Raw genomic sequence first — 56,533 nt, 5'->3', positions numbered from 1 at the left:
CTTGTGGCGATCCAGCTCCAGGCCGATGCGGTCGATCTGGCTGGCCACGTCTTCGAACTCGGACTTGAATTTTTCCAGCTGGGCCTGAGCCGAGGAGAAAATCTTGGAGAAGAAATTCTGGTTCTTGAGCGAAGCCGGATCGAGGCTTCTGGCCTTTAGGATGACTTCGGTCAGAAGCTTGCCGGTATCGCCAAGGTCGCGATTGCGCACTTCGCCGAGGATCTTATCGGCGTAATTGCTCACCGATTGCTGGGCATTGTCGCCATAGACCGAAATGCCGGCGCGGTCGGTAATGCTGATCTGGTCGCTGATGCGCGCCACTTCCGCCGGATCGGCCGTGATGACCGGCAGCGTGCTGGCCGGCGCAATGGTGGTGGCGATCTCGGTTTCGGCCATCGGATGAACCCCTTGGTGGCGGACGCAGTGCAGCTTGCCGGACATTGGCGGTCGAATATGACAGTTATGTAACAGTCTTTCGCCGCTGCACGTTATCTACATGGGATGTGATCGTGGCGGCAACAAGCAGTCGTCAAAGATAACGCCCGAACAACAGGTTCAAAGTTCTATCGGGCTGCAACCAGACTGTCACAGAAGGGCGCTAAGACTGCAGCCATCCAAAGCAGGATCGGTAGCAGATGACGAGCGGCAACTTCAACGTGGGTATGGTAATACGTAATACCATTGCGCCCCCCGGGATTCGCCGCTGATGGTTCGCGCCCGCTCCAGCGCCGTCAATGCGGTCACCTCGCGCGATGTCGCGCGGGCGGCCAATGTGTCCCAAGCCCTGGTCAGCCGGGCCTTTACCGGCAATGGCCGGATCGCGGCGGCGACGCGCGAACGCATTCTCAAGGTGGCGGCGGAACTGGGTTGGCATCCCAATGCGCTGGCCGCCAGCATGGTCACTGGCGATGCGCCGCTGGTCTCGGTGATCACCACGCGGTTGAGCTTCGATTGGCGCGCTCAGGTGTTGTCGCACCTGCTCAAGGCGTTCGAAAAGTGGCACCTGCAGCCGCTGCTGTTTTATGCCGACAATGACGACGAGGTCGATCGGCTGCTCGGCGAAACCATCAGTTGGCGCACCCGCGGCGTGGTGGTGACGGCCGGCGTGATCACCCCGGCACGCGCCGAGGCCATCCTGTCGCGTGGGCAGTTCCTCGCCGCGCTCAATCGCCCAGGCAATCATCCGGGCGCGTTCTCCATTGCGACCGACAATCCGGCCGGCGGCGGCCAGGCGGCTTCGCTCCTGCTGGCCGAAGGGCGCCAACGCTTTCTGGTGCTGGCTGGCCCCGAGGATAGCTGGGCTAGTTCGCGCCGTGTGGCGGGGTTTGTCGAGGCACTTGCCGCGGCAGGGCATCGCCCGCTGGTGTGGCACAATGACGAAATGACCGTCGATGCCGGCCAGGCTTGCGCCGCGTGCCTGCTGGCGCTGCCCGCGCAGCAGCGGCCCGACGCGGTGTTCTCCACCAACGACGCTATTGCGCTCGGCTTTATCGATGGCCTGCGCGCCGACGGCCCAAAGCTTCCGGCCGAACTGTCTCTGATCGGCTTCGATAATCTGCCTGCCTCCTCCTGGGCGCCCTACCGCATGACCACGTTCGAGCAAAGGCTCGACGTCATGGTGGCGGGGGTACTCGGCCATATCGAGGCGCACCAGACCGAGGCCGCGGCCGAACCCTCCGCCGCCCTGTCGGGCCTGGTTCGCAGCCCCGATGGCGTTTTTTACTGCCCGCCGCGCCTTGTGGTGCGCCAAACCACGATGGTGCAATCTTGAGCCTGAACCGACGCCTGCTGATCGCCGAAACCATCATGGCAAGGGCGGGCGATATCGCCCGTGCTGCCTTCGACAATGCTGCGCTCGAGGTCACCAGCAAGGGCCCGGGCGACGTGGTCAGCGAGACCGATTTCGCCGTCGAGCGCATGGCGCGCGAGGCTATTGCGGCGCAATTTCCTGAAGACGGCTTTATCGGCGAGGAACTGGGCGGGGCGCTGTTGGCGGCTGGCTATACCTGGCTGATCGACCCCATCGACGGTACCGTAAATTTCGCCCGCAAGCTGGGCTATTTCTGCGTCGCTTTGGCGCTGCTCGAAAACGGGCGGCCGATCGCCGCCTGGACGCTGGAGCCGCTGCAAAGGGAGCTGTTCCAGGCCGGTCCCGACCGCGTGGCGCGCCTCAATGGCAGCCCGATCCGCTGCGCTGCGCAGCCGGACTTCCGCGAGGCCGTCATCGGGCTGGGCTTTTCGATCCGCCACGATGCCGGGCTCAATGGCGCGATGGTCGACGGCATCGTGCGGGCCGGCGCCGAATATCGCCGCCTGGGCGCGGGCGCGCTGTGCCTGGCCCATGTCGCTGCCGGACGGCTCGATGCCTATGTCGAGCCGCATATGAATCCCTGGGATGCGGTGGGGGGTCTGTACCTGGCCGCCTGCGCCGGTGCCGTCACCGCTGACTATATCGGGGCGGGCGGACTGCAGCATGGCGCCGTGGTCTATGCCGCCGCGCCCGCCATCTCGGCCCAGCTTTTGGCAGCCATGCCAGACGTGCTTTCCGGCACTCCGCTCCATCGGGAAAATGAGCAACGGAGTGCCGGAGATATTGCGAGTGATCGCAAGCCTTCCCCCAACGCGGAGACGAAACAATGAAAGCCTTGCTTACGGCGTCCATCGCCCTGCTTCTGAGCACCACCGCCTACGCCGTGGAGCCCGTCGGATCGGATACGTTCAATACCGATCCAGGGTTCGACCTCAGCACGCTGACGGCTGAGAATTTCTATGATGTCATCGTTCCCCTGGCCAAAAAAGAGGGCAGCGTCACCCTTTATGACTTTACCGACAGCTTCGGCCCGCTGTTCACCGAACACCTGATCCCGGAATTTGAAACCAAGTACGGCATCACCGTCTCCTATATCCGTGGCGAAGGCGCCGCTGCCAACCAGCAGCTCATCGCCGCCCACAATGCCGGCGCCAAGGCTCCGGCCGACGCCTACTTCGTGTCTTCGGGCGGTATTCCGCTGCTGCTCGGCGCCGGCGTCATGTCCAATGTGCCGCTGAACCAGGTGCTGCCTGCCGGCCCCGGCATCAATGCCGAAATCGCCACCTCCACCAGCGGCATCCAGCATGGCGGCGCCTTCCTGCCGTTCCACCGCAACCAGACTGCCATCGTCTATGATACCCGCGCCATCCCGGCCGACCAGGTCCCGGCCGATCTCGATACCCTGGCCACCTGGGCCAAAGCCAATCCGGGCAAGTTCATCGTCACCTCGCCGGCTGGCGGGGGTTCGGGCGACGGCTTCATGCAGGCCATCGCCTTCGCCAAGGTGACCGGCGCCGATTGCACCGCCGCCTTCACCAAGTGGGACATCACCGCCGAAGAGGCTACGGCCATCGCCGGTGCCGATTGCATGAAGCCGCTGTGGGATTACTACGCCGACATCCTGCCCTCGGTCGAAGTGACCAACGGCAATTCCGATACGCTCAACCTGATCGCCAACGGCGCCGGCTCGATCGGCACCGCCTGGGAAGACATGGTCTATGACTTCACCGGTCGCGGCCTGCTGCCCCCGACGGTTCGCCTGGAACTGCTCAGCGAAGGCATGGTTGGCGGCGGCGACGGCCTATTCTTCCCGGTCAATGGCGAGCATCCCGCTTCGGGCCTGCTGATGCTCGACTTCCTGATGAGCCATGACGTGCAGCTCGAAAAGCTGTCGCTCAACGGTTCGCGTTCGGCCCGCACCGATATCGATCCGGCCGCCAGCTTCACCCCCGAGCAGGTCGCCCGCCTGATCCCGACCGAGCAGTACGCCACCCGCGCCAAGCTGCGCATGCCGGCGATCCTGAACGACGGCCTCAAGGCCCACTTCGTCGCCAATATCCTGGCCAAGAAGTAATCCGAACCTTTGCGGCGGCGCTCCGGCGCCGCCGTTTCTCTTGCCGAAAGTCTTGCCATGGACGCCTCCATTTCCATTCGCCGCCTGACCAAGCAGTTCGACGCCACCACCGTGCTCAAGGGTATCGACCTCGAGATTCCGGCCGGCCGTTTCCTCATCCTGCTCGGCCCCTCGGGCTGCGGCAAGACCACGCTGCTGCGCACCATTTCGGGCATTACCGATCCGAGTTCGGGCGAAATCTGGCTGCACAACAAACGCATCGATGGCGTCGCGCCCGAGAAGCGCAATTTCGGCCTGGTGTTCCAGACCTATGCGCTGTTCCCGCATATGAGCGTCGAAAAGAACGTCGCCTTCGGGCTGGAAATGCGCAAGGTCGGCAAGGCCGAGATCGTCCGCCGGGTCGCCGCCGCGCTGGAGCTGGTCGGGCTCGCGCACCTCGCCACCCGCCTGCCCAAACAGCTTTCCGGCGGCCAGCAGCAGCGCGTGGCTTTGGCCCGCGCCATCGTCATCGAGCCCGATGTGCTGCTGTTCGACGAACCGCTCTCCAATCTCGATGCCAAGCTGCGCGATAGCCTGCGCGAAGACCTTCGCGCTTTGCAGCAGAAGCTTGGGGTGACCTCGATCTATGTGACCCACGACCAGTCCGAGGCCATGGCGCTGGGCGACGAGATCGTGGTGATGAAAGACGGCGCCATTGTCGAGCGCGGCACGCCGATCGAACTCTATCGCCGCCCGAAATACCGCTTCACCGCCGAATTCCTCGGCATGACCAACGTCATCGCCGCGCAGATCGAGGGCGAGACCTGCCGCCTGCCCTGGGGCGCGGTGTGCAGACTCGAAAACCCAGCCGAGACCGATGTCGAGGGCGTCGCCATCCGCCCGGAGGACCTGGCCATCGTGCCGGTCGAGGGCGAACATGATGGGGTCATCGATCAATCCATGTTCATGGGCGCCGCCACGCACTATTGGGTCAAGGCTGCCGGCCAGACACTGCGCGCCATCGCCAGCGGCGGCAGCAATGCCATCCTGCCGGCCGGCCAGAAGGTCAAGCTCGTGGCCCCGATGGCACTGCACCTGCTGAAGTCGCTGGGTACCACGCCATGAACCCAACCAAGGTCAATACCCTTACCTTGCTGCTCTGCCTGCTGCCGGGCGTCGGCTACCTGCTGGTCTTCTTCGGCCTGCCGCTGGTCACCGTCGTGTTCGGCAGCTTCACCAGCCGCGCGCCGGGCGCGTCGCCAATCACGCTCGATACCTGGATCACGCTGTTTTCCAGCCCGGTCTATCTCGATGGACTGTGGTTCTCGCTCTGGCTCGGCATTGCACCGACCGCCGTGAGCCTGCTGGTGAGCCTGCCGCTCTCGGCGCTGATGCAGGCCAACGAGACCAGCCAAAAGCTGTTCGGCACGCTCTATCGCATTCCCCTCGTGGTGCCTGGGGTCGTGGCCGGCTTTCTCGTCCTCGTCATCCTCGATCGTGGCGGCATGGCCTCGCGCCTGTTGATGCCGCTGGGCATTCCGATGCCGCGGCTGGTGCGCGACGACTGGGGCGTCGGCGCCATCATCGCCTCGTCGTGGAAAACCATCCCCTTCATGACCCTGATCATTGCCGGCGCCATGGCGGCGATCAGCAAGGACATCCTCGCCGCCGCCCGCACCCTGGGCGCCAACCGCCTGACCGTGTTGTGGCGCATTCAATTGCCGCTGGCGCAGCCCGGCATCACCGCGGCGGTCCTGCTGAGCTTCATCGGCTCGCTCGGCTCCTATGTGATCCCGAGCCTGCTCGGTCCGGCCTATCCGCTGCCGCTCAGCGTGCACATGTTTGCCGAGGGGTTCCAGAAGGGCAACTGGCCCATGGTTTATGCCATGGGAACGCTGCTCAGCGTGTTGGCGATCGCGGTGCTGCTGGCCTATTACGCCATTGTTGGCTCGTTCAGCCGCGGCAGTGCCGCACTCACGGCGAGGAGCTGACCATGGCATCGCGCAGCAGCAAATCGCAGGGCTTGGTTGGATTTGGTCTTTACGCCTACCTAGCGCTGACCCTGCTTTTTCCCATCATCGTGATCGCTCTCTGGGCCTTTTACGATCCCAAGGTGGGCTGGTTTCCGCCCGATATCATTCCGCGCTCGTTCTCGCTGTCGGCCTGGCGCGAAGTGCTGGCCGACCGCAATATCTGGCCCTCGGCGATGCTCAGCCTTTTCGTCTCCATCGTTGTCACGGTGCTGACCGGCGCGCTGGCCTTCCCCACCGCCTGGGCGCTGGCGCAGTTCCCGTTCCGCCTCAAGCGCGCGGTCGAAATCTTCATCCTCGCCCCCGTCATCGTGCCGGGGATCGTGGTGGCGATCAGCCTGGGCGAAATCTTCTTCCGCTTCGGACTGTTCGGCACCGTGCTGGGGGTGATCCTGGTACAATTGATCGGCACGCTGCCCTTCATGATCCGCATCCTGACGGCGACGCTGGAAGGCATTCCCAATGAGCTGATCTATGCGGCGCGCACGCTGGGCGCCTCGCCTCGGGTCGCGGTGCTTTGCATCGCCCTGCCACTGGCCTGGCCGGGTTTTGCCGCGGGGGGCCTGCTCACCTTCATCGCCTCGTTCGAGGAGTTCGAGAAAAGCTTCATGGTCGGCGCCCCCAAGGTGCAGACGCTGGCGGTGAGGCTCTGGAGCTATCTCGGCGGCGACATTCTGGTGCTGCCGACCGCCGCCGTCGTCACCTTCATTCTTCTCACCCCGATGCTGGTCATCTTCATCCTCGCCGAACGTCTCAGCAAGGATGACGTGATGGCCGCCGGCCTCGGCAAACTCTGACCTGGAGCCTTTTCAAATGAGCAATCCCTTCCTCGCCCGCGACACCGGCTTCCTTCGCATCTGCGGCCATCGCGGCCACAATGTGAGCGCGCCGGAAAACACCTTCGCGGCGTTTCGCGCCGCGAAGGATCTTGGCGCAAGCAGCCTCGAGATCGATACCGTGCTGACCGCCGACAACGAGATCGTGGTCATCCATGACCTGTTGGTTGATCGCACCAGCAACGGCACCGGCGCCGTCAAGGACATGAGCCTGGCCGACATCCAGGGCCTCGATGCCGGCGCCTGGTACGATCCGAAGTTTGCCGGCGCGCGCATACCGACCCTGGCCGAAACCATCGCACTGGCGCATGAGCTGGACATGGTGCTGGAAGTCGAGATCAAGGAAAAGGTGCATCTCGACCGTTATCTGACGGCGCTAAAGGCGGCCGTCGCCGATCCGGATGACCTGGCCCGGGTGATGATGATCTCGTTCGACCATGCCAATCTCAAGGTCGTTAAAGCCGCGATCCCTGGTATCCGCACCGGCGGCATCGTGCATGAAAAATTCCCAGATCCGCTCGCGGTGGCGCGGATTTCCGATCTAGACGAACTGTGCATCGATCTCGACGTCTTCGATCCGGTCGGCGCCGAACAGTTGCATGCGGCCGGCATTGCCATTCGCTGCCACGCCTATAGCCCGCGCACCTGGGACAGAGCGCGCAAGTCGGGTCTGAACTGGGATGAAACGCTGCCGCAGTATCTTCGCGCCGGGCTGATCGACACGCTGTCAGGCGACGATGTGGGTTGGCTAAAGGATTTTGTCAGCGCCTCAGGGTGTGAACGATAGGCGTCTATGACGCCTCCTTAGCCTGATCGCACTTCCGCAGGATTTGCCTGCCCATGTCGTGCCAGAGTGCTTCTTCAAGCCCAACAGAGGCAGCCATGCACAGTCAGCTAAGTTACAACGATCGCCTCAGTCGAGTGGTGGACTACGTATATGCCAATCTGGAGGGCGACCTCTCCTTTGACCGGCTGGCGGAAGTTGCCTGCCTTTCCCCCTATCATTGGAGCCGAATTTACGCGGCTATGCGCGGAGAAACCATTGCGGCAACGGTTCGGAGGTTGAGGCTCCAGCGCGCCTCCGATCGCTTGTCCAGTTCCGATCTGGACGTCGCAGCAATCGCCACATGGGCCGGCTACAGCAGCCTCGATACGTTTGGACGGGCCTTTAAGGATGCATTCGGCATGAGCCCCGCCTCTTACCGAGCCAGTGGCTCGCATGCCGCTTCAAATCCGCCAATCGAGCCAGCGATGCCGGCGCCTTTCCCGTAGCGGTCGAGACCTTGCCGGAGCGACGCTGCGCCGCGATCGATCACTGAGGGGCCTACATGCAAATCGATCATGCTATGGCAGGCTCTTTGCCGAACTTTCCGCACGGCATATTTTGCCCGCTGGGCCCGCCATGATCGCCGTGTTCTTCGACGATCCCGATCTCGTACCGGAGACGGATTTGCGCTCACGTGCCTGCTTGGCGGTCACGGATTCCCTAGCCGTCGAGGCGCCCCTGGTGGAAAATATTATCCACGGCGGGCTCTATGCGCGATTGAGTTATACGGGCCCCTATGCAGACATGCGAGATGCCTATCGGTGGTTTCTCGGCGTGTGGCTGCCCGACTCTGGCTATGAACCTGACAATGCCCCACTCTTTGAAGCCTACCTCAACGACCCGCGAGAGGTGCCCCAGACGGAATTGCGCACCGATATCCACCTGCCAATCAGAGCTTCGCAATGACCGCTCCGCAGGTGCCCCTGTATATTGTTAAAGCGGTATCGCGCTACCCAGAGCCGGTGCGTGTGCGTCTGCTGGAAATTCGCAAGATCATATTTGCCACAGCTGCCGAAGCCGATGGCGTCGGCGCACTGACCGAAACGCTTAAATGGGGCGAACCGGCATATTTGACCGAGGCAAGCCAGAGCGGAACGACAATCAGATTGGGTGCTACCAGATCGAACGCTGCAGAGTGCGCGGTGCTGTTCAATTGCAAGACAACGCTGGTCGAGACGTTCCGAAGCCATTTTGCCGCTACCTTCGCATTCGAGGGCAATCGCGCACTCGTCCTTCCGGTCACTGGCCCGCTGGCGCTAGAGCCCCTGATGCTCTGTCTGCGCGCGGCGCTGACATATCATCTGCTGAAGAATACCGCGTTCCTGCCATGACATCCCATAGCGTTCGATATTTGCCGATGTTTTGTTGAATGCCCTCTGGTCTGGTCACGACGAAACTCTTTGTATCCGGATTTCAAGCGGCTGCTTCATGGCATTTGGTAGACGCTTGAGCAATGAAGTCTCGGCCCACGCGGAACGTGTCCGCAAACACAGCAACTATCGAGGAGCTTGCCTGAAAGCGGACAGGCCTTAACCACCCCACATCAGGCAAATCGCAGGGTCGCTAGCGCGGGGCACCGGCGATGCCGCCTTCGATCACATCGCCGGACTTGTCGAACAGGCGCAGACTGGTACGATCGATGGACAGGGGCAGCACTTGGCCGGCCGAGAGCAGGTGGTGTCCGGGTAGGCGGGCGGTGACCTCGCTGACCGCCTCGCTGCCGGCTTTGCTCGATAATCCCAGGTCGATGAGGGTTTCGGCGCCCAGCGCTTCAACGAACCGGACAACGCCCTCGAGGTGGAGATGGTGGGCGTTGTCCGTGCGAGGCATCAGGCTTTCGGGGCGGATGCCAAGTGTCGCGGGGCCGTCGGTGACATGAGACGCCAGGCGCACGGAAAGGCCCGGCGCAGTGAACAGCACATCGCCATCGGCATGGCGCACCTCGCCCTTGATGCAATTGGTCGGGGGAGCGCCGAGGAAGGAGGCGACGAAGACGCAGTTGGGGTTCATGTAAAGCTGCATCGGCGTGCCGACCTGGCGGATACGTCCGCCCTCCATCACCACGATGCGGTCGGCCATGGTCATGGCTTCGATTTGGTCATGGGTGACGTAAACAGTGGTGGTGCCCAGTTGCTGCTGCAGCTTGCGGATTTCGATGCGGGCGCTGTGACGCAGCTTGGCGTCGAGGTTACTCAGCGGTTCGTCGAACAGAAAGGCCTGTGGCTGGCGCACGATGGAGCGGGCGACTGCCACGCGCTGGCGCTGACCGCCAGAGAGTTCGCGCGGCTTGCGGGCCAGCAGGTGGTCGATTTCCAGCCGCTCGGCGGCGGCGGCGACTTGGCGCTGGATTTCGGCGCGCGGCATTTTCTTGAGCGACAGCGAGAAGCCGATATTCTCCTCGACGCTCATATGCGGGTAGAGCGCATAGGACTGGAACACCATGGCCAGTTCGCGCGACTTCGACGGCACATGGGTGATGTCGACGCCATTGAGCAGGATACGGCCAGAAGTGGGTTTTTCGAGCCCCGCCAGCATGCGCAGCGAGGTGGTCTTCCCACAACCGGATGGACCGACCAGCACAACGAATTCGCCATCGGCGATCTCGAGGTTAAAGTCGCAGACCACTTTGGTATCGCCGAAATCCTTGGCGATGCCGCTGAACTGGATCGAAGCCATGGCGATTACCCCTTGAGGCCGGAAGAAACGAAGGTGTCCATCACCCGGCGCTGGAAAAACAGGAAGACGGCGACGGCGGGAATGCTGGCCACGATGATGCCGGCCATCAGCGCGCCGTAGTCGCTCATGCCCTCTTGCAGGAATTCGCGCAGACCGATCTGGATGGTGCGCGACTTCGGGCTTTCGGTGACCAGCAAGGGCCAGAAGTATTCGTTCCAGCTCTCGATGAAGATGATGATGGTCAGCGCTGCCAGCGCCGGGCCCAGATTGGGGACAATGACGCGCCACAGCGCGGTCCAGTGGCCGGCGCCGTCCATTTCGGCGGCGTCCATCAACTCGGAGGGGAAGCTCATGATGTGCTGGCGCAGCAGGAACACCGCGATGGGGGTGGCCAGATTGGGGATGATCAGGGCCCACCAGGTATCGAACCAGCCCAATTGCGCCATCATGATGTAGATGGGCAGCATGGTCAGCACTTGCGGGATCATCATGGCGCCAATGACCAGGGTGAACAACGTATCGCGGCCGCGGAAATGGAAGCGGGCGAAGGCATAGGCGGCGAGTACGCCGATGATCAATTGGCCAACCACGCGCAACACGGTGGTGCCGGCAGTGTTCCAGATATACCAGCCGAAGGCGGTGTTCTGGAACAGGCGGCCGAAATTATCCAGCGTCGGATGCTGGGGGACCAGGGCGACGGCATAAACCTCGTTCATCGGCTTGAACGCGGTGCTGAGCACGATGACCATCGGCATCAGGATGGAGATGCATATCAACAGCAGCACGATATGGCCGACGACAGTCCAGGGGCGGGAGAGCTGCATGGGGCGGCCTATTGCTTGTACTGGACGCGCTTGTCGAGCACGCGGAGCTGGATGAACACCATGAGCATCAGGAAGGCGAACAGCATCATCGTGCCCGCGGCGCCGCCACCGACATCGAAGGTGACGAAGCTATATTGATAGACCATGTAGAACAGGTTGGTGGTTGAATTGGACGGCCCGCCCTGAGTCATCAGGTCGATCGGGGTGAACACCTGCTGCATGGTGAAAATGACGGTCGAGATCAAAACGAACATCAGCGTCGGGGTCAGCAGCGGCCAGATCAGGCGGAAAAAGATGGTGCCGTCCCCGGCCCCGTCCATACGCATGGCTTCGATATAGTCGCGATTGATGCTGGCCAGACCCGCCAGGTAGAGCAGGACGTTGAAGCCCAGCACCTTCCATGAGGAGATGCCGATGATCACCCAGATGGCGCTGCCGGGGCTGGCGAGCAGGTTCGGCATGTGGATGCCGATCATGGCCGCGTATTGCTTGGCGTAGCCCAAGATCGGGTTGAGGATCCACATGAACGCCACCCCAACGACGACGAAACTGATCAGCGTGGGCAGGAACAGGATGGCGCGGTAGAAATGGCCCTTGCCGCCCAAGGACCAGAGGAACATCGCCACCGGGATGGGCAGCAGCACCTTCAGCGGGATCGAGGCGGCAATATAGATCAGCGTATTGACGAAGGCGGACTGGAACAGCGTCCCGCCAGCGACACGGCCGTAGTTCGACAGGCCGACGAAATCGGCGGTCTGTCCGGGATTGAGGTTCCATTCGACGAGGCTGAGATAGGCCGTCTGGATCAGGGGCCAATAGGTGAACACGCCGAGCAGTATCAGGGTGGGGGCCAGGTAAAGCCAAGGCACCCAGCTGGTGCTGGTCATGCGCGCGTTGAGGTTTTGTAACTTGGTTCCTGTCGCAACTGGCGCCTTAGCGTCAGCCAGTGCCGTGTCCACCATGATGCTGGTCCTAGTTGTTGGCGGCGAGGGCCGCGTTGACCTTGGCCACGGCTTCCGGGACGATCTCGGCGGCGGGACGCTGGCCGGCCCACAGCTCATCGAGCATGGCGCGGATGACGGTCTGGGCTTCTAGCGTTCCCTTGGCGGGCCACACGTTGGTGGGAATGGTGTCGGCCATCTGGTCGATCACCGGCTGCACATAGGGGAAGTCTTTGACATAGGCAGCCATGGCCGGATCGCTCAGCGGGTCCTGGATCAAGGGCATGTAGCCGCTTTCACGCGACCAGCGATTAGCGACTTCCTTTTGGCTGATGAAGCGCAGTAGCTTCATGGCGGCGTCGCGCCGTTCGCCTTCAGGGGCATAGAGCATGAGGGCAGCGCCGGAATTGGAGACGTGGCGTGGATGATCGCCGAACAGCGGGTAATTGGCGACGCCGAGAGCGAACTTGCCGTCGGCGGCGGCAACGGTGCCGCGCAGGGCGGCGGACGAGGTAATGTACATGCCCATCTGGCCGGCATTGAAGGCGGCGGTCCAGTCGGTGTCACCGGCGATCGGCATCATGCCGCTGGTGGCCATGTCCTGCCAGGTCTGTAGCGCCGCGATGCCTTGGGGGCTATCGAATTCGGCCTTGGTGCCGGTGGCGTTGAGGTAGGTGGCACCGGCATTGTTGACCATTACCATCGTGCCATAGTCGCCCATCGCTGCTGCGAGGTGCGCGCCACCGGGAAGGCCGGTCTTTTCGGTGATGGTCTTGCCGTCGGCGACGAACTCTTCCCAAGTCTTGGGCGGGCTGTTGGGATCGAGACCGGCCTGGGTGAAGATGTCCTTGTTGTAGTAAAGCATCGGGGTGCCATAGGCATGCGGGATGGCATAAACGGCATCGCCCACCCGGCCAAGGTCGAGAAAGTTGGGCAGGTAGCCATCAAGCCAAGCGGTATCGCCCTTGGAGGCGGCGACCATGTCGACGGCGCCGGTATTGTTGAGGAAGAACACGATGTTCTTGCCGATCACCGTGGCGATATCGACCGGGCGGCCAGCGGCCAGAGCGGCCTGCACTTCGCCGGTGATCTGCTCGGATTGGGCGAAGATATCGCGCACCTTGATGCCCGGATTGGCAGTCTCGAATTCATTGAGAATGCCACGGAACACCTCGTAACTCTTACCGGTCTGATAGTGATAAAAGGCTAGTTCCGTATCCGCGTGCGCTGTGCCAACCGCCAGGACGGCCGTAGCCAGCCCCAAGGCGATCCGGCCCAATTTGATGCGAAACATGAAAAGTCTCCGATTGCGTTGAGAACGTCTAATCCCATCTTCAACACCCTTGGATGACGGTTGGAGTGAGCTTGCATGACGGTTTGATGAAAGCTGAATGAGCGCTCATTCTGTCATCCGACTGACATGCAGCGGTGCGATTTCTCCAGCTAATCCGCAGGAGGGCATGCTTTGACTTCGTTCCGTATCGTCCAGATCAGCGACACCCATCTGTCACGTGTGCATCCCCAGTTTGTCGGCAATTACGAGGTGGCGTCCGACTTCGCCAATGCCCACAAGCCGGACCTTGTGATCCATTCGGGCGACGTGGCGGTGGAAGCCACGGCGCGTGCGGATGACCTGCTCTTTGCCAAGGAAGCCATGGAAAGCCTCGACGCGCCCTATCGGGTGATCGCCGGCAATCACGATATCGGCGACAATCCCGGCAATGGCGGCTATATGCCGAAAAAGCCGGTGAACGCCGAGCGCATCGCCACCCATGAGGCCCTGTTCGGTTCTAGCCAGTGGCAGCTCGATGCGGCCGGCTGGTCGATCATCGGGGTCAATGCTCAACTGTTTCTCTCGGGCCTTGCCGAAGAAGCAGCGCAGGAACAGTGGCTGGACCAGATGCTGTCGGCCAGCAATGGCAAGCCGGTCGCCATGTTCTGCCACAAGCCGCTATTGCTGGATGCGATCGAGGAGCCGGAGGACATTCCCTACCGCTATGTGCCGATGGTGCCGCGCCGCAAGCTGGCCGCGCTGATGGAAAAGGCCAATGTGCAACTATTCGCCTGCGGCCATGTGCACCAGTCGCGCGACCACGTGGTCGACGGCATCCGCCACGTCTGGGGACCGGCCACCGCCTTCACCCTGCCCGACGACGTGCAACCCAAGGTCGGCATCAAGCGAGTTGGCCTCGTGACCTATGAGTTCGGCCCCGATGGTGTAAAAGTCGAGGCGGTATTCCCCGAAGCCATGACGGCGCATGCCTATGAGACCGTGAAGGCCGCCTATGCCTAGCGCCGCCAGCACATATCTGCTGCCCAGCCTCGGCAATTTCCGCGATTTGGGCGGCCTGCCCGCCGGCGAAGGCCGCACCATTCGGCTTCGGCTGTTCTATCGCTCGCCGCGGCTGACGGGGCTGTCGGCGGAGGATACTGCCTGGCTTGATGTACAGGATATCGGCGCCGTGGTCGATCTGCGCGGTGTCGAGGAGTCCCTGGCGGCGCCGATCGCGGTGTCCCCGGCACTCACCGGCCGGCGCGTCGCGCTGTCCATCGAGCCCAGTGCGTCGCCGCGTATCCGGGCGGCCGAGGCGCAGGGGCCTGCCACATTCGAAATGGTGCGCGAGATCATGATAGATGGCTATCGCGCTTATGTGTCGGCCCATGCCGAAACCTATGCGAAGTTCCTGCGCCTGCTGGCTGCCACCGAAGCACCTGTGGTGTTCCACTGCTCTGCCGGCAAGGACCGGACCGGGGTTGCGGCGGCCTTGCTGCTGGCGGCGCTGGGCGTGCCTAAGGCGGCGATCGAGGCCGACTTCCTGCGCACAAATGACGATTGGCAGCCGCCGGCCGATATCGGCGAGCGCGTGCCAGAAAGCTATCGGCGGGCACTTCTGGGGGTCGAGCTGGCCTATCTCGAGGCCGCCTTCGACGCCCTCGAGCGCCAGCATGGCGGTGCCGTGCAGTTTGCCCGCAATGCCCTGGGGGGCCGGCAGGCGTTGTACGATTTCCGGATGCGGGTCACCGAATTGGCGCCAGCATGACCAGCGCCATCCTCGATCACGTCACCTTGCCGCGATCTGTGCCTAACCTTAGGTTCGGAGCGGAATCATGAGTAGGGCGGGACTCTCGGTGGATCTGGAGAAAGACAAGCGCGTGCGAATTCTCCGCGCCGCATCGGAACTGATCGTCAAGAACGGGCTGCAATCGCCGATGTCGGCTATCGCCGCCAAGGCCGACGTGGCGATGGGCTCGATCTACAATTACTTTGAGTCAAAGGACGACCTGATCCTGGGGGTCTATGCATTATTGGCCGAGGAATTCAACGCCGTGGTGGTCGACGAGATCGACCGCAGCGTGCCGCATCGCGTGCGGGTGATGAAATACGTCACCGACTATATCGACTTCTTCTGGGCCAACTGGGACCGGGCGATCCTGTTCGAATATCTCTCCAACGTGCCGCTGATACCCAAGGAGGCAATGGCCGAGGTGTTCGGCAAGACCCGGGCCTATAGCCGCACCCTGATGAGCGAGGCGATGGCCGATGGCGTGGTCAAGCCGCATTCGGTCGCCCTCATGGGCGGGCTGATCGGCGGCGGCATTCGCAATACGCTCAAATGGCATCGGGCGACCCATGACACGCTGAGCCTTGAGGAAAAACGGCAGATCGCCCAGATGTGCTGGGATGCCATCGCCACCGACGAGCATCGCGGCGATGTATCCGATCTCGTTGTAGCTACCTAAGCAAGCAACCGGCATGGAATGCCAGCGCCAGAGCGAGCACCGCGTCACAAGTTAGAACTTGGGTATCGAGTCCGCGGCGCGCAAACCAATCCGTCATAGCGGATCGGTCGGCCGGCGCCGCGCAAACTAAAAAAGTGCGACGGGCGCGACCCGGTTTGGCGAACGGCTCGAAGCGCCAATGCTCACCCCAGACTAGATGGTGGGGTGCAACGTGGGATTGTCGGTAGTCACCATCTGACGGCGTCTGCTTTCCGTCAGCAATTGCTAAAAGCGGTCGTTCCGTTTCCCACCCCGTTGCCGCCGTTCGCGATGCGCTACCTGTCACGTCAGGGCATACCCGAATGTTGCGTAACGTGGCCGTCAGCTGATGACGTAACCTCTGGCTTTATTGCGACCTAACGTTACAGCATCCTGTGGAGCCTAAAGCCCGATGTGACAGTTGCATAGGCGCGCCTTCTGAACGGGGCGCTCGCCACAGGCGACCAAGTGGATTTCGCCCAGGAGGGCCTATGGTAAGCCGAAAATCCGCGCTCCCTGAGCGGCACCGTCCGGGGGCCATCCACGCCGTTCGCTGGGTAAGTGTCGCGGCAGTATGTGTGGCGCTGTTTTCCATTTTGGCGGTTACGCTGATCTATACTGGTCCTTCGGTAAAGTGGGATGTTGGGATCGCCGCTGCCGTGCAGTCGATGCGCAATCCGGCTCTCGATGCGATGATGATCACGGCGACTTATCTCTGCTCGTGGCAGGTGGTGGTCACCGGTGCCGTCTTAACGACGCTGTTCTTTTTTGCGCGGCGAATGTGGTTCGCAGCGGCTGCCATGATCATTTCGATTCTTGGTAACGTGCTAATCGTCGGTGGCATCAAAAGCGTCATGCATCGGGTTCGACCTGACCAGACGCATGCACTCCTGCCAGCAAGCGGCTCGACATTTCCGAGTGGCCATACCTTTTCGGCGTTCGCGTTTTATGGGCTTCTCGGCCTTATCTATGTGGGGCATGGCCAAAGTACCCGACATCCGAGACTCGTCGGTAGCCTCACGGTTGCCCTGATTGCCGCAGTCGGTACCTCGCGCATCTACGTTGGAGCGCATTGGCCTTCCGATGTCCTGGGAAGTACCTTCTTAGGCTCAGGCTGGCTCGCACTGGTTGGCCTTGTGCTCGCTGCGATCCGCGAACGGATGCCCGCGTCGTCGAGTCAAACATCAAACCGAACCGCCCGGCGGTGGGCGGTACTGCTGGTACTGCTCTGGGCGGTATTTATTGTGGTGTATGCGTTTATCTACTCGCCAGCCGCACCATCAGCAGCCATCGCCTAGATAGCTTGCAGGCTGGCAGAATTGCCATGTTTCGTCACCGTTTGAGGTGAGGGCAGGATAAGGCTCGCCAGCCACTCAGATTGTCTGATCGAGTACGGTGCTCGGCAATGAGCAGATAATAAGCTGATGCCTATGCTCGCCCTGAATATAGCGGCGAGGACCGGTATGCACAGATCATTTGAAGCCATCCACCTTTCGGAAATCGTGGGTGCATTGAGCTATGCACTCGATATCACTGAAGGCCAGCCGGTTGGCCATAGCCTGCGCTCCTGTTGGCTGGGAATGCATATTGGCATCCGGCAAGGGCTCACGCCTGCCGAGCTCTCTGACCTCTATTATACCCTGCTGCTTAAGGACATTGGGTGCAGCTCCAATGCCGCTCGCATCTGCAAACTTTATCTCGCCGACGACCTGAGTTTTAAGAACGCCTACAAGTTCGTGGACAAGAGGCTCCCCGAGGTTCTGAGATTTCTGATAGCCAACACGGCGCGAAAGTCAGGGATGGTCGAGCGACTCCAGACCATGGTCAATATCGCCCGAAATGGCGGGGAGATCGCGCGCGAACTTATCGAGACCCGGTGCCAGCGGGGTGCTGAAATCGTTCGCACCATGACGTTCTCGGAACTGGTAGCGCAAGGCATCCTGGATCTGGATGAGCACTGGGATGGATCTGGTCAGCCTCTCGGCAAAAAGGGCACCGACATCGCTTTGTTTGCACGGATCGCTTTGCTCGCGCAGGTGGCCGACGTGTTCTTCATGAGGGGAGGACTCGACGCCGCGCTAACCGAGATCCGACGCAGATCGGGTCGTTGGTTCGATCCGCAGCTCGTAGCCAGCTTTGAGGCGCTCGCCGCAGAAACGCAGATCTGGACCGCTATGCGTGCTGATGACCTTCCAACGAAGGTGATCGACCTTGAGCCGAGCACTCTCATGCGGGAAGTTGACGAAGATTATCTGGACGACATTGCCGCCGGATTTGCTCAAGTGGTGGATGCCAAGAGCCCTTTCACCGCCGGCCACAGCGACCGCGTGGCTTTGTTCGCGGATTTGATTGCGGAGGAGATGGGCTATTCGGCTGAGCGGCGTCGGTGGCTGCGCCGGGCGGCACTATTGCATGACATCGGCAAGCTTGGGTTTCCAACGCCGTGCTCGACAAGAACGGCAAACTCGATGACGGGGAATGGCTGGAAATCAGGTGTCACCCTAGGCTTGGTCGTGCGATACTGTCCAAGATCGGGGCATTTGAAGACACTGCGGTGATCGCGGGCAACCATCATGAGCGGCTTGATGGAAAAGGGTATCCTGCTGGTCTTTTGGCGCAGGAGATCGACCTCGATACGCGCATCGTCACCACTGCTGACATCTTTGACGCGCTTAAAGCGGATCGCCCCTATCGCAGCGCGATGCCAGCCTCGCAAGCCTTCGCGGTCATGCGGTCCGAGCTGACCGTGACCATTGACCCCGCATGCTTTGTTAAGTTGGAACGCGGCTTCGAACGTCTCGAACGGATCGCTGCTTAGTCAGCCGCAGAACAATGATCCTGTTCCTGATCAAGTATGAAAACAGCGCCCGGCAACGGCTTGCGCACATTTTTTAGCTATTCGAGCGCCGGAGCCAGTTCAGGAGCTGGACCAAACCAAAGTCGGCGTTAAGCGGCTGATCGCTGCTGCGATAGCAGGTCCGACAATCGATCTGCCGTCACCGGGCGGGACAGTAAAAATCCCTGAAGCTGCGTGCATCCTAATTCGGTGAGTAGCTGACGTTGCTCTTCTTCCTCGACCCCTTCTGCCGTGACGGTCATGCCGAGTGCATCAGCCATTTGAATTACCGACTGCACGATACTGCGAGTCACCGGGTCACGGCACATGAGGCGGATGAAGGACTGATCAATCTTAAGCTTATTCAATTTATAGGTGCGTAGGTAGCTGATCGACGAGTACCCGGTTCCAAAATCATCAAGCGCAACTCGAATCCCGGTGCCCTGCAGTTGCGCCAACGCGGCTTGAACAGTCGAGGAGTTCTGCAGCAACAAGCCCTCGGTGATTTCCAATTCAAGACGGTTGGCTGGCAAGCCCGTTTTGTCCAACGCCCTCATGACGCGGCCCCCAAACTCTTGCTCGCGGACCTGCACGGGCGAAATGTTCACGGCAATCCATGGTAACCCAACTTCTACCGCGACCCGGCAAGCCTCTTCCAGAACCCAATTGCCAAGCTGATTGATAATACCCGTCTCTTCGGCAATGCGGATGAATACGTCTGGCGACAGGAGGCCGCGCGTCGGATGATGCCAACGCACCAGCGCCTCGGCTCCGGCAATTGCACCAGTGCTGATGCTGAAGATGGGCTGAAAGAGGACGAATAAACCTTCGCCAGTGAGCAAGGCATTCCGAAGATCAACTTCCAACGTCCTCTTTTCGCGGCGAGACGCGTCCATCTCAGGTTTGTAGAACTTCAGCCGGTTACGCCCTTCCGCTTTTGCAACATAAAGGGCCACGTCAGCGCGTCGCTGCATCTCTGCCGCTTGTACTTGGCTACCTTCTTCCAGCGACACGCCAAAGCTTGCGGTGACCTCGATAATCTCGGCACCCAAGACGAACGGATCCCGAAACGCCCGAACAAGGCCGTCACATATCCAGTGAGCTTGTCCCTCGCTAACCATCCCGGGCTGGACTAAAGCAAATTCATCGCCGCCTAAACGCGCAACTGTCGCCTCTTCGGGCAGCGCGAATGCCAAGCGTTTGGCAACTTGACGGATCAGTTCATCACCAGCCGCATGGCCAAGAGTGTCGTTCACTTCCTTGAAGCCATCGAGGTCGATGGAAACAAGCGCTACCTTGGTTGGGGCCAAGTACTCGTATTCCATCGCCTCCTTCAGCCGCGTTTCGAACAGCACTCGGTTGGCTATCCCGGTGAGCGGATCGTGAAGTGACAAATAGGTTGTCCGATCCTGACTGAGCTCAAGCTTAATGGTCGTGCGGCGCAGCCAAGCGATCAGAGCTAATAAGCTGGCAGCCCCGAAACATAAGATGCCTAGGCTCGCTGGAGCGGTTTCCACCAACAACCCAAGTGCTGGTTGACGTGGCTTCCAAGCGACATATCCGACCACTCCTCCCGAATTGCTCAAGACGGGGAGGGTTGTGTGCGCCTCGTTGCGCCCCGCCAAGTGCAGATCGTCGAACCCGAATTGGGTTCCAAGGCCCTCGAGCAGTTTGGCGGAGATGAGCTTGACTGAGATATGCACATATTCATCCCCGGGAGTCTGCTTGATAGCGCTCGAAGTGGGAACGATTGGCCGAACACTGACATAAGCCAGTTCCTCATCGCTCAGCCGAACGGCGTCTACGATGCCCAGTCCGGTGACCGTAGCGGTGGAGTCATCTTGCCCGGCAGACGCTCGGGCCATGCGCTCCCGAAGGTCGCGCACCATTTCGCTAACGACAGCCTCATCTTGGGACTTTAGACCTTGCCCCGCGTACCGGCCCGCTTCGGCGCTGCGAACCACATGGCCATCAGGCGCGATGACATAGACACGATCATGGGCGTAAAAGTCGCTTACCCCTTCGACAAGATTTGCCCCAATCCAAGACTGATGGTTCGCTAGCAGGTGCGCGACGGCATCGTCCCATACGACGAATCTATTCTGCGCGACTGGGAGTCGCTCTTCTTCTTGGTTCAGCCCAGCAGTGATCAAATGGCGCTCGCCTGCTTCCGACCACGCATCGATCCGGCCAACTGCCCACCAAGTCCCCACACCGATGATCGATAGCAGAGCTAAGCCGAAGAGCAGCAAAAGCCAAACCAACGAACTCGACACAGAGCGGAATATTTTTGTTCGGTTGGAGATCATTGGCGCAGGCTACCATGCACTTATGATGCATTGGTTCACAGCTTCTGCTTGACACCGACTATGAGCGACCAAGTAGCCTTGGCACCTAAAAATTGAGGTGACACATGGCCCGCATCGGGTACGCCCCGCGTTAGCAGCATCGACCAGGACCTCGAAATCCAAATTGCCAAGCTCAAGGCCGAGGGCTGCGAGATAGTGCGGTCGGAGAAAATATCGGGCGGTAGCCGTGAAGGTCGAGTTGAACTTGAAACCGTCATCCAGTTTCTGAGGCCGGGCGACGAACTCATGGTTGCGCGCCTTGACCGTCTTGGGCGGGATACCCGCGACGTGCTCAACTTAATTCACGAATGTGATCAGCGGCAGGCGTTCGTCACCGTGCTGGATCCCCATGTATCAACACGCGGCGAGATGGGCCATGTCGTGCTGACGGTGCTTGGCATGGTCGCGCAGATGGAGCGGCGGTTCATCAAAGAGCGTCAACGGGAGGGCATTCAGCACGCTAAGGCACAAGGCATGTATAAAGGCGGGAAGAGAAAGCTGGACCTCAATCACGTACGCGCAATCCGAGCTGGGGGGCTTGGTCCATCGGCGATTGCGCTGCAGGTCGGATGTTCGCGAATTCAGGTCTACCGAATCCTATCGGAGTCATTTCCCGGACGAGAATAAACTCAGCCGCTCGCTTTCGGATTTGGTGTCGCCTATCTTTATTGCCGCCGAACGACGTTTCGATTTAGTAGCTCAGTTTTGGGTACCAATCACTTCCACGGCCTTCCGGAGTGAGGTCAAGGATAGACCACAACGAAGCAATGTCTGGTGCATCTCGCGGGTCTTGACCGACGTCGGCCATATCTGAGGTCATCTCGCTTGACCAGAAAAGGCGCACTTGGTCACCGTCTCGCTTAAAAACGACGAGCGCGGGACTCTCCCCGCCCTTTTCGTCGATTAGTCCTAGGTCGTTCGCGTAATCATCGTTGGCTGTCTGGACGAAGTCGAGGTTCGACCAACCCCGTTGTTTTGCAAATGCAAGCTGACGTACCACTGGACTTCGTCCGATGATCTTGAGCGAAACGCGCTGAGCGATATCAGCGCCATTGCCGTTCACAGCTCCCAGCCAATTTGTGCACATGGGACAGGGGCGCTCGCGCTGCGGCCCAAACATCCAGAAATATGTCACGAGAGTAGTCTTGTCGCCGAACAGGCCAAGCAAGCTCACACCAGCCTCTTTGCTGGTATTAAAGCGGTAGTCTTTGAAGATGATAGGACCATCCGGCAGCGCCTGACGCTGTTCAACCAACCGCGTCATATGGCGACGAAACTCAATTTCCTCTTGCAGTAGCCTCTGGCGCGCGACTTGATACTCCGGGGTTTCGCCCGGAAACGCGGTGCGGGCATTTTCGGCCATCGCAGCAGCCAAAGTCCGTGGTTCTTGTTCCATAATAGCTCCTCGGCTCAATGAACGAGCAACGTTTCGACGAGATACTGACAATGCCAAGCGGCCAGGACTAATGTCGGCTCAGACATCCTCCTCATATCGAGAGCAGTACACCCGCAAGCGTTTTAATCTAACGGGAGGACGAGCGTTCCATCACGAATGCAGACTGCGGCACGAACAGCGCAAGACGCTTGTTTACCCTGAGGTAGCAGGGCTGTAACTTCAGGGTTTATGCTCATCGAGAAGTCGTAACATCGTGCCGCCAAGAGGCTTGAAGTTACGTCAAGCTGGCAGGTCCGGTTACGTCACGCGAGGGTATGCCCCGATGTGACACGGTGGCATTGGCGCCGACCACTCACCAGTCCCCGCGGTCGGCGCCATTGTTCGCCAAGCGGCGTCAATGTAGGTGGGCCGCGATGGCAGAGATGGGTGGCTAGCGGTCAGTCCGGTTTTGGTTGTCGCCGCAGCACAAGCGGACGATGAATCAGAGTGGGGATACCCAAAGCTACGCGGAGGCCCTATTGCAGTTTGCAAACTCCGTTGGCTCGGCCGGGACCGGTGTAGGATATGTCGAGCGTTCCGTCCGGAATGGTCGTCGCCGAGACCGTCACTTCGCCTTGCTTGGCCTCGAAATAGGTCTCGGAGAACGCGGTGAACTGCGCCTCTTCGCCATCGAGGTAAACCGGGCCGCCCTCATCGGCATGCACGAAGATATCGCCCGGGCATTCCGCGTTGACGAAGGGAATTGCGGCAGAGCCAGTCGATGACGCTTCCAAGCCATCGGCAGGGCCTACGGTCAGGTATCAGCGCGATAAACACGGAAGATGACGCTCAACTTGGGGTTTGTTTCGGGTTAGGTCGTTTCTCCAGCGCAACCGTAACGGGGCGAGTGGGTCGGCAGCGCCGCCAGACCTCGGCGAAAACGGCAACGCATAGCGTGCCGGCTCCCGCCAGTATCCACAGCGACGGCTTGGGTCCTATGGCACCGAGCGCGACTGACAGCGTGAATGGTGCCAGCGCCGACAATCCCAGTCGTCCCATGCCAATCCAGCCCAACCGCTTGCCGAATCCGGCCTTGCCGAAAATCGCCAGCGGCAGCGTGCCGGACACGATGCTGAACAGTCCGCTTCCCAGGCCGAAGATTACGGCGAACGCGATGGCACCTCCGGTCGCAGGCGCCGTGATTGCCAGCGTGCCCAGCGCCAGAGGCATGGTGATCGCGGACACTACCGCCAGTACCGTCGCCGGAAGATCCTTGCCGAATGCCATGTTGAGCAGACGACTCGCGACCTGGGCGGGTCCGAGAAGAGAGGCGACCCACACGCCTGCGCCCCCGAGCCCGAGGAGCCCGAGCATGGGAACCATGTGGAACAGCGTTGCCGCCGAAACGAAACCGGCGAGCGAGAACGCGAGGACGATCATGACGAAGACGAGGTTGGCGTTGTTGTCGATCGTCGGGGCTGCGGTGACGACAGCTGACACCGGCCTGGCAGCGGCAATCCGGGCGAAGCGGGACAGCCGGAGGTGCAGAGGAAGGCACACCGCCAGGTTCAGGGCGGCGAAGAGAAAGTAGACCTGGTGCCAGTCCACAGCCTGGAGCAGCCATGTGGTCAGCGGCCAGAAGATCGTCGACGCGAATCCGGCGATCAGCGTCAGGTAGGCTATGCTGCGCTGGGCCCGGTTCCCCGTCGTCTGCGCCAGGAAGGCGAACGCCGTCGAGTAGAGGACAAAGGCTGACGCCAGTTCGACGAGAATCATTCCGCCCAGGAAGGTGACCGTGCTGTCGGCCAGGCCGCACACCACCAGCGCCGCCGCCGCCCCGATGGACCCGGACGACATCACTCTGCCGGCACCGAGCCGATCGGCTAAACCGCCGGCCCATGGCGAGATCAGGCCGCCGGCCAGCAAGGCCAACGATATGCAGCCGTAGATCCACTCCACTGCCACGTTGAGGTCGGCGGCAATGCCGGGTGCCAGGATGCTGAAGCTGTAATAGAGCGTGCCGTAGCCTATGATCTGGGTAACACCGAGGGCCCAGATGGCAGCGGCGTTGGAATGGATATCGGCCATCGCATTAGATCGACTTCAGGCCGACCCGCTCCTCGAGTTTTGCTGCCGCTTCCTTACGCTCGCTGTAGCGGGAGGTCAGGTAGCCGGCGACGCCGCGGTTGATCAGCGTGAACTTCACCAGCTCTTCCATGACGTCCACGATCCTATCGTAGTATGATGACGGTTTCATGCGCCCGGCCTCGTCGAACTCTTGGAAGGCCTTGGCGACCGACGACTGGTTCGGGATCGTGACCATTCGCATCCAGCGACCAAGGATACGCATCTGGTTGACCGCGTTGAACGACTGCGATCCCCCGGATACCTGCATGACAGCCAGGGTTCTCCCTTGGGTCGGCCGGATGGCGCCGCCCGGTAGCGGGATCCAGTCGATTTGGGACTTCAGCACCGCCGACATGGCGCCGTGCCGCTCCGGGGAAGTCCACACCTGACCCTCGGACCAGAGCATGGCTTCCCGCAGCTCCTGCACCTTGGGATGTGTATCGGGCGCATCGTTGGGCAGCGGCAGTCCGCTGGCGTGGAAGACCCGCACCTCGGCGCCGAACGCTTCGAGAAGACGCTGACCTTCGAAGGTCAGGAACCGGCTGTAGGAGCGTTCACGCAGCGAGCCATAGAGCATCAGGATACGCGGCTTGTGCTGCAGGTCGGGTGCCGTCAGCTTCGAGAAGTCGGGCACCTCGAAGGCATTGTCGGTGATATTGGAAAGATCAGACAAGGCGCATCCCTTTGGCATCGATGATGACCTCGCCGTCTTCCTTGGTGAACGGCCCGATGTCGGGGTTGTCGAGGATATCGAGCACGACCTCAGACGGACGGCACAGGCGCGTACCGACCGGCGTTTCAACGAGCGGGCGGTTCAGCAGGATCGGGTGCGTCTGGATGGCGTCGAGAAGCGCATCGTCGGACAAGCTTGAGTCCGAAAGCCCCAGCTCCTCAAACGGCGTATCCTTCTTTCGCATGGCATCGCGCAGCGAGAGGCCGGCAGCCGATACCAGTTCGACAATGCGTTCCCGAGTGGGTGGGGTCTTGAGATATTCGATGACGGTCGGCTCGACGCCCGATTGCCGGATCATGGCCAAAGTGTTCCGGGAGGTCCCGCAGTCGGGATTGTGGTAGATGGTGACGGTCATGTTCGGTCTTCCGGATTGATAGGGAGGTGGCCGCCGGCAGGTACCCGCAGGAGCCAGGACATCAGCGCCAGGGCGAGCAATGCACCGGCCACCTGGGCGACGATGAAGCCGGGCACGTCCAGCGGACGGATGCCCGAGAAGGTGTCGGTGAACGAGCGGGCGATCGCCACGGCAGGATTGGCGAACGACGTCGACGCGGTGAACCAGTATGCGGCGGTGATGTAAAGGCCCACCAGCATGGGGACTGCCTTCCGCTCAAAACGAATACCGGCCAGGATTACGGCCACTAGGCCGAAGGTCGCCACCCCTTCCGAGAACCACTGGGCACCGCCGGTGCGGACATGGGTCGATGACTGCAGCAGCGCCCGCTCGAACATGGCATGAGCGATGACTGCCCCGACTATGCCGCCGGCGACCTGCACCAGGGCATACAGTGTGGCATCCCGCGCTGGCAGTTCATCACGCAGGGTGAAAACCAGCGACACAGCAGGATTGAAATGCGCCCCGGAAATCGGACCGAGGCAGCTGATCAGCACGACCAGGATCGACCCGGTGGCAATGGTATTCGCCAGCAGCGCCAGCGCTGTGTCCGTCGTCAGGGTTTCGGCCATGATGCCGGAGCCGACGACGGTGACGACCAGGATGGCCGTGCCCAAGGCTTCCGCAACCAGGCGGCGCGGCAGGTCGATCATGCGACCTTCGACGACTTGGTGGTCGTGCCGTCCATCCCGCCGATGGCCTCGAGCTTCGAGTTCAGCGCCATGCGGTCGATGCTGGCGAGCGGCAGGTTGGTGAAGGCGCCGATGCGGTTGCGGAGGTAACGCAGGGCATCTTCAAAAGCGGCACGTTGCTTGAACTCTGGATCCTGCACGGCAGCCGGATCCTCGATGCCCCAGTGTGCGGTCATCGGTTGGCCGGGCCAAATCGGGCAGGCCTCGCCGGCGGCGTTGTCACAGACGGTAAAGATGAAATCCATCTTTGGCGCACCCGGCACCGCGAACTCTTCCCACGCCTTTGACCGCAGGCCTTCGGTGGGGATGCCGACCTTCATCAGGGTTTCCAGCGTCATCGGGTGGACGGCACCCTTGGGCGTGGAACCGGCAGAGAACGCCTTGAAGCGGCCCTGACCCACATGGTTGAGGATAGCTTCGCCCAGGATGGATCGAGCGGAATTGCCGGTGCACAGGAAAAGAACATTGTAGACGCGATCAGACATGGCGCGGCTCCTTCGAAGGGCAGCACGGGGTGAATTCGGCAACGAGCGGTTCGCACAGCTCCGGACGACCGCCGCAGCAGTCCTGAACCAGGAAACTTGTGATCTCCCGCACCCGATCAACCACAGCCCGATAGACGATTGACCTGCTGTGGCGCTCGGCTTCAATAAGTCCGGCTCGGGTCAGTATGGCTAGATGGGTGGACATGGTGTTCTGCGGCACCTCGAGACGGCGGGCGATCTCGCCAGCCGCAAGGCCATCAGGCTCATGCTCCATCAGGAGCCGGAATGTATCCAGACGAGTGCCTTGAGACAGGGCAGCAAAGACATCGATGGCGTGTTTTGATTCCATATATCGAATACTATCGATTCAATGAGCCAGGTCAAGCGCTCTGGTTTTGTTGGGCGGCCACTTTGTTGCCAAATGGCCGCTTTCAGGCTTCCAACATTGGGGGATTAGAGTGTGAAATGGGGTCGCCAAGCGACAGGCGGTAAGGAGTGGCAAGTTCACTTTCGGCTTCGTACCTCGAGCCTATGGAAGCCAGACCGTCGGTGCAGAGCAAGGGCGGTTTTCTTTGCTTCTTGATCTATGCGACGGCTTGTCATGAAGTTTTCATGACACCCTCTTATTCGACCAAAGCTGGAGCGGGAGAGCGCGTAAATATGAAGACCCCTTATGTGGCCGATAACGCCACTGGTGATGCAACCACAAACCGCGGTACGCCCGCAGAAGTATTCTTCGTCTTTCTAAAGCTCGGACTGACTTCGTTCGGCGGCCCCATTGCCCACCTCGGTTACTTTCGCGACGAGCTGGTCGTTCGAAGAAAGTGGCTCAATGAGCAGGGTTTTGCCGACCTTGTCGCACTCTGCCAATTTTTACCTGGTCCGGCGTCATCGCAAGTCGGTTTTGCCCTGGGCCTTCTGCGTGCGGGACCGTTGGGGGCGGCTTCCGCTTGGCTGGCGTTCACAATGCCATCAGCGATATTGCTGGTCGCATTTGCTTCACTCGCCGGCCTGTTCAATGGACCTGTCGGCCAGGGCTTGATCCACGGGCTTAAGCTGGTAGCAGTTGCTATTGTAGCTCAGGCTATCTGGGGCATGGCCAAGAACCTGACCCCAGATCGACAACGCGCCGCAATTGCACTCATCGCGATTTTGATAGCGATCTTGGCACCGACCGCTCTAGGCCAGATACTCGCTATTGTATTTGGCGCGATCGCCGGGCTTTGGTTTTGCAGAACAGATACCGCTCAGGAGCCCGTTGAACTCGCGTTCGGTATTCCAAAGATTGTGGGCTTAGTGTCCCTAGCACTCTTTTTGGGCCTGCTATTCGTGCTTCCGCTGCTGGCCGCGCTGGCAGGATGGCAACCCTTAAACTTGATCGACGCGTTCTATCGATCTGGGGCCCTGGTCTTTGGTGGTGGGCACGTTGTGCTCCCGCTGTTGGAGACCGAGGTTGTCAGAACAGGCTGGGTTAGCGCCAGCAATTTTCTTGCGGGTTATGGTGCCGCACAGGCCGTTCCTGGACCACTGTTTACCTTCGCGGCCTATCTCGGGTTCGCTATGACACCGGAGCCAAACGGCCCGGTCGGTGCGATGATCTGTCTGGTCGCAATCTTCGTGCCCGGCTTCCTACTGCTAGTCGGCGCCATACCTTTCTGGAATACCTTGCGGCGTCACCCCCGGGCTCAAGCAGGACTGAGAGGCACGAACGCCGCCGTTGTTGGTATCCTCGGAGCGGCGTTTTACAGACCGGTCTGGACAAGCGCGATCCTGTCGCCAATCGACTTCGCCATAGCTGTGATTGGCTTTGTCGCCCTGGTCATGTGGAAGGCGCCGCCTTGGCTTATCGTTGTCGCCGTGACCCTAACCGAGTTGGCAAGTCAAATGCTGCTACGCCCATGACCGCCGGTGCATGTCCGCTTCCGGGAAACTTTACATTGTTGTCCAATGGCAGAGATGGGGTCGGAAGCTGCCGGTCGACATTGCGCCCCATCCCTGCCGTTCGGGCCCACTCGATAAACGCCCAAAAGCGGCCATCGGTTTGATGGCGATATTGATGTCTTGATCAGAGCGGGAAGGCGACAGGCCGATATTGGGCTGCTAGCGTCTGCTTGGTGCCAGGAGCGACACGCCAGCCGATTGCCGATATAGGTGCCAGGCCGTGCATCCCCGGTTGGGCGCACGAGAGACATTGTGATGATTGTAACCGAGAGGTTCGATTACGACCGTGGGCGGCAGGTTTCCGTTTACATGCCGCCTAGCCCGCCGCGCGCCATCGTGTTTAGTGGCGACGGGCAGCTCATTTCGACGTGGGGCCGGGAACTTGAAGTCCTGCGCGCTCCGCCGACCATGATCGTTGGCGTTCACAGCACCGACGACAAAGATGAGATGGCGCGTCTGCGGGAGTACTCGCCGGGCTTTGACGCGGAGCAGTTTTCGGCCCATGAAGGCTTTCTCATTCACGACGTACGCGAGTGGGTCCGCTCGAAGTTCGACGTATCAATTCCGGCCGACCGGACTATAGTCGCAGGCGCTTCAGCCGGCGCGGAACTGGCTCTCGCCTTGGGCCTGCGGCATCCTGAGATGTTCGGCTTTGTTTTCGCTGCGTCACCTGGTGCCGGCTATCGGCCGCCGGCGAAAATGCCCAGCGTTTTGCCCCGAACTTATCTCACCGCCGGAACGCTCGAGCCATTCTTCCTGGAGAACGCGGTACAGTGGGCAGACGCCCTGAAGGCGGCAGGCGCCGAAGTTATCTTTAGTACTCCGGACGGCGGTCATGGCGACCCATTCTGGAAAACCGAGTTCGCCAAGATGGTGTTTTGGTCATATATGGGAGGGTAGAAAAGGGCCAACGGCTGAGATGGGGTCGGGTGCAGCCGGTCAGCAACGCGCCCCAATTCAGACGTTCGACCGCCCTTTGCCACTGCCCGAAAGCGGACATCGCCTCTGGCTTAACACCCCTTCTATGATTCATTGCGCCTGATTTTCAGATGGTCGGCAAAGCCTGCCAAGAGCGGTCCTCCGTCGCATAACGCGACCTCCAATTCCCAATCTGGTTTTGGGCCGACCGCGGTACTCGCAGATCAGAATCGTTAAGAGGTTGCTGGCGGCTCGTATTACACAGCAAATTAGGTTGCTTACGGCTCGACGTTATTTGACTGAAGCAATTGTCGCGTGAGCTTGGCGACCTTCAATTCTAGCTTTCGAATTCGGGCCTCAAGTTGAGTGAGGGCAAGGCTTTCAGGGGAAGGATGTGTTTCCAAAACTTCGGGCTCTTTGAATAGGCGTAAAAGTCCATTAACACTGTGTATTCCCAGTTTTTTGTAGGCCGCGTGCTTGTGGGGACGCCCTTGGCGGCGTGGAAGCGCTCTTCGAGCTGGGCCAGACCCTCGGCGGTAACGCCGTCGCAATCGACTTTGACTTCGAAGTTCTGGCCGCGATAGCGCGCATCGAGCACTCGCTTGAAGCGGCGGCTCTGCGCAGGGACGGCTTCCTTGTCGAGCCAGGCCTGTCCGTCGGCAATCATGGTGTCGAACAGCGTGAGCACATGCCGCCAGTTCTCGGCCGTGGAATCGGCGAAATAGCTGCGAACATAGTCCGAGCTCAAATCGGTCAGCAGCATGCCGCGCGCGCACACGGTGCCCGGCTCGCGCGGAATGAGGATGCGCGGCAAGCCGCATTCGATGGCCACTTCGGCAGCGTGCAGCGGCCCTGCGCCACCAAAGGCGCATAGCGCGAAGTCGCCTATGTCATAGCCCTTTTCCACCGACACCGAGCGAATGGCGCGGCTCATATTGGCATTGGCGATCTGGATGATGCCGTGCGCAGCTTCCTCGAGCGACAATCCAAGCGGGGTGGCAATGGCGTCGCGGATCACCGTTCGCGCGGCTTCGAGATCGATTCTCATGCGCCCGCCCAGCAAAGTTCCGGCGTCCAGGCGCCCCAGGCACAGATTGGCATCGGTTATGGTCGGCTCGGTTCCGCCCCGGCCATAAGCGACGGGACCGGGCGCGGCACCGGCGGAACGCGGACCCACCTTGAGCGAGCCGGCATCGTCGATCGCCGCAATCGAGCCACCGCCTGCCCCGATCACGTGGATATCCAGCATTGGCGTCTTGACCGGATATCCAGCGACCAGCCGTGCGCTGGTAAACAGCGGCGTCGCATCGGCGATTAGCGACACGTCGGTGGACGTTCCGCCGACATCGAAGGTTATAAGATTGCCCAACCCCGCAATGCGACCGATTTCAGCGGCCCCAACCACGCCGGCCGCCGGTCCCGACACGCAGGTCCGCACCGGGGACGCAAAGACCGTGTCGGCCGACATCAGACCGCCATTGGAATGAATGGTGTAAGGCTCGACGGGGATACCGACGTCCCGCACGCGATTGCGGAAGCGGTCGAGATACGCGCCCATCCTCGGGCCGATGAAGGCATTGACCGCAACGGTCGACATGCGCTCGAACTCGCGAAATTCGGGCAGGATTTCCGACGACAGCGTGATGTAGGCATCGGGCAGGATCGCCGCGACCACGGCCTTGGCCCGCGCCTCGTGCTCCGGGCGGCGGTAGCTGTGGAGAAAGCAGATCGCAACGCTTTCGACGCCGACTTCGGCCAGCTTGCGCACGGCGGCTTCGAGCGAGGCCTCATCGAGTTCGACCAGCACCTCTCCGGCCGGCCCAATGCGTTCGACAACCTCGACCCGCCTGTCGCGCGGGACCAGCACTGGTGGCTTCTCCACGCGATAATCGTAGATCGACGGACGCGCTTGCCGCCCCAGTTCCAGCACGTCGCGGAAGCCCTTGGTGGTGATCAGGCCGGTCCGGGCACCACGGCGCTCGATGACGATATTGGTCGCGACCGTCGTGCCATGGCCAAGGTAGCTGACGTTTTCGGGTGCAAAGTCCAGAGTCTCCAGCATGCCCCGCAGACCATTCTCGATGGCCTCGGAAGGATCGTGCGGGGTCGATGGAGTCTTGTGGAAGTGGATTTCACCGCTCGATTCATCGAGCAAGGTGAAGTCGGTGAATGTGCCACCGACGTCGACGCCGATACGATACATGTACACTCAAGCCATTACGGAAAACGGGTCATCCACATCGTGAACGTCCCGACCTTGTCATACAATATACAATGCTGCAATGGCGCAAACCACAGCCGCGCTCTGGCGAACTGCCCAAAAAACGCCCGGAATGCGGCGGTTAGCTGGTAATGGAAACCTTGCCCTGCCTTTTCTTGCGGGCGATCAGCAGCATATGATCTTCGAGCGCAGCCTGGATTTGTGAAAACGGCGTGGCGTCCTTGCCAACCTCCGCCACGATCCAATCGCGGAACTCCTCATGCTGCTTTGGGATGGCATCGAGGTCTTCGTCGCGGAACCGTTCAAAGTTGAAGACGATCATCACGTGGCGGGCAATCGTGTCCCACAGCGTGCCCACGATCGGATTGTCAGCGGCAACCCTGATCATCCGATGAAACTCTAGATCGGCGATCATCGAATTGCGCAAGCTGCCGGCCCTGGCCGACTGCCGCATCTGTTCGATGGAGTCCTCAAGAACCCTGGGGCTGCCCTTGCCCAGCCGCCAATTTTCGATCGCATCGCGCAGCATGAAGCTTTCAAGGCTCAGCCGCACTTCCATGATCTGCTGGGTGACGCCAGTATCGAAGGCGGCGACACGATAGCCTCGATGTCCACCGCCGCTGATGATGCCCTGGGCATGCAGCACCTTCAGCGCTTCGCGGATTGGCACCCGGCTGACACCGAGCTTTTCGACCAGCGACGTCTCTACAATCCTTTCGCCGGGCGAAATGATCCGAGTGGCGATGGCCTCCGCAATCGTATCCGCGACACTTTCGGACAGCGAAATGCGTTTGGGTTGCGGCAGTTCGGAAATGGCAGAATCGCCGTGCACGCTCATTCTCCAGGATCGGGCGCACAACCAGCCGGTCTATCGACTCGGAAATGTACGAAACCAGATCTGAGCTTCTAGCACTGCGGTGCTATTGCGTCATACAAACATTGGCCCAATGCCGGGGCCCCGCATGCTTGCGCTGGCGGCCATGTCGCGCGTTCGTCAGTACATCCGGTCCTTGTCGAAAACGTTCTTCATATCCGCCAGGCGACCGTCGAGGTACAGCGGGATATTTGCGCAGAAAATATCGGTGATCCGTCGGTTTTCGCTGGTTACGGTGCTGGCCGAATGCGGGCTGATCAGCACGTTGGGCATGTCCCAGAGCGGCGATTCAACCGGCAATGGCTCGATGGCGGCCACGTCCAGTCCGGCAAAGGCAATGTGCCCGGACCTCAGCGCCCCAATCATCGCCTCCTCGTCGATCACCTGGCCGCGAGCAATATTGACGAGAACCACCCCGGGTTTCATCGCCGCTATGGCCTTGGCATTGATCAGTTGCTCGGTATCTGGGGTATGGGGCACGCACAGCACCACGAAGTCGGCAGTGGACAACAGCCCGTGCAGCTCCTGAACGCCATGGATGCTGTGCGCATTCAACTCCGCCTTTCGCTCCGGCGAGGGCGAATTCACCACGGCGGCCACGGTCATGCCGAACGCCTGCCCGAGGCGGCCAACCCTGCTACCCACCGCGCCAGCCCCCACCACGAGCAGACTGGTACCGTCCAGCCCGTCTCCGCAATAGCGTTCCCAGCGATGCGCTGCCTGTTCGTCCCGCAGGAAATCGAGGCGCTTGACGTGTTTGAGGATGCTGGCAAAAGCGAACTCCGCAAGCGGCTCGGCATGGATGCCGCGGGCATTGGTCACGTGCACGCTGGTCCCAATGAGACCCAAACGCTTCAGCGCCTGCCCGATCCCGGAACTGGATGTCTGCACCCACTTGACGTTCGGAGCCACGTCCAGCAGGCCGCTCCCCGCCGGAATTCCCGGCGGCATGTCAAACAGGATCGTTGCCGCGGCGAGATGCTTTGCCCAACGTGAGGCCTGCTCCTCATTGCGTCGAAAGCCGGGCATGCCCCCGTGGTCGGCGACGAAGCGCGTTGGAGGCATCAAATCGGCGTCGTAAACCACACGGATGCGATCACCGGCTGCGGCCTTTATCCGGTCCACATATTCGGTCTCGAGCGGCGTTGCGATGAAAAGCATTTCCGTCGGCTCAGTCATAGCGGCATGTCTCGATCCGGTTGAAAGACGTCATGGTGGGGAATGGGCAAGGCGAGCGGCCTCGACCAGGGGCGAGCGCTCCCGCGCGAGGTGCTGGCCGCCCGGATTGACGCCGGTCGGCTCGCCCCCTTCCATCACCACGGCTCCCCGCAGCATCGACAGGATCGGCCACCCGTCGATATGCAGGCCCTCGTAAGGCGTGTAATCGGCGCCGTGGTGAAGCCCAGCCTGCCGAATGGCACCGCTTTTTTCTGGGTCCCAAATCACAATGTCCGCGTCGGAGCCTACGGCAATCACGCCTTTGCGCGGATAGAGGCCATAAAGTTGTGCATGGTTGGTCGACGACAGCGCGACGAAGCGCTGCAGGTCGATCCGGCCTTTGCTGACGCCTTCGGAAAACAGGATCGGCAGGCGTGTTTCGACTCCAGGAATGCCATTGGGAATCCAGCGGAAGCTTTTCCGCCCGTCAGGGCTCAGTTTGCCGTGAGGATCGTCGTAGCGGAATGGACAATGGTCCGAGGAGAACAGGTCGAACACCCCGGTCTCGATCCCTTCCCAGCAGGCCATCTGGCTTTCCGCATCGCGCGGTGGAGGTGAACAGACGAACTTGGCCCCCTCCCACTCCGCCATGTCGAGGTCTTCGGCCGTCAGCACCAGGTATTGCGGGCAGGTCTCACCCACCACAGCGCGACCCCGCGCCTTGGCGGCACGGATTTCCTGCATCGCCGGCCCGTTGGAAACGTGCACGATGACCACCGGCACATCCACCACTTCGGCCAGCGAAATCGCCCGGTGTGTAGCTTCGCGCTCGACCACCTGCGGGCGTGTCGTCGCATGATACTTGGGCTCGACCTTTGCCTGGTCTTCGTGCTTGCCGATAAGGTAGCGGATCGCGTCTTCGTTTTCGCAATGCACCATCATCAGCGCGCCCGTATCGCGCGCGCAGTCCATTGTAGCGAGAATTTCATCGTCGTAGAGCCGCATGCCCTCATAGGTCATGAACACCTTGAACGAGGTATAGCCCTCCTCTACGAGTGCCGGCAGTTCCTGCCCCAGCACGTTAGGGGTTGGGTCGGTGACGATCAGATGAAAGCTGACATCGGCATGGCAATTGCCGTCGGCCTTGGCGTGATAGTCCTTGAGCACTTCGCGCAGCGACTCCCCTTTTTGCTGCAGGCAGAACGGCAGGATGGTGGTGGTGCCGCCGCAGACTGCCGATAGCGTGCCGCTGGCAAAATCGTCAGCCATGACGATGCCATGGCCCGATGGTTGCGAGATATGCACATGGCTATCGATACCGCCCGGCACCACGATCTTGCCCGTGGCGTCGATGACCCGATGGGCCGTGCCCAACCCCGATCCGATGGCGGCGATGACACCGTCGCGAATGCCCACGTCACACACCCTTTGCTCGGTAGCATTCACGACAAGCCCATTGGCGATTATCGTATCGAAGTTGGTCATTGCGTCTCTCGTGTGCCCGAACTAGGCAGGGATCATGTGGCTGTGCGGAAGCGGTTGCAGCGTCAGGCCCGCAGCGGCGGCAGTATTGCGAATATGCCCCTGCATCATGGCCGCCGCGCGATCGCCATCGCCCACCGCCAGGGCATCGACCATGGCGAAATGCTCGTTGGCCGACTCCACGAAGCGCGCCGGTCGGGTCGCGGGCAGCGGATAGCTGCGGGTGGCGGCAAATTCATCGGCCATGCTCAGGCACAGGTCGCGCAGCACGATGTTCGGACAGGCGGCCCAGATCGCATGGTGGAAATCGCGGTCGTGGTTGACCACGCCAACCAGGTCGCCCTTGTCCCACGCGGCGCACATCATGGTGGTGTGCTCGTTCAACGCCGCAATCGTTGCCGGCGTGATGTGGTCCGCGACCAGACCCGCGACGATGCTCTCGAGGTAAAGCCGCGTCTGATAGATGTCCTGCTTGCCATAGCGGCCAGTCATTGCGCGTGACGCCAGCTGCCCGCTGCCACTCGGCACGCTGGCCGCCACGAATGTGCCGCGTCCCGGCTCGATGCGCAGCAGGCCAAGCGTTTCCAGCATTGAAAGGGACTCTCGCAGCGACGCGCGCGAAATGCCCAGCTGGCGCGACAGATCGGACTGCGACGGCAATTGTTGATCCGGAACCAGTGTGCCGGCTTTGATCATCTCTTGCAGCTTTTGCGCTGCAGCATTGGTGACGTTTGACCGAGCCATGCCTGCCGTTAACCGTGTCGATACAGGGCCGTCTTATTGGGCCCGCAGGCATCGTTACCGCCATCCTCGGGCTTAGTCACCTGCATTGATGCTTCGATGGGCAGAGATTCCAACTTGCTCATTTATTAACACCAGTTTAGACAGGTCAGACCGGACTGACCTGTTGGTCGCACTTTCGGACCGGGTCGCCTCAATGGGTTTTAGAAGGCAGGCCAGCGCTCTTAAGCGCTGTTGAAACAAGGGGATACGCAATGAAATTTTCTGGCCTACTTGCATCCGCAGCCATGATCGCAAGTCTTGCTTTCGGCGGCATGGTATCCACCAGCCTCGCGGCAGACTTCACCGTCGGCGCCAATATCGGCAATGTTCCGTGGGAATTCCAGGACGCATCCGGCGCAACGGTTGGCTTTGAAGTCGATCTCGTCAACGAAGTGGCCAAACGCCTTGGCAAGACCGTGGCGTTCGAAAACATCCCATTCAACGGCCTGTTCCCCGCGGTACAATCGGGCCGCGTCAACATGGCCGTGTCCTCGATCACCATCACCGACAAACGCCTGGAATCGGTTGCCTTCGCGCAGCCCTACTACGACAGCGACCAGTCGCTGACGGTGCTGGCCGCCTCGGGCATCACCGGCACCGCCGATCTCAAGGGCAAGACCGTCGGGGTGGACACCGCCTCCACCGGCGACATCTATGCCACCGCAAATACTGAAAAGCTGGGGCTGGCCGGCATCAACCGGTACGAGGGTCTCACCCCCGCAATGCTGGACCTTCAGGCCGGCCGCATCGATGGCTATATCAGCGACATCCCCGCCCTGCTCTACTACACCAAGGACAAGCCCGAGTTCAAAGTCGTCGAACGTATCGTCACCGGCGAAAAGTATTCGATCATGTTCAATAAGGGCGATCCGCTGGCCGCCCAGGTCAACGACGTATTGACCGCGCTTAAGGGCGAGGGCTTCATCGCCGGCCTGCATGAAAAGTGGTTTGGTGCCAAGCCCGAAGACACGACCTCCACGGTCATGGTCACCGACATGCCAGCCGCCAAATAAGCTGAACCCACATTGGCAATGCGGCTCCGGTGCCGCATTGCCTGCCACTAAAAGCTGGGATGAGCGGTGGATATCGTCAAGACATTCTTCAACGGCGCAGTGCTGCTAGAGAGCCTTCCCCTGCTGCTGACCGGCCTGTGGGTCACCATCCAGCTGGGTGTTGCCAGCATTGTCGCCGGGCTGATCCTGGGCCTCGCCGTCGCCTTGCTGCGCATCTATGGCCCCGGCCCAATTGCCGCGATCGCCAAAGTCTACATCGATATCTTCCGCTCGATACCCATTCTCGTGCTGCTGATCCTGGTCTACTACGCCCTGCCTTTTGTCGGCATCAGGCTCACTTCATTCTGGGCCGCATGGTCGGCTCTGACTTTCGTATCGGGTGCTTACACTGCCGAGATATTTCGCGCCGGCATTGAAGCCATTCCCAAAGGCCAGTTCGAGGCCTCCGAGGCGCTGGGCCTGGGCTACCGGTACATGATGGTTGACGTGGTCCTGCCACAGGCGATCCGCATCGTCATCCCGCCCCTCACCAACAACTGCATCAACGTCATCAAGGACACCGCGCTCGCTTCGGTGGTCGCGATGCCGGACCTGCTGAAACAGGCAACTCAAGCCCAGGCGCTTGCCGCCAACCCGACCCCGCTCATCGGCGCGGCCGTGATTTATATCGCGCTGCTCTGGCCTCTGGTCGCACTGGTGTCGCGGCTTGAAGCCCGCTTCCGTCGGGGGATTTCATGATGGTCCCATTCATTTCCCTGAAGGGCGTTTGCAAGTCCTACGACCAATTCCTCGCGCTTGACCGCATCGATCTGGACGTCGCGCCCGGCGAGGTCGTCTGCATCATCGGCCCATCGGGCTCAGGAAAGTCGACCCTGGTGCGCTGCGTCAACCTGCTGGAGCAGTTTGGCCCCGGCGATATCAGCGTGGGCGGCATCCCGGTCCGTGTCGGCAAAGACCTGGCCGCGGTCCGCGCCGAGGTGGGCATGGTGTTCCAGTCGTTCAACCTGTTCCCTCACATGAGCGTCAAGCGCAACGTGATGCTCGCCCCGATGCGTATTCGCAAGCTTGACGAGGCGACTGCCGCCGCGCGCGCAATGGCGCTGTTGCAGCGGGTCGGCATCGCCGAGCAGGCCGAAAAATATCCCGGCCAACTCTCGGGTGGCCAGCAACAGCGCGTGGCGATCGCCCGCGCTCTGGCGATGGAGCCCAAGGCGCTGCTCTTTGATGAACCCACCTCGGCGCTCGATCCCGAAATGGTCGGCGAAGTCCTCGATGTGATGCGTGGCCTGGCCCATACCGGCGTCACCATGATCGTGGTCACCCACGAGATGGGATTTGCGCGCCAGGTGGCCGATCGCGTCATCGTCATGGATGGCGGCCGCATCATCGAAGCCGGTACGCCAGCCGAAGTGTTCGATCACCCAACCCAACAGCGCACCAGGGACTTCCTCAAGGCGATCCTGGCCCACTAGACCTTCCTGCCTTGCAAAATAGAGTCCACCGATGAGCCTCGACCTCGACTTCGTCCGTAGCCAGTTTCCTGCCCTTGGTGGCGAATGGGCCTTCTTCGACAATGCAGGCGGCTCGCAGATCCTGAAGCGATCGGTGGACCGCATCAGCGACTTCCTGTTGACGCGCAATGTCCAGACCGGGGGAACCTATGATGTTTCCGTCAAGGCGCGCGAAGCCGTCGAGCAAAGTCGTCTCGCGGTCGCCATGCTGATCAACGCCGCGCGACCCGAGGAAGTCGTCATGGGGCCCTCCACGACCGCCCTGCTGCAGAACCTGTCCCGCGCCATGGCCAGCCAGTTGTCCGCAGGCGACGAAATCATCATCACCAATGCCGACCACGAGTCCAATATCGGACCATGGATGAGCCTGCAAAAGCAGGGCGTGGTGATCAAGACCTGGCAGGTCAACAAGCAAACCTTCGAACTGGACATCGACGACCTGCTGCCCCTGTTCAGCGCACGCACCAGGCTGGTCTGCGTCACCCACGTTTCCAACCTGCTGGGCACGATCAACCCCATCGCCGAGATTGCCCGCATCACCCATGAACACGGCGCACGCATATGCGTGGACGCCGTTGCCTATGCCCCCCACGGCGCCGTCGACGTTACCGCCTGGGATGTCGATTACTACGCCTTCAGCTTCTACAAGGTGTTCGGCCCGCACCATGCCGTTCTCTACGGCAAGTACGACCATCTGCTCGAGCTCGATGGCCTTTATCATTACTTCTACGGCAAGGAAAAAGTGCCGCAGAAGCTCGAACCCGGCAACGTCAACTATGAGCTCTCCTGCGGCGCCGCCGGCATTGTGGACTATCTGATTGAACTGGGCGGGAAGTCCAACTCCGCAGGCAGCAGCCGGGCAAGGATCGTATCCGCCTTTGCCGATATCGGAGTCCATGAGCGTCAGATCGGCGAGCGACTGCTGAGCTATCTCCGCAGCCGCAACGATTGTCGCATTATCGGTCGGGATGCCGCAGGCGAGGGCCGGGTGCCCACGATTAGCTTCACCATCAATGGCCGCGATAGCGGCGAGATTGCCAAGTCCATCGATCCCTTCAAGGTCGCGGTGCGGTTTGGCGATTTCCACGCGCGCCGGTTGGCCGAAAACCTTGATCTGATGGGCAGTAACGGCGCTGTTCGCGTTTCTATGGCTCACTACAACACGCTCGCCGAGGTCGACAGGCTGATTGCCGCCTTTGACCAAACCCTTTAGCGCCTGGCTCGGCAGTACACAGTCGCTGTAATTGTCGCCAATGGCCTTCCTCTGGCGGCGTACGCCATCATACAGACCGGCCGCCGGACACGCCCCGTTAAGGGGCACCTGTCAGTATTTAGCCGTAGATTTTGAAGCCCACCGGATATCGAGTTGACCCAACAAGCCTGCGAAGGGTGCCAGAGTGGCGCCAAATTCGAGATCGATTTCACCATGGCTTTCCAGCCCATCGTGGACATCTCGATGGATGAAATCTGGGGCTACGAGGCGCTGGTCAGGGGCGTCAACGGCGAAGGGGCGGGCGCTGTTCTTGCGGCGGTCAACGACAGCAACCGCTACAAGTTCGACCAGGCATGCAGGGTCAAGGCCATCGAACTGGCCGGCGCCCATATGCCTGCTGGCTCCACCGCCAAATTGTCGATTAATTTCATGCCCAATGCCGTTTATGAGCCTGCCGCCTGCATCAGGGCCTCGCTTGCGGCCGCTGCACGCGCCAAGTTCGACCCAAAACGGCTCATGTTCGAGTTTACCGAAAACGAAAAAATCGACGATACCGGCCATGTCAAAAATATCGTCGCAGCCTATAGGCAAATGGGTTTTACCACTGCGCTGGACGATTTTGGCGCCGGGTATGCGGGCCTGGGTCTGCTAGCCGAATTTCAGCCTGATCTCATCAAGATCGACATGGCGCTGATACGAGGCATCGCTGAATCTGACGCCCGCAGAATTATCGTGCGAGGCATCATCGACATCGCGACAGCGCTTGGAATTACTGTTCTGGCCGAGGGTGTTGAGACGTTTGCCGAGCTTGAAGTCCTGAAAACGACCGGGATAAAATTGTTCCAGGGATACTACTTTGCCAAGCCGGAGGTCGAAAGCTTCAGACCGAAAATCGGTCCGTTGCTGGAAGCCGTGTAGGACGGTTGCCCCAGCTGGCGAGCGGAGCTATCTCGCCTACTCTGCCAGTTTAAGCTCCACAGTGAGCGGACCGTCCCGGTCCAGAATTGAAGCGTCGCCTCGGATGTGGCCTAGAATGATGATACCCGGACGCGGCACGCTCCCGTCACGGTAGTAGATCACGAAATCATTGGAACCCCACAGCCCGAGAGTTCCGTTTTCGAAATCCAGCTGACGCTCGGCTTCGGGCACAGCAGCGGGAAGTTCGCCGGTTTTTTCCTGACGCAGATGGTCTCGCATGGTGATCGTGACCGGCAGCATTTCAAGAAGCGCCCGGCTAGAGGCATTGTCGGTGAGTTCGGTCGTGAGGTCTCCCACGGCGATGAGATCAGTATCTGTACTTGCGCCACTGCGGCTCCTGTAAACGTCATTGACGCCGTCGCCCCCATGTCAGCCCTTTAAGGGACCCAAACCGTTTCTCGAAAGCTGACATCGTTCCCGACAAACGGCATGGCTGTGAATTTTATTAGCTTTGAACACGCCCGGCCACCTAGGAGGATTTGGGTTGACTATGGCGTAATTAAACGTTTCACTAACTAAAATTGATCACAGGATTTACCCGTGCGCCGGCTTTCGGTCCAAACTTCGCACTACCTGTTCATAGCGCCCGCACTCATATTGAGTGTGGCGATTGTCCTGCTCCCGGCCTTGCTGACGTTTGGCGCAGCTTTTTCCGACTGGGATGGCATTTCCTCACCCAGCTTCGTTGGCCTCGCCAATTTCGCCGCCATCGGCAACGACCCGGTGTTCTGGACCGCGATCTGGAACAACGTGCAGTGGACCATCATCTTCCTGACCATTCCGATGGGCATAGCATTGGTTGCGGCATCGGTGATGATGACGCGCAATCGTAGCGCTGCAATCTTCCAGGTGGTGTTCCTGCTGCCCTATGTCCTCTCGCCCGTGGCCAATGCGGTGATTTGGCAGAACATCATCTTCAGCCCGGTCTCCGGGCTGGTCGGGTTTATCTCGCGCACGATCATGCCGATGCAAAGCCCGCTGGCCAATCCCGACACTGCACTCTACGCAGTGGCGTCCGTCGATATCTGGCACTTCTGGGGCTATCTCACGGTGATCTTCTTTGCCGCCATGCGCCAGACCCCGGCAGATCAGCTGGAAGCGGCGTTCCTCGAAGGCGCCAACGGCTGGCAGGTGTTCCGTTTCGTGACCCTCCCCCACATCCTGCCGACACTTGGGCTGATGCTGGTCCTGGTCACGATTTTCTCGTTCCTGACCTTCGACTATGTCTATCTCATCACCCAGGGTGGGCCGGCCCGTGCCACCGAAATGCTGTCCACCTTTGCCTATAAATTTGCCTTCACCAGCTTCCAGGTGGGCAAAGCCGCAGCCGTGGCGTTGGTGATGAGCTTTTTCGGGTTGCTGGCCTCCATCGCCTACGTGGCGATGAGCCGTTCAAGCATCGAGGCTTAGCCATGGCCAAAACCGCTCCCCGCCTCGGCCGCACCGCCGCCAATGTCTTTCTTATCGGGGCGGTACTCATCGCCGTATTGCCGCTCTTGCTGGTGGCGCTCAACACGTTCAAGCCGCATGCGGCCATCGTCGCCAATCCGCTGAGCTTGCCCACCCAATTCACGTTCGCCAATTTTGCCCGCGCCTGGAAAGGCGGCAATTTCGGCGTCGGCATCGTCAATTCGCTGCTGCTCAGCGGAACCACGGTCATCGTGACGCTGGCTTGTGCCTCGATGGCAGCCTTTGCGCTGGCCCGCCGACAAATCGCGGGTTGGCAATTGCTCACCATCTATTTCCTCTGCGCCACCACCGTGCCGATCCAGCTCTTCCTGTTTCCACTGTATTTCGTGTTCGCCAAGCTGGGGATCATCGGCAATTTCGTGGCGACCGGGCTTGTCCTATCGGCCATCAACCTGCCGGTCTCAATCTTCCTGTTGCGGGCCTATGTCATCTCCATTCCCAACGAGATCGACGATGCTGCCTTCATGGACGGCGCTACGCCCTGGCAGACCTTCCGGCACATCATCCTGCCCTTGATGCAGCCCGGCATGGTGACCGTGGCGATCCTGGTCTTCCTCAATTCGTGGAACGAGTTCCTCATCACCTCGACCTTCCAGAAAGGCCGCGGCAACGTCACCATGACTTTGGGTTATCTCTCGATGAACGGCACCTACGCGACCGACCAGGGGGCCATGATGGCCGGTGCTTTCATCCTCGTCGCACCCATCGTGGTGTTCTTCCTCATCATGCAACGCTTCTTCGTCGCCGGCATGACCGCCGGCGCTGTCAAAGGCTGATCGACCGTGAACCAGATTGTCCCTGCTCTCTCCCGAAGTGTGATCGACAAGACCTATGCCGGTGTTCTCGGCAAGCTGATCGGCGTCTATCTCGGCAGGGCGGTCGAAGGCTGGTTCTACGAGGATATCCAGCGGGTATTCGGGGAGGTCGATTATTACGTCAACCACAAGGTCAAATGGCCGCTGATCGTGCCGGACGACGATATCTCGGGCACGTTCCTGTTTTATCGCGCGCTGGAGGATAACGGCTTCCCCAAGGACATCGCCGCCAAAGCCATCGGTGACACCTGGCTCAACTATATCGTCGAGGATAAGACGGTGCTGTGGTGGGGCGGGCTGGGCCGATCGACGGAGCACACGGCCTACCTGCGTCTTAAGGACGGCATTCATGCCCCCCTGAGCGGTTCGGTCGAGATGAACGGCGTTGGCATGGCCGAGCAGATCGGAGCCGAGATTTTCATCGATACCTGGGCCATGGCCAATCCGGGCGATCCGGATCGCGCTGCGGCCATGGCGCGGGCGGCCGGCTCGGTCAGCCACGGCGGTGTTGCGGTGGAAGCCGCGTGCCTGCTAGCGGCGATGCAGGCGGCGGCTTATGAGGAGAAGAATATCGATATGCTGCTTGACCTGGGGCTGCGCTATTCGCGCTCCAGCCAGCTCAATGCCGTCATCGCCCAGGTGCGCGAGCAATGCGCCAAGGCGGGCGACGACTGGCGCGTCGTGCGGCAGTGGCTGGGCGATAACCATGGCTATGAACGCTATCCGGGCAATTGCCCGATGGTGCCGAACCATGCGCTGCTGATCGCCTCGTTCATCCTGGGCGGGGATGATGTGCAGAAGGGCCTCAAGATCGCTGTTTCCTCAGGCTGGGACACCGATTGCAATGCCGGCAATCTGGGCGCGTTAAACGGTATCCGGCTCGGCCTCGAGGGGTTGTCGCGGGGCCCTGACTTCCGCGGGCCCGTGGCCGACATGATGTATGTGGTGGGCGCCGATGGCGGCGAGTGCCTGACCGATGCGGTCATCGAGACGCGCCGCGTGTTGCGGGCGACAGCGGCGCTGTCTGGCAAGGCCTATGCCGAACCGGCGATGCGCTTTGCTTTCGAATTTCCCGGCTCGGTCCAGGGCTTCCAGAAATGCCCGCTGCAGGTGGGGAGCCAGGGCGTAACGCGGCTGGGCAATCTTAACGAAACCCGCCGGGAGAGCGGCCTGCTGATCAGTTATGAGGCGCTGGCCAAGGGCGTGACGGGCGCGATCTCGGTGCCGACTTTTATCGATCCCAAGCCGCGTGGCGTCAGCGACACCAGCTATTTCGAGGTCATCGCCAGCCCCACGCTCTACCAGACCCAGACCGTCAGGGCGAGCGTGCGCGGCTTTGCCGAGACCAATCCCGCCGTGCGTTTCTTCATCCATTATTTCGACGAGACCGACCAATTGGCCCGCCTCGATGGCGAGGCGTTCTCGCTGGCCAAGGGCGACAATGCGCTGACCTGGACAGTACCAGAGACCGGCGGGCGGCCGATCCATCGCTTGGGCCTGGAACTGCTCGCCAGCCAGCGCTTGTCGGGCCAGATCGCAATCATCGATCTCGATTGGGCTGGTGCGCCGGAACATCTGAGCTTCGGCACCTCGCGCGAGCTGACTCCGGCGCTGACGCCCTGGGATGTCACTACGTTCTGGACCAAGTCCTTCGTGAGTTCGGCCAAGCACTACGCCACCGACATCTACAACACCTTCACCCTGTCACATCCCGGCAAAGAAGGGGTCATCACGACTGGCACGCGCGACTGGACCGATTATACGGTGGCCTCCGAGCTCGTGCTGGAACTGCATGAAATGGTGGGACTGGTTGCTCGCGCACGCGGCCACAAGCGCTACTATGCCGGCGTCGTTCATGAGGGCAAGGCGTCGATCATTCGCCGCCGCGACGAGCAGATGGATATCCTGGCCAGCGTGCCGTTCAACTTCGAGCCCAATGCCCGCAAGACCTTTGCCGTCACGGTCAAAGGGGACACGATAAGCCTAGCTATCGAAGGGGTTGCGCTCGTTTCGGCCAGCGACGACAGTTACGCTTCAGGTGGCGCAGGTTTCATCATCGAGGGCGGCACGGTGCCGGCCCTGGGTTTTTCGGTCAAGCGGGTTTAGGAGTAGCCGATGAGTACGCTCAGCCTGCGCGGGGTCCAGAAAAAATTCAACAAGACCGAGGTCATTAAGTCGGTCGACCTCGACGTCGAGCACGGCGAGTTCGTGGTGTTTGTTGGCCCCTCGGGCTGCGGGAAATCGACGCTGCTGCGCATGCTGGCGGGCCTGGAGCAGGTTTCGGACGGCGCCATCGCCATCGATGGCAAGGACGTTACTGGCATGATGCCGCTGGAGCGAGGCGTTGCCATGGTGTTTCAGTCCTACGCGCTCTATCCGCATATGAGCGTCTTCGACAATATCGGCTTCGGCCTGCGCATTCAGGGCATGCCAAAGGCCCAGCGCCGCGAAAAGGTGCTGGAGGCGGCGCGTATCCTCAAGCTCGAACCGCTGCTCGAACGCAAGCCGAAGCAGCTTTCCGGCGGGCAGCGCCAGCGCGTCGCCATTGGCCGGGCCATCGTCAAAAGCCCCAAGATTTTCCTGTTCGACGAACCGCTGTCCAATCTCGATGCCGAATTGCGCGTGCAGATGCGGCTCGAAATCGCCAGGCTTCATACCGAGCTTGGTGCGACGATGATCTATGTCACCCACGATCAGGTCGAGGCCATGACGCTGGCCGACAAGATCGTGGTGCTGCGCGACGGACTAGTGGAACAGGTCGGCAAGCCTATCGAGCTCTATGAGAACCCTGATAATCTGTTCGTTGCCGGCTTCATCGGCTCGCCCAAGATGAATTTCGTTGCCGGAACGGTCAAATCGGTCGCTGGCAACGTCGCTGTCATATCCTCTGCGGGCTTCAGCGCAACGCCGATTTCAGTAGATCTGCGCGACGGCGTGGCAACGGAAGGCCAAGTGGTGACCCTAGGTTTTCGCCCCGAGCACTGTGATCTTGGCCCTGGGGGGGCGGTGGGTAAAGTCAAGGTGACCGAGCAGCTGGGCAATCTCTCCTATCTTTATGTCGATATGGCCGGCGGCAGTGCCGTTACTGTCGAGCAAAGGCGCCTGACCGATATCCGGCCGGGCGATAGCGTGAACGTGGTGCCCGAGCCAGCTCATGTCATGGCGTTCGACGACATGGGTAAACGGCTCTGACGATAAGGTTTTGGTGCAAGGCGGCCTCGGGCGCTTCTTCAACTCGTCGTTTTGCCGTAGAAGCACTGAAGAGTTTTTCTGAACAGGACGGACGCGATGAAGCCGAGGCCACCGGCCATTCGCAAGACACCGACACTGAAGGACGTGGCCCGCGAAGCCGGCGTCTCGATCGCGGCAGTGTCCTATTCGCTCAATGGCGGCGGCACGATCGGCGAAGAAGTGCGCGCCCGCGTGCGCGAAGTCTCCGATCGCCTCGGTTACCGGCCTAACCGGTCGGCGCAGTCGGTGCGCACCGGGCGCAATACGACGCTTGGTCTCGTCCTGCCGGATCTGCGAAATCCCTATTATCCGGCGCTGGCCCAATCGGTGGAGCATGCGGCGCGACAAGCCGGCTATACGGTGGTGCTGATCGACACATCGGGCTCGATGGAAAACGAGATCGACGGCATGCGGCATCTAGAGGACCAAGGGGTCGCCGGTGCCATCTGGTGCCGCACCTCCAGCCAGGACACCAGCGAAGAAGAAGATGAGCGCTTTGCCATGCCAGTCGTGGTGATCGGCGCGCCGGGGCTGACCTACGATAACGTGACCATCAACGATCGCGAAGGCGGACAACAACTGGCGCGGCATCTGCTCGCCATGGGCCATAAACGCTTCGGAATTCTGTCCGGCAAGTCGGTGGCCGAAGGCAAGGACGAGCGCAAGAACGGTTTCCTTGCTGAACTCGGCGGAACAGGCGAAGTCGCCTGGCAGCACAAGTCGCCGTTCTCGATCGATCTGGATCAGGACGTGTTGGACGTGCTCGAGCGCCGGGACGTCACCGCACTGATGTGCGGCAATGACATGATCGCCATCGGCGCGTTGCGCGCGGCGCGGCAGTTGGGCATCGCCGTGCCCGAGGAGCTATCCGTGGTGGGGTTCGACGATATCCCCTGGGCCTCGATAGTCACCCCGGCTTTGACGACGGTCAACCAACCGGTGGCCGAAATGGCTGCGGCCGCGCTGACACTTCTGCTGGACCGTCTGGCCGAACCGCACCGGCCGATCCGCCATTACAAGGTTGGCGTGCGACTGGTGCAGCGCGATAGCGTGGGCCGTCCCCCAGCCTGAGCTGACGCCCTAAAGCCCCATCTCCGGCAACCAGTATTTCTTGCCGGTGACCGTGCGCTTTTGATCCATGCGATTGAGGATAGCGCAGCCCTTCAGTGCCACATCGATGGCCTTGGCATGGCCCGCTCCGTGGCTGAATTCGGCGCCGGTGATGATATTGTCGGCCACCGAACAGACCGACCCGCCACGGAAGCCGTAAAGCGCAGCCAGCGTCACCACGGCAGCCGATTCCCGATCGCCGTTGAGCACGCCAGCCCGGTTGTAGGTGCCCATCATCTCGATGTTCCAGGGCTGCAGATAGCCGCCCACGCCGGGCCGGCCGACCCCGGCGAAGTCGCTGTCGACCGAGAGTGTCACGCCAACATGATAATTGGCGCCCAGATCGTCGGCTGCCTGCACCATGGCGGCGACGACCTCGTAATTGCTGGCGGCAGGGAAGGCGCGGTCAATATAGGCCCGCGTCATGCCCTCTTCGCGCACCACCCCACTCGACACCACGATATCGCCGGGAACCACATCGGTGCCGATGCCACCCGAGCCACCAACGCGCAGATAGGTATGGGCCTTGGAAAATTCCATGAAGTCGTAGAGCAGCAATTCTGCTTCCGATGAACCACTGCCGCCGCTGACCACCGTAATGCGCGCGCCCTCGAAAGTGCCCGTATAGCTGGTGAACATGCGCGACTGGCCGATCAGTTCGGCATTTTCCAGCTGGCCGGAAATCTGCTGGGCGGGGTCGGATAGATAGTCGATCAGTGGATCGCGTACCGTCACCAGGACAAAATCGCCCACCTTGTCGGGATCGATCTGGGTCATCGCCGGCTTGCCATCGACCATCAGCCCGCGGTGAGGCACGTTGTTCCAATAGGTGTAGCGGTCATGAATGGACTTGAGCGCAGAGCGACGGGCGACATCGTCTCGGGACATTGGTCAGGCCTCTTGTGATTATGCCAGGGCGCGGATATGGAAACCGTCGGCGACAATGGTGCCCTTTTCCACGATGAACCCGGCGCTGCCGCTGGTAAAGCTGTCGTCACTGGCCTCCCCCGCCGCGACACCGTCGACCATGAAGGCGATGGACTTGCCGTTGAGGCTAAGCTTGAGGTCGCGCTTGCCGACTGCGCCGATCGCCACCTTCTGGCGTGACAGAACGATGACCTCGTCGTCATAGCGTTTGACGATCAGCGCTTCGTCTCCCTTGAGCATGCCGGCATAATAGCGCCGATGGCCGCGCGAGCGGGCGACCAGCCCAGCCCCGTCATTGATGGAATAGTCGAGCGAGCTTTCGACCGAATAGTCGTCCCAGTCGCGGCTTCCGGTGGTGGCGACGCCATTTTCGAAGGGGTGCGAGAAGCATAGCGTATATTTGAAATCTGGTGCGAAATGCTTGGCCGAACTGACCCAGGCCCGGGTCCAGAACGGGGTGAGGTTCCAGATCGATTTGACCAGCATACCGTCGATATCATAGGCGGTCGGCGCCCCAGACCAGTCAATAGAGCGGATACTGGCCTGCCCATCAAACCGCGTGTCCGAACCGAACTCCACGCCCAGACGATAGAGCGGCAGACCATTGGTAGACGGGACGGTCCAGGACAGCTCGGTGCTCTCTGACCACTCGCCTTCGATGCGTTGGATGGCGTCGTCGCGGTCATAAATCAGCCCATAGAGACGTGCCGTAACGCCCTGGGGCAGGTCCAGCTTCGCCGTCACGGTTTGACCGGGATAGAGCGTGGGGCTCGCCACCATGGCAAAGCTCGATGACGCGGCGAAGGGCTCGACGAATACCGGCGTCGACACGCTGCCCGTGACGCCCAGCGACAGACCTTTTAGATCGACCTTGAGGCCGTCGCCATCGACGTTGGAAAGGCCCAGCGCGGCCTGACGCCCCTCATGGCGCGGGCAGAGCGCAAAGCCCTGCGATGAGCCGGTGAACTCAAAGCCATAGCGTGGCTGGATGCCATTGGCGGGCTCGTCATTGAGCGCATTGGCGGCGGTGATGATGCCACGTGCCTGCTGCACCGCATCGGTAATGCCTGCCGCACCATCGGCAGTGACCACATACATGAAGTCGCTGACCGGTCCGCGCAGGTCCGGCCCTTTGTCGAGCGCCGGCAGACCGAGGCGAATGGCGTTAAGGCACCCCACATTGCCAGCATTGCAATCGGTATCCCAGCCGGCGGTCGTGGCAATCTTGAGCGAACGTCCGAAATCGTCGCCAGCCATCAGAAAGGACAGCAAAACGATCAGGTGGTTGGGTACCATATGGCAGGGCCCGTCATAGTGATCATAACCGTGATTGGCAGCGATCCAGGCGCGCACCTGATGCCAATCATCGGTCTTGGCGCATTGATTGCGCAGCGCCGCGATAACCCCCAGCAGATGTTTATCGGAGACATATTTGAGGCCGGCATCGAGCAGCTTATCGACACTGCGCTCGGAAAACGCCATGGCCTCCATGCTGCCGAGCAGCACCGCCGCATCGAGTGCGATACCGTCATGGCTGACCGAGGCGGCAGCCCGCACCATCTGGGCCGTGCGATCGGGATCGTTGGGCGAAGCCAGGGCAAACCCATCCATGAAGATCTGCGCGCCAATCTGCGCAGGGATCCAGGGGCCATTGAGCTGGTGCGAGCCTGTCAGCGGGGCTTCTATACCATTCTTGAGATGCAGGTACGCGGTGTGCTCGGTCGAGCGTCCAAGCCCGCCCCACCACAATATGGTCTTTTCCTCGATGATATAGTTCAGCCACGTCTTGCCGACAGTCTGGGGCTCCAGCACCTTGGGGTAGCCATTGTCCTCGAGAGCCCGGAAAAACGCGAAAGTGCCCGAGATATCATCATCCGGTAGCATGATGGGCAGGTTCATCTTGCCATTGACGAAATAGTCGATCTCGCCAAACGTCTCCATGATGCGCTCGTAGGACCAGCCTTCGACGGGCCGGCCATGATAGACCCCGATGATCTTGCCCAGCACACCGGCATAGATCTTGTCAGCGATGGCGCGATCCATGGAGCTACTCCAAAACCGTGGTCATGATGAGATCGAGAAAACGCCCATAGTCGGCGCTTGATGCGACATCGATCTCTGGCAAATGCAGCCAACCGTGATGGTGGCGGAAATCGGCGACGGTCTGGCCCAGGGTCAGCTCGCCCTTGGTCTCGACGCCGACGCGCGCCTTAACCGTGCCGATTAGAGTCGGATCGATCACCGCCGCGACGGCCATGGAATCGATCAGCACGCAGTACGATTCAAAGCCACGGCCTTGCACGAAGCGCACCATTTTCTCGGCCATATTGGCTTCGGGGCGCGGCGAGGTCTTGAGTGCACTCAGTTGTTCCTCGGTGAAGTTGATGTCGAAATGGGTAGCGACATCAAGGCCGACTGCCCGCAGCTTAACGCCCGATTCAAAGACGATACGGGCCGCCTCGGGATCCACGAAAACGTTCCACTCGCTTTGCGGCGTGTCGCCGGTCGCATTCGCGAAGGCGTATTTGTTTAGCCCGAACGAGCCTGCGATGGAGACAACTTCAGCCACCAATGACACGATCTCGGGGGCCTTCATGAACGCCATGGCCAGATTGGTGAACGGCCCCAACGTGATAATGGTCACCTCACCCGGATTGGCCTTGACCATGTCGATGATCTGATCGACGCCGTGGGTCGCTCTCGGCAGAGTCTTGGGCTCCGGAAGATGGGTTTCGGCCATGCCGTCCGAGCCATGTGAAAACGGATCCTTGGCGAGCGGCCGCGCCAGTGGCTTGCCCATACCCCGGGCGACCGGGATTTCGCTGCGCCCGAGTAGTTCGAGCGTTTTCAGCGCATTGCGCGTCGTCACTTCGATGGGATAATTGCCCGCGACCGAGGAAATGCCCAGCACCTCCAGGGCGGACGATTTGACCGCCAGAACGATAGCCAGCGCATCGTCCATGCCCGGATCGGTATCGATCAAGATCTTCTTGCTCATTTGGCAGGCTCCTCAAATGCACTGGTGATGTCCAAAACCGTCTGCCGCGCCGCAGCGCGTAAAGCGGGATCGCCGGTCTCAGGCGGACCGTATTGGCTGATGGCATGGCTGGCGGCGACGGTGCCCATGATGGCGGCCTCGCGGGCCATCCGGCCCTCGGACAGCCCGATCAGGGCGCCACCGCTATAGGCATTGCCGCCCCCGGTAACATCGATAGCGGTCACTTTCGCACTCGGCACGAAAGTGGCTGTTCGGTTGGCGATCGCGTAACTGCCGCGCGCGCCCAGGCGTAGGAAGATGTTGCGCACCGGCCAGTGGAGCAGATGGCTCACAATGGCGTCTTCATCGCGAAGCGCGAAAATTCGGCTTGCCTCATCCAGATTGATCGACAGCGCATCGACCCGCGGCAGGATCGCCTCGACGCGCGTCCGGTTTTGCTCATTGCAAGCATCAAGCGCGATCTCCCACAGAATAAGCGGTCGCCGAGCGAAGGAAATGGTATCGAGCCCTTCCCAGAAGCCATCGGTATTGCGGAAAACATAGAGGCTGCGCGCTGTCTCGGCGAAACCAGCCACATCGGCGGCAGTGGGCTCGATACGACTGAAATGCTGCTGCCCGTAAACTGGCGTTTCGGTGCGTCCGCCGTCGGCGGCATATTGCAGGATATTGCGCGGGGCATGGGCATCGGCAAAGCGCAAGCCGCGCTGGGTCAGGCCATTGCGAACCATCCAGGGACCGAAGGTCTGCGGCAGGTCCCTACCCGTCCCCGTCACCAGCACCGGATCGGCGCTGAACAGTGACGCGCCGGCCAGTGCGTAGAGCCCAGCACCGCCGGGTATGTTTTCACGACGCGACCCGTCGGCAAAAAGGAGGTTGTCGATCAGGACCGCGCCAACGATGAGGTCGTCGCCGTCAGTCATTTGTACACTTGACGAAAAACTGCCGGGATCGCGGGCCGTCGAACTCATTAAAGAAAATGCCCTGCGAATGTCCGAGTAGCGGCAGTCCCTGATCGATGATCATGGTCAGGCTGACGCCGACCAGTACGGATTTGACGTGACCCGCTGCATCTTGGGGCGTATCGAACTGGTGCTTGAAATCGATGCGCGTAGGGACAAGGCGATTGATATCGTCATGCACATCTTCGAGGCCTTTGGGGTCCCAGAATGAGCTGATCGAGACGCCAGCGGTGGTATGCGGCACGAAGACGACGCAGATACCGCTGGTAACGCCGCTGGCGGCAACGGCCTCGCGCACCGTGGCGGTGATTTCATAGGCGGCATTGTCGCTGGTGACGAGCTTGTGGTTGGAAAGGGTCATGACAGGTCCCCGAACATGGCGCTTTTCTGCACCGTCGAGGCGTCAGAACTATCGGACCACGCGCCCTTGCTGCCCCGCCCATATTCAGCACCGTCCAGGGCGGAGAGATGGGCTGCAAACAGCGCCAGCGGAGCGCTGGTGAGCAGGGGTGACCAGATTTCATTAATATCAGCCGCGATTGGCAGGACGCCGATCTGGCGCCCGAGCCTGTCGATAAAGACACGCAGCTCGGCGGCGCGGCTGTCGGAACGGCCATTTGGCGGCAGGACCATCAGCGTGGCGATTTCCTGGGGCGAGGCGTCGAAATAGTTCAGATGCGTCCATTCTTCCAGATCGATACCGCTCCCATGCCGGCCTGCCGCTTCCAGCAGCTTGGCCGCGCCATAGTCAGCAACTGCCCTGCTGGGACCGCCCCCGAGGAACTCAAAGACCTTGGCGCCTGAAAGCTGTTCGGCAAGCGCTCGCGCCGCCTCATCGGTGGCTGAGATGGTGGCAGCGAGGTCGTCAAAATGGCCCAGCAGCTTGCCGCGCAAGGCCTGAGCCTGATCCATGGTCATGCCCATGCGCACTTCACCGAAGCGCACTGCCAGCAGTTGCAGAGCGACCATCGCGAAAAGATAGGGTCCGAAGCCCGGTGCGACGGGGAAGCCGGGAACGGCGACGACCAGCTTATGATCGGCATTCTCGGCAAGCCTGCCCGTAGCGTTCTTGGTGATTGCCAGCACCTTCGCCCCGGCGCGCCGGTACAATGCCGCCGCTTCGCAGACGCGCGCTGCGGCGCCGGAATTGGACAAAGCGATGACCAGAGTATTTTCCAGATCGCGTCGCGTCGAAAACGCAGCATGATAGCGTCCGGCTTCAAGCGGCGTGCGCACTTCCACCGGCAAGCCGGCATGCACCATCAGCGCCATTTCGGCAGCTTTGGCGGCAAAATAGGAGTCGCCGCTGCCGACCAGAATAATGCGCTTTGTACGGTAGATGAGTGGGGTCGGCAGGACCAGACGCGCGTCGCGTTCGAGCGCCTCGAAACCGGCCTTCAGTGCCTGGGGCGTAGCGATGATCTGGTCGCGCATGGGATTGGGTGCGGTAGACAACGGTTTATCCTCGCGGGTCGTGCGATTGCATCCCGCCAAATATCGAAGGAAAGGAAGTGGATGGCGGCGTGGGGAGAACACCCGCCATCCAATGTCCGCAAACTACATGGTGGGCTTAGGCAGTACCTGGGTCAGGCCTTTGGCCTTCTCGTCCGCATAGGCGGTCGCGGCCTTGGCCAGCATGTCCGTGGCGGTCATCTTGTCGAGCCACACGCTTTCGATGTCTTCGAACATCACCTGGCTGGTGGCGGGTGGGAAAAAGGTGCCGATCTTGAAGCCGAAAGTGCCCTTGTCGACAGCGGCGGTCATGTCCGCCATGGCCGTCAGGAACGAAGCCGTCAGACCAGTAGCTTCCGGATTGGTCGGGAATTCCTTGAGCGGAATGCCCCAGTAGCCCGGCCAGACATCGGCCATGTTCTTGGCGAATTCGGGCGTGAAAATCATGTCGAGCACTGCAGCAGCGCCGTCTTTGACCTTGGACTTCGAATTGATCGAGAGCGTGAAGGCTACGCCCAGATCGTAGATTGGGTAGGGCAGGCTTGCATCCATCTGCGGGATAGGGGCAAAGGCAAAATCGCCTGCAGTGTCGCCGGTGAAATAGTTAGTGGCCCACTGGAAACCGATTGAGGGGGCAAAGAAGAAGGGCGACTTCTTCTGGCTGACCAGCGAGATGGATTCGTCGAAGTTCAGCGAGAAGTAATCGCTGCCGCCGAGATACCCGGCCTTGAACCAGCGTGCCGATTCATCGATGGCCTTGATCATTTCGGGGCTGTCCCAGCCCTCGCCGCTTTCCAGGATATCGTAGAATTTTTCCGGACCGACGATGTTGTTGATGAAGATCGAAGCGTAATTCTCGTTGACTGGCTGCCAGCCCTTGTTGCCGGTGACTGAGGCATAAAGCCCGTCGGCCTTGGCAGCATCCATGACCTTCTCGACCTCGGCCATGGTCTTGGGAACCTCCCAGCCTTTTTCCGCAAGCAGAGCCTTATTGTAGAACATGCCATCGGAAATCAGCGAGGGCGGCATACAATAGAGATGGCCGAGCTGATTGCAGGTATCGAGCACGGGCTTGAGCAGGCGATCACCCCAGCCATATTGGGTCGCATAGGCGTCGAGAGGCTCGATGGCGCCGGCCTTGGCAAGCGGCGCGATGTAAGACGGACCCGAGGTATAGACCAGGTCTGGACCTTCGCCGGCCAGGACGGCGGTGCGGACGTCATTGTCGACGTCCTGCAGGAATTCGATCTGCAGTTCGTATTCGTCCTGGGACGCATTGAACGGCTCAATCAGGACTTTGGTGAAGGCATCCTGCAGATTGGGCGGTGCGCCCCAGAACCACAACGTTACCGGCTCCTTTGCGGCAACGCTGGAAATCATCAGAACACCGGCGGCAACGCCGGACAGCAAAAGTCGCATCATTTTTCAACCCCGATTGGTGAACGAAGACCCGAACCAAACCGCCGACCCAAACTGTCTTGCGCCAGCCTAAAGTTGAAGTTAAACGTTTCATGTTCGCCGTCAAGCGGGTTTTTGCCGTTTTAATCGGTATGGAACCCGAAGCAGATCAAAGGAATTGCCGATGCCAGAACTCGATAGACTGGTCGTGCAGGCCTCGTGGATCAACGATGCCGAGTTCATCGGCTACTTCGCCGCAATGGCTCAGGGGCACTATGCCGACGCGGGGATCGTGGTCGAACACCGTCCTGGATACAGTGGCCTGGTCCCGGAAAGCGCCCTGCTGGATGGGACCGCAGTGATCGCCCTTTCGTCCCCTGAATCGGTGGCAGCCACGAGTACCCGCACCGGCGCCGAGTTCACTATTATCGGAGCGCAATTCCAGAAGAGCCCACTGGCCTTGATCAGCAGCGCCAAGGCGCCCCTTCGCGCCATATCCGACCTTGTGGGCAAGGTCATCGCCGTGCCGCCCGCCAACCGTGCCCTTGTCGAATGGCTTGCGCGAGACACCGGCGTCGACAGGACGCGTATCACCCTGATCGACTACGATCATGATGCTGGACGATTGATGACGGGCGAGATCGATGGCTTCGTCGACTTCGCCATAGACTGCACCTTCAGATTCACCCAAGAGGGCTATGGGAGCCATACCGTCCTAATGTACGATCTGGGAGCCCGGCTCTTCAATAATGTTGTCGTCGTAACGACAGCTTTTCAAAACGCCAACCGGGACTTGCTGCGCCGATGGCTGAATGCAAGCCGGCTGGGTTGGAAGGAAAACGCCATCGATTTCTCCCGTTTTCCCGCCGAGCTACGTAACGGGTATCTCACGAGCGATCGGAGTCTGGAGGCAGAGGTCCACGCCAATCGGGAGTTCTCCAAGCTTATGGGCCAGTCACATCAATATTTCACGATGTCGAAAAGCGATGTGGCAGCAAACGACCACGTCCTGTCGGGGCTGGGTTACTCACCAAAGGTATTGGTCTGGGACAGACAGAGCTCACTAAGCCGGCTGCTGGGTTGACTCAATGAAGAACACGACCTGGCAGGGCAACATCGTAAGCTTGAATGTCGGCTATCAGCTTGCGAACTCAAAATGCGACCAGTCCGCTATCTGCCCCATCCTGCCATTCCACTTTGCACCCCATTTTTGCCATTCAGGACTCTTCGGCGGCTTGCCGAAAGATGGTGTATCGCGGCGGCTGCGGCGGGATCTGGGATCGGGAAGCTGCAGCCCCTTCATGTACGATGCTTGCGAGGTCACCCCTGACCTCGG

The 56,533-nt window shown here is 60.7% G+C and carries 55 protein-coding genes and 2 pseudogenes (1 of these 57 cut by a window edge); 30 read left to right on the top strand and 27 right to left on the bottom strand.

What is annotated here, in order from left to right:
• Positions 1-396 carry the start of a toxic anion resistance protein gene (locus ABIB57_RS25095; protein ID WP_354044076.1) on the bottom strand. 687 nt of this gene lie to the left of the window's left edge, so only the first 396 of its 1,083 coding nucleotides appear in the window; the start codon lies at positions 394-396; its stop codon lies beyond the left edge, outside the window.
• A gap of 310 nt (positions 397-706) precedes the next feature.
• Between ABIB57_RS25095 and ABIB57_RS25090 the strand changes: the two genes are divergently transcribed.
• The 10 genes from ABIB57_RS25090 to ABIB57_RS25045 all read left to right on the top strand — a co-directional run bounded on the left by ABIB57_RS25090 (position 707) and on the right by ABIB57_RS25045 (position 8,886).
• Positions 707-1,771, top strand: coding sequence for a LacI family DNA-binding transcriptional regulator (locus ABIB57_RS25090; protein WP_354044074.1), 1,065 nt, complete (start codon positions 707-709; stop codon positions 1,769-1,771).
• Positions 1,768-2,640, top strand: a complete 873-nt coding sequence (locus ABIB57_RS25085; RefSeq protein ID WP_354044073.1) for an inositol monophosphatase family protein — start codon at positions 1,768-1,770, stop codon at positions 2,638-2,640. The genes ABIB57_RS25090 and ABIB57_RS25085 overlap by 4 nt, the downstream gene beginning before the upstream one ends.
• The gene (locus ABIB57_RS25080) at positions 2,637-3,884 is read left to right on the top strand and encodes an extracellular solute-binding protein (RefSeq protein ID WP_354044071.1); all 1,248 of its coding nucleotides are present in this window, start codon (positions 2,637-2,639) and stop codon (positions 3,882-3,884) included. Before ABIB57_RS25085 ends, ABIB57_RS25080 begins: the two co-directional genes overlap by 4 nt.
• 57 nt (positions 3,885-3,941) lie before the next feature.
• Positions 3,942-4,988, top strand: a complete 1,047-nt coding sequence (locus ABIB57_RS25075; RefSeq protein ID WP_354044070.1) for an ABC transporter ATP-binding protein — start codon at positions 3,942-3,944, stop codon at positions 4,986-4,988.
• Positions 4,985-5,854, top strand: coding sequence for an ABC transporter permease (locus ABIB57_RS25070; RefSeq protein WP_354044069.1), 870 nt, complete (start codon positions 4,985-4,987; stop codon positions 5,852-5,854). Before ABIB57_RS25075 ends, ABIB57_RS25070 begins: the two co-directional genes overlap by 4 nt.
• 2 nt (positions 5,855-5,856) lie before the next feature.
• Positions 5,857-6,690 carry an ABC transporter permease gene (locus ABIB57_RS25065; RefSeq protein ID WP_354044067.1) on the top strand — a complete coding sequence of 278 codons (834 nt, stop codon included), beginning with the start codon at positions 5,857-5,859 and terminating at the stop codon, positions 6,688-6,690.
• 16 nt (positions 6,691-6,706) lie between these two features.
• A complete protein-coding gene (locus tag ABIB57_RS25060; protein WP_354044066.1) occupies positions 6,707-7,516 on the top strand; it encodes a glycerophosphodiester phosphodiesterase in 810 nt (269 codons plus the stop codon).
• Positions 7,517-7,611: 95 nt separating this feature from the next.
• Complete coding sequence (locus ABIB57_RS25055) at positions 7,612-8,001, top strand: helix-turn-helix domain-containing protein (protein WP_354044064.1); 390 nt, start codon at positions 7,612-7,614, stop codon at positions 7,999-8,001.
• 130 nt (positions 8,002-8,131) lie between these two features.
• The gene (locus ABIB57_RS25050) at positions 8,132-8,461 is read left to right on the top strand and encodes an AraC family transcriptional regulator (RefSeq protein WP_354044063.1); all 330 of its coding nucleotides are present in this window, start codon (positions 8,132-8,134) and stop codon (positions 8,459-8,461) included.
• Positions 8,458-8,886, top strand: a complete 429-nt coding sequence (locus tag ABIB57_RS25045) for a DUF1801 domain-containing protein (protein WP_354044061.1) — start codon at positions 8,458-8,460, stop codon at positions 8,884-8,886. Before ABIB57_RS25050 ends, ABIB57_RS25045 begins: the two co-directional genes overlap by 4 nt.
• Before the next feature lie 232 nt (positions 8,887-9,118).
• Here ABIB57_RS25045 and ABIB57_RS25040 read toward each other — a convergent pair whose 3' ends face one another.
• The 4 genes from ABIB57_RS25040 to ABIB57_RS25025 form a co-directional block, all read right to left on the bottom strand.
• The gene (locus ABIB57_RS25040; protein WP_354044060.1) at positions 9,119-10,231 is read right to left on the bottom strand and encodes an ABC transporter ATP-binding protein; all 1,113 of its coding nucleotides are present in this window, start codon (positions 10,229-10,231) and stop codon (positions 9,119-9,121) included.
• A gap of 5 nt (positions 10,232-10,236) precedes the next feature.
• A complete protein-coding gene (locus ABIB57_RS25035; RefSeq protein ID WP_354044058.1) occupies positions 10,237-11,055 on the bottom strand; it encodes a carbohydrate ABC transporter permease in 819 nt (272 codons plus the stop codon).
• Between the two features lie 8 nt (positions 11,056-11,063).
• Positions 11,064-11,942: a carbohydrate ABC transporter permease gene (locus tag ABIB57_RS25030; RefSeq protein WP_354044057.1), complete on the bottom strand. Its 879-nt coding sequence runs from the start codon at positions 11,940-11,942 to the stop codon at positions 11,064-11,066.
• An 85-nt stretch (positions 11,943-12,027) separates the two neighbouring features.
• Positions 12,028-13,290 (bottom strand): ABC transporter substrate-binding protein, encoded by a 1,263-nt coding sequence (locus tag ABIB57_RS25025; protein ID WP_354044056.1) that lies wholly within the window; start codon positions 13,288-13,290, stop codon positions 12,028-12,030.
• Positions 13,291-13,461: 171 nt separating this feature from the next.
• Here ABIB57_RS25025 and ABIB57_RS25020 point away from each other — a divergent pair, with 171 nt between their 5' ends.
• From ABIB57_RS25020 to ABIB57_RS25000, 5 genes and pseudogenes are all read left to right on the top strand, one after another.
• Complete coding sequence (locus ABIB57_RS25020) at positions 13,462-14,289, top strand: metallophosphoesterase family protein (RefSeq protein WP_354044054.1); 828 nt, start codon at positions 13,462-13,464, stop codon at positions 14,287-14,289.
• Positions 14,282-15,037, top strand: coding sequence for a tyrosine-protein phosphatase (locus ABIB57_RS25015; RefSeq protein ID WP_354044053.1), 756 nt, complete (start codon positions 14,282-14,284; stop codon positions 15,035-15,037). The genes ABIB57_RS25020 and ABIB57_RS25015 overlap by 8 nt, the downstream gene beginning before the upstream one ends.
• Before the next feature lie 67 nt (positions 15,038-15,104).
• Complete coding sequence (locus ABIB57_RS25010; RefSeq protein WP_354044051.1) at positions 15,105-15,737, top strand: TetR/AcrR family transcriptional regulator; 633 nt, start codon at positions 15,105-15,107, stop codon at positions 15,735-15,737.
• Positions 15,738-16,333: 596 nt separating this feature from the next.
• Positions 16,334-17,053 carry a phosphatase PAP2 family protein gene (locus ABIB57_RS25005; RefSeq protein ID WP_354044050.1) on the top strand — a complete coding sequence of 240 codons (720 nt, stop codon included), beginning with the start codon at positions 16,334-16,336 and terminating at the stop codon, positions 17,051-17,053.
• Between the two features lie 165 nt (positions 17,054-17,218).
• Positions 17,219-18,573 (top strand): annotated as a pseudogene (locus ABIB57_RS25000) (HD-GYP domain-containing protein).
• Between the two features lie 128 nt (positions 18,574-18,701).
• Here ABIB57_RS25000 and ABIB57_RS24995 read toward each other — a convergent pair.
• Positions 18,702-20,900, bottom strand: a complete 2,199-nt coding sequence (locus ABIB57_RS24995) for a putative bifunctional diguanylate cyclase/phosphodiesterase (protein ID WP_354044049.1) — start codon at positions 20,898-20,900, stop codon at positions 18,702-18,704.
• A gap of 104 nt (positions 20,901-21,004) precedes the next feature.
• On the opposite strand from ABIB57_RS24995, the pseudogene ABIB57_RS24990 reads away from it, so the two are divergent.
• A pseudogene (locus ABIB57_RS24990) lies at positions 21,005-21,566 on the top strand (recombinase family protein).
• A 64-nt stretch (positions 21,567-21,630) separates the two neighbouring features.
• On the opposite strand, the gene ABIB57_RS24985 reads toward ABIB57_RS24990, so the two are convergent.
• The 8 genes from ABIB57_RS24985 to ABIB57_RS24950 form a co-directional block, all read right to left on the bottom strand.
• Positions 21,631-22,335: a DUF899 family protein gene (locus ABIB57_RS24985; RefSeq protein WP_354044048.1), complete on the bottom strand. Its 705-nt coding sequence runs from the start codon at positions 22,333-22,335 to the stop codon at positions 21,631-21,633.
• Between the two features lie 515 nt (positions 22,336-22,850).
• Positions 22,851-23,108, bottom strand: coding sequence for a hypothetical protein (locus ABIB57_RS24980; RefSeq protein WP_354044047.1), 258 nt, complete (start codon positions 23,106-23,108; stop codon positions 22,851-22,853).
• A 55-nt stretch (positions 23,109-23,163) separates the two neighbouring features.
• Positions 23,164-24,402 carry an arsenite efflux MFS transporter ArsK gene (gene arsK / locus ABIB57_RS24975; RefSeq protein WP_354044045.1) on the bottom strand — a complete coding sequence of 413 codons (1,239 nt, stop codon included), beginning with the start codon at positions 24,400-24,402 and terminating at the stop codon, positions 23,164-23,166.
• Positions 24,403-24,406: 4 nt separating this feature from the next.
• On the bottom strand, positions 24,407-25,132 hold the full coding sequence (gene arsH / locus ABIB57_RS24970) for an arsenical resistance protein ArsH (RefSeq protein WP_354044044.1): 726 nt from the start codon (positions 25,130-25,132) through the stop codon (positions 24,407-24,409).
• Positions 25,107-25,529 carry an arsenate reductase (glutaredoxin) gene (gene arsC, locus ABIB57_RS24965; RefSeq protein ID WP_354044042.1) on the bottom strand — a complete coding sequence of 141 codons (423 nt, stop codon included), beginning with the start codon at positions 25,527-25,529 and terminating at the stop codon, positions 25,107-25,109. The genes arsH and arsC overlap by 26 nt, the downstream gene beginning before the upstream one ends.
• On the bottom strand, positions 25,526-26,221 hold the full coding sequence (locus tag ABIB57_RS24960; RefSeq protein ID WP_354044041.1) for an aquaporin: 696 nt from the start codon (positions 26,219-26,221) through the stop codon (positions 25,526-25,528). The genes arsC and ABIB57_RS24960 overlap by 4 nt, the downstream gene beginning before the upstream one ends.
• Positions 26,218-26,745: an arsenate reductase ArsC gene (locus ABIB57_RS24955; protein WP_354044040.1), complete on the bottom strand. Its 528-nt coding sequence runs from the start codon at positions 26,743-26,745 to the stop codon at positions 26,218-26,220. The genes ABIB57_RS24960 and ABIB57_RS24955 overlap by 4 nt, the downstream gene beginning before the upstream one ends.
• Positions 26,738-27,094 (bottom strand): ArsR/SmtB family transcription factor, encoded by a 357-nt coding sequence (locus tag ABIB57_RS24950; RefSeq protein WP_354044038.1) that lies wholly within the window; start codon positions 27,092-27,094, stop codon positions 26,738-26,740. Before ABIB57_RS24950 ends, ABIB57_RS24955 begins: the two co-directional genes overlap by 8 nt.
• Before the next feature lie 311 nt (positions 27,095-27,405).
• Between ABIB57_RS24950 and chrA the strand changes: the two genes are divergently transcribed.
• Both chrA and ABIB57_RS24940 read left to right on the top strand, forming a co-directional pair.
• A complete protein-coding gene (chrA, locus tag ABIB57_RS24945; protein WP_354044099.1) occupies positions 27,406-28,647 on the top strand; it encodes a chromate efflux transporter in 1,242 nt (413 codons plus the stop codon).
• 294 nt (positions 28,648-28,941) lie between these two features.
• Positions 28,942-29,586: an alpha/beta hydrolase gene (locus ABIB57_RS24940; protein WP_354044098.1), complete on the top strand. Its 645-nt coding sequence runs from the start codon at positions 28,942-28,944 to the stop codon at positions 29,584-29,586.
• 355 nt (positions 29,587-29,941) lie between these two features.
• Here the strand turns inward: ABIB57_RS24940 and ABIB57_RS24935 are convergent, their stop codons facing one another.
• The 5 genes from ABIB57_RS24935 to ABIB57_RS24915 all read right to left on the bottom strand — a co-directional run bounded on the left by ABIB57_RS24935 (position 29,942) and on the right by ABIB57_RS24915 (position 36,083).
• Positions 29,942-31,807, bottom strand: coding sequence for a hydantoinase/oxoprolinase family protein (locus ABIB57_RS24935; RefSeq protein WP_354044037.1), 1,866 nt, complete (start codon positions 31,805-31,807; stop codon positions 29,942-29,944).
• A gap of 139 nt (positions 31,808-31,946) precedes the next feature.
• The gene (locus tag ABIB57_RS24930; RefSeq protein ID WP_354044036.1) at positions 31,947-32,657 is read right to left on the bottom strand and encodes a GntR family transcriptional regulator; all 711 of its coding nucleotides are present in this window, start codon (positions 32,655-32,657) and stop codon (positions 31,947-31,949) included.
• Between the two features lie 162 nt (positions 32,658-32,819).
• Positions 32,820-33,878 (bottom strand): D-2-hydroxyacid dehydrogenase, encoded by a 1,059-nt coding sequence (locus tag ABIB57_RS24925; protein ID WP_354044035.1) that lies wholly within the window; start codon positions 33,876-33,878, stop codon positions 32,820-32,822.
• Positions 33,879-33,908: 30 nt separating this feature from the next.
• The gene (hydA, locus tag ABIB57_RS24920) at positions 33,909-35,342 is read right to left on the bottom strand and encodes a dihydropyrimidinase (RefSeq protein WP_354044034.1); all 1,434 of its coding nucleotides are present in this window, start codon (positions 35,340-35,342) and stop codon (positions 33,909-33,911) included.
• Between the two features lie 21 nt (positions 35,343-35,363).
• Complete coding sequence (locus ABIB57_RS24915; RefSeq protein WP_354044032.1) at positions 35,364-36,083, bottom strand: FadR/GntR family transcriptional regulator; 720 nt, start codon at positions 36,081-36,083, stop codon at positions 35,364-35,366.
• 284 nt (positions 36,084-36,367) lie between these two features.
• Here ABIB57_RS24915 and ABIB57_RS24910 point away from each other — a divergent pair, with 284 nt between their 5' ends.
• The 5 genes from ABIB57_RS24910 to ABIB57_RS24890 all read left to right on the top strand — a co-directional run bounded on the left by ABIB57_RS24910 (position 36,368) and on the right by ABIB57_RS24890 (position 40,777).
• Entirely contained in the window at positions 36,368-37,135 is a 768-nt protein-coding gene (locus ABIB57_RS24910) for a transporter substrate-binding domain-containing protein (protein WP_354044096.1), read from the top strand.
• Between the two features lie 66 nt (positions 37,136-37,201).
• Positions 37,202-37,873: an amino acid ABC transporter permease gene (locus ABIB57_RS24905; RefSeq protein WP_354044031.1), complete on the top strand. Its 672-nt coding sequence runs from the start codon at positions 37,202-37,204 to the stop codon at positions 37,871-37,873.
• On the top strand, positions 37,873-38,607 hold the full coding sequence (locus tag ABIB57_RS24900; protein WP_354044095.1) for an amino acid ABC transporter ATP-binding protein: 735 nt from the start codon (positions 37,873-37,875) through the stop codon (positions 38,605-38,607). The genes ABIB57_RS24905 and ABIB57_RS24900 overlap by 1 nt, the downstream gene beginning before the upstream one ends.
• A 31-nt stretch (positions 38,608-38,638) precedes the next feature.
• Complete coding sequence (locus ABIB57_RS24895) at positions 38,639-39,859, top strand: cysteine desulfurase-like protein (protein WP_354044030.1); 1,221 nt, start codon at positions 38,639-38,641, stop codon at positions 39,857-39,859.
• A gap of 153 nt (positions 39,860-40,012) precedes the next feature.
• Positions 40,013-40,777: an EAL domain-containing protein gene (locus ABIB57_RS24890; protein ID WP_354044028.1), complete on the top strand. Its 765-nt coding sequence runs from the start codon at positions 40,013-40,015 to the stop codon at positions 40,775-40,777.
• Between the two features lie 36 nt (positions 40,778-40,813).
• On the opposite strand, the gene ABIB57_RS24885 is transcribed toward ABIB57_RS24890, so the two are convergent.
• Positions 40,814-41,134, bottom strand: a complete 321-nt coding sequence (locus tag ABIB57_RS24885; protein WP_354044027.1) for a cyclophilin-like fold protein — start codon at positions 41,132-41,134, stop codon at positions 40,814-40,816.
• A 243-nt stretch (positions 41,135-41,377) separates the two neighbouring features.
• Between ABIB57_RS24885 and ABIB57_RS24880 the strand changes: the two genes are divergently transcribed.
• The 5 genes from ABIB57_RS24880 (at position 41,378) to ABIB57_RS24860 (ending at position 47,424) form a co-directional block, all read left to right on the top strand.
• A complete protein-coding gene (locus ABIB57_RS24880; protein WP_354044025.1) occupies positions 41,378-42,247 on the top strand; it encodes a carbohydrate ABC transporter permease in 870 nt (289 codons plus the stop codon).
• A 2-nt stretch (positions 42,248-42,249) separates the two neighbouring features.
• On the top strand, positions 42,250-43,083 hold the full coding sequence (locus ABIB57_RS24875; RefSeq protein WP_354044024.1) for a carbohydrate ABC transporter permease: 834 nt from the start codon (positions 42,250-42,252) through the stop codon (positions 43,081-43,083).
• Between the two features lie 6 nt (positions 43,084-43,089).
• Positions 43,090-45,228 carry an ADP-ribosylglycohydrolase family protein gene (locus tag ABIB57_RS24870; protein WP_354044023.1) on the top strand — a complete coding sequence of 713 codons (2,139 nt, stop codon included), beginning with the start codon at positions 43,090-43,092 and terminating at the stop codon, positions 45,226-45,228.
• A 9-nt stretch (positions 45,229-45,237) separates the two neighbouring features.
• Positions 45,238-46,314, top strand: a complete 1,077-nt coding sequence (locus ABIB57_RS24865) for an ABC transporter ATP-binding protein (protein WP_354044021.1) — start codon at positions 45,238-45,240, stop codon at positions 46,312-46,314.
• Between the two features lie 96 nt (positions 46,315-46,410).
• Positions 46,411-47,424: a LacI family DNA-binding transcriptional regulator gene (locus tag ABIB57_RS24860; RefSeq protein WP_354044020.1), complete on the top strand. Its 1,014-nt coding sequence runs from the start codon at positions 46,411-46,413 to the stop codon at positions 47,422-47,424.
• A gap of 9 nt (positions 47,425-47,433) precedes the next feature.
• Here the strand turns inward: ABIB57_RS24860 and ABIB57_RS24855 are convergent, their stop codons facing one another.
• From ABIB57_RS24855 to ABIB57_RS24825, 7 genes are all read right to left on the bottom strand, one after another.
• Entirely contained in the window at positions 47,434-48,351 is a 918-nt protein-coding gene (locus ABIB57_RS24855; RefSeq protein WP_354044018.1) for a nucleoside phosphorylase, read from the bottom strand.
• 18 nt (positions 48,352-48,369) lie between these two features.
• Positions 48,370-50,433: an ADP-ribosylglycohydrolase family protein gene (locus ABIB57_RS24850; RefSeq protein WP_354044017.1), complete on the bottom strand. Its 2,064-nt coding sequence runs from the start codon at positions 50,431-50,433 to the stop codon at positions 48,370-48,372.
• A 4-nt stretch (positions 50,434-50,437) separates the two neighbouring features.
• Positions 50,438-51,388, bottom strand: a complete 951-nt coding sequence (locus ABIB57_RS24845; protein ID WP_354044015.1) for a nucleoside hydrolase — start codon at positions 51,386-51,388, stop codon at positions 50,438-50,440.
• Complete coding sequence (locus ABIB57_RS24840; RefSeq protein WP_354044014.1) at positions 51,385-52,308, bottom strand: PfkB family carbohydrate kinase; 924 nt, start codon at positions 52,306-52,308, stop codon at positions 51,385-51,387. Before ABIB57_RS24840 ends, ABIB57_RS24845 begins: the two co-directional genes overlap by 4 nt.
• Positions 52,301-52,708, bottom strand: a complete 408-nt coding sequence (locus tag ABIB57_RS24835; protein ID WP_354044013.1) for a secondary thiamine-phosphate synthase enzyme YjbQ — start codon at positions 52,706-52,708, stop codon at positions 52,301-52,303. Before ABIB57_RS24835 ends, ABIB57_RS24840 begins: the two co-directional genes overlap by 8 nt.
• On the bottom strand, positions 52,705-53,802 hold the full coding sequence (locus ABIB57_RS24830; protein ID WP_354044011.1) for an SIS domain-containing protein: 1,098 nt from the start codon (positions 53,800-53,802) through the stop codon (positions 52,705-52,707). The genes ABIB57_RS24835 and ABIB57_RS24830 overlap by 4 nt, the downstream gene beginning before the upstream one ends.
• Before the next feature lie 102 nt (positions 53,803-53,904).
• Positions 53,905-55,221 (bottom strand): ABC transporter substrate-binding protein, encoded by a 1,317-nt coding sequence (locus ABIB57_RS24825; protein ID WP_354044010.1) that lies wholly within the window; start codon positions 55,219-55,221, stop codon positions 53,905-53,907.
• A 160-nt stretch (positions 55,222-55,381) separates the two neighbouring features.
• On the opposite strand from ABIB57_RS24825, the gene ABIB57_RS24820 reads away from it, so the two are divergent.
• Positions 55,382-56,281, top strand: coding sequence for an ABC transporter substrate-binding protein (locus tag ABIB57_RS24820; RefSeq protein ID WP_354044008.1), 900 nt, complete (start codon positions 55,382-55,384; stop codon positions 56,279-56,281).
• Between the two features lie 4 nt (positions 56,282-56,285).
• Positions 56,286-56,533: hypothetical protein (locus tag ABIB57_RS24815; RefSeq protein ID WP_354044007.1), on the top strand; the 248-nt coding region annotated here is incomplete at its 3' end.

It is taken from the genome of Devosia sp. UYZn731, assembly GCF_040546795.1.
In the GTDB taxonomy this organism is placed as follows: Bacteria; Pseudomonadota; Alphaproteobacteria; order Rhizobiales; family Devosiaceae; genus Devosia.
The sequence above is the reverse complement of the archived record's forward strand: the minus strand, read 5'-3'. Positions and strand labels throughout refer to the sequence as shown.

Bases quoted from the DNA above. Each gene is read 5' to 3' on its own strand.
- ABIB57_RS24895 (WP_354044030.1), top strand. From the start codon at position 38,639: ATGAGCCTCGACCTCGACTTCGTCCGTAGCCAGTTTCCTGCCCTTGGT.
- arsC (WP_354044042.1), bottom strand. From the start codon at position 25,529: ATGACCGTCACCATCTACCACAATCCCGACTGCGGGACCTCCCGGAAC.
- ABIB57_RS25050 (WP_354044063.1), top strand. From the start codon at position 8,132: ATGATCGCCGTGTTCTTCGACGATCCCGATCTCGTACCGGAGACGGAT.
- ABIB57_RS25080 (WP_354044071.1), top strand. From the start codon at position 2,637: ATGAAAGCCTTGCTTACGGCGTCCATCGCCCTGCTTCTGAGCACCACC.
- ABIB57_RS25090 (WP_354044074.1), top strand. From the start codon at position 707: ATGGTTCGCGCCCGCTCCAGCGCCGTCAATGCGGTCACCTCGCGCGAT.
- ABIB57_RS25035 (WP_354044058.1), bottom strand. From the start codon at position 11,055: ATGCAGCTCTCCCGCCCCTGGACTGTCGTCGGCCATATCGTGCTGCTG.
- ABIB57_RS24910 (WP_354044096.1), top strand. From the start codon at position 36,368: ATGATCGCAAGTCTTGCTTTCGGCGGCATGGTATCCACCAGCCTCGCG.
- chrA (WP_354044099.1), top strand. From the start codon at position 27,406: ATGAAGACCCCTTATGTGGCCGATAACGCCACTGGTGATGCAACCACA.
- ABIB57_RS25070 (WP_354044069.1), top strand. From the start codon at position 4,985: ATGAACCCAACCAAGGTCAATACCCTTACCTTGCTGCTCTGCCTGCTG.
- ABIB57_RS24900 (WP_354044095.1), top strand. From the start codon at position 37,873: ATGGTCCCATTCATTTCCCTGAAGGGCGTTTGCAAGTCCTACGACCAA.
- ABIB57_RS24840 (WP_354044014.1), bottom strand. From the start codon at position 52,308: ATGACTGACGGCGACGACCTCATCGTTGGCGCGGTCCTGATCGACAAC.
- ABIB57_RS24855 (WP_354044018.1), bottom strand. From the start codon at position 48,351: ATGTCCCGAGACGATGTCGCCCGTCGCTCTGCGCTCAAGTCCATTCAT.
- ABIB57_RS25030 (WP_354044057.1), bottom strand. From the start codon at position 11,942: ATGACCAGCACCAGCTGGGTGCCTTGGCTTTACCTGGCCCCCACCCTG.
- ABIB57_RS24935 (WP_354044037.1), bottom strand. From the start codon at position 31,807: ATGTATCGTATCGGCGTCGACGTCGGTGGCACATTCACCGACTTCACC.
- hydA (WP_354044034.1), bottom strand. From the start codon at position 35,342: ATGACCAACTTCGATACGATAATCGCCAATGGGCTTGTCGTGAATGCT.
- ABIB57_RS24835 (WP_354044013.1), bottom strand. From the start codon at position 52,708: ATGACCCTTTCCAACCACAAGCTCGTCACCAGCGACAATGCCGCCTAT.
- ABIB57_RS24995 (WP_354044049.1), bottom strand. From the start codon at position 20,900: ATGATCTCCAACCGAACAAAAATATTCCGCTCTGTGTCGAGTTCGTTG.
- ABIB57_RS25045 (WP_354044061.1), top strand. From the start codon at position 8,458: ATGACCGCTCCGCAGGTGCCCCTGTATATTGTTAAAGCGGTATCGCGC.
- ABIB57_RS24825 (WP_354044010.1), bottom strand. From the start codon at position 55,221: ATGATGCGACTTTTGCTGTCCGGCGTTGCCGCCGGTGTTCTGATGATT.
- ABIB57_RS24915 (WP_354044032.1), bottom strand. From the start codon at position 36,083: ATGGCTCGGTCAAACGTCACCAATGCTGCAGCGCAAAAGCTGCAAGAG.
- ABIB57_RS25025 (WP_354044056.1), bottom strand. From the start codon at position 13,290: ATGTTTCGCATCAAATTGGGCCGGATCGCCTTGGGGCTGGCTACGGCC.
- ABIB57_RS24955 (WP_354044040.1), bottom strand. From the start codon at position 26,745: ATGTCTGATCGCGTCTACAATGTTCTTTTCCTGTGCACCGGCAATTCC.
- ABIB57_RS24950 (WP_354044038.1), bottom strand. From the start codon at position 27,094: ATGGAATCAAAACACGCCATCGATGTCTTTGCTGCCCTGTCTCAAGGC.
- ABIB57_RS24960 (WP_354044041.1), bottom strand. From the start codon at position 26,221: ATGATCGACCTGCCGCGCCGCCTGGTTGCGGAAGCCTTGGGCACGGCC.
- ABIB57_RS25040 (WP_354044060.1), bottom strand. From the start codon at position 10,231: ATGGCTTCGATCCAGTTCAGCGGCATCGCCAAGGATTTCGGCGATACC.
- ABIB57_RS25055 (WP_354044064.1), top strand. From the start codon at position 7,612: ATGCACAGTCAGCTAAGTTACAACGATCGCCTCAGTCGAGTGGTGGAC.
- ABIB57_RS25075 (WP_354044070.1), top strand. From the start codon at position 3,942: ATGGACGCCTCCATTTCCATTCGCCGCCTGACCAAGCAGTTCGACGCC.
- ABIB57_RS24940 (WP_354044098.1), top strand. From the start codon at position 28,942: ATGATTGTAACCGAGAGGTTCGATTACGACCGTGGGCGGCAGGTTTCC.
- ABIB57_RS25065 (WP_354044067.1), top strand. From the start codon at position 5,857: ATGGCATCGCGCAGCAGCAAATCGCAGGGCTTGGTTGGATTTGGTCTT.
- ABIB57_RS24845 (WP_354044015.1), bottom strand. From the start codon at position 51,388: ATGAGCAAGAAGATCTTGATCGATACCGATCCGGGCATGGACGATGCG.
- ABIB57_RS24820 (WP_354044008.1), top strand. From the start codon at position 55,382: ATGCCAGAACTCGATAGACTGGTCGTGCAGGCCTCGTGGATCAACGAT.
- arsH (WP_354044044.1), bottom strand. From the start codon at position 25,132: ATGCCAAAGGGATGCGCCTTGTCTGATCTTTCCAATATCACCGACAAT.
- ABIB57_RS24850 (WP_354044017.1), bottom strand. From the start codon at position 50,433: ATGGATCGCGCCATCGCTGACAAGATCTATGCCGGTGTGCTGGGCAAG.
- ABIB57_RS25015 (WP_354044053.1), top strand. From the start codon at position 14,282: ATGCCTAGCGCCGCCAGCACATATCTGCTGCCCAGCCTCGGCAATTTC.
- ABIB57_RS24985 (WP_354044048.1), bottom strand. From the start codon at position 22,335: ATGGAACAAGAACCACGGACTTTGGCTGCTGCGATGGCCGAAAATGCC.
- ABIB57_RS25010 (WP_354044051.1), top strand. From the start codon at position 15,105: ATGAGTAGGGCGGGACTCTCGGTGGATCTGGAGAAAGACAAGCGCGTG.
- ABIB57_RS24875 (WP_354044024.1), top strand. From the start codon at position 42,250: ATGGCCAAAACCGCTCCCCGCCTCGGCCGCACCGCCGCCAATGTCTTT.
- ABIB57_RS24860 (WP_354044020.1), top strand. From the start codon at position 46,411: ATGAAGCCGAGGCCACCGGCCATTCGCAAGACACCGACACTGAAGGAC.
- arsK (WP_354044045.1), bottom strand. From the start codon at position 24,402: ATGGCCGATATCCATTCCAACGCCGCTGCCATCTGGGCCCTCGGTGTT.
- ABIB57_RS24865 (WP_354044021.1), top strand. From the start codon at position 45,238: ATGAGTACGCTCAGCCTGCGCGGGGTCCAGAAAAAATTCAACAAGACC.
- ABIB57_RS24925 (WP_354044035.1), bottom strand. From the start codon at position 33,878: ATGACTGAGCCGACGGAAATGCTTTTCATCGCAACGCCGCTCGAGACC.
- ABIB57_RS25060 (WP_354044066.1), top strand. From the start codon at position 6,707: ATGAGCAATCCCTTCCTCGCCCGCGACACCGGCTTCCTTCGCATCTGC.